Source organism: Palleronia pelagia (genome assembly GCF_900110115.1).
Classification (GTDB): domain Bacteria; phylum Pseudomonadota; class Alphaproteobacteria; order Rhodobacterales; family Rhodobacteraceae; genus Palleronia; species Palleronia pelagia.
In genome coordinates this window covers 501,286-541,911 of record NZ_FOCM01000002.1, presented here as the reverse complement: position 1 = coordinate 541,911, position 40,626 = coordinate 501,286, and the positions used below count along the sequence as shown (strand labels likewise).

55 protein-coding genes (1 of these 55 only partly in view) are annotated in these 40,626 nt (G+C 65.8%); 46 read left to right on the top strand and 9 right to left on the bottom strand.

Annotation, left to right across the window (positions count from 1 at the left end):
• From BMX96_RS06930 to BMX96_RS06910, 5 genes are all read left to right on the top strand, one after another.
• The coding region (locus BMX96_RS06930) for an EF-Tu C-terminal domain-related protein (protein ID WP_456238456.1) at positions 1 to 294 on the top strand (294 nt) is incomplete at its 5' end.
• 155 nt (positions 295 to 449) lie between these two features.
• Positions 450 to 770, top strand: a complete 321-nt coding sequence (rpsJ, locus tag BMX96_RS06925) for a 30S ribosomal protein S10 (protein WP_036175718.1) — start codon at positions 450 to 452, stop codon at positions 768 to 770.
• Position 771: 1 nt separating this feature from the next.
• Positions 772 to 1,653, top strand: a complete 882-nt coding sequence (rplC, locus tag BMX96_RS06920; RefSeq protein WP_073128385.1) for a 50S ribosomal protein L3 — start codon at positions 772 to 774, stop codon at positions 1,651 to 1,653.
• Positions 1,643 to 2,263: a 50S ribosomal protein L4 gene (gene rplD / locus BMX96_RS06915; RefSeq protein ID WP_091844815.1), complete on the top strand. Its 621-nt coding sequence runs from the start codon at positions 1,643 to 1,645 to the stop codon at positions 2,261 to 2,263. The genes rplC and rplD overlap by 11 nt, the downstream gene beginning before the upstream one ends.
• Positions 2,260 to 2,556 carry a 50S ribosomal protein L23 gene (locus BMX96_RS06910; protein ID WP_073128387.1) on the top strand — a complete coding sequence of 99 codons (297 nt, stop codon included), beginning with the start codon at positions 2,260 to 2,262 and terminating at the stop codon, positions 2,554 to 2,556. The genes rplD and BMX96_RS06910 overlap by 4 nt, the downstream gene beginning before the upstream one ends.
• Before the next feature lie 69 nt (positions 2,557 to 2,625).
• On the opposite strand, the gene BMX96_RS06905 is transcribed toward BMX96_RS06910, so the two are convergent.
• The gene (locus BMX96_RS06905) at positions 2,626 to 3,462 is read right to left on the bottom strand and encodes a universal stress protein (protein ID WP_091844814.1); all 837 of its coding nucleotides are present in this window, start codon (positions 3,460 to 3,462) and stop codon (positions 2,626 to 2,628) included.
• Positions 3,463 to 3,688: 226 nt separating this feature from the next.
• On the opposite strand from BMX96_RS06905, the gene BMX96_RS06900 reads away from it, so the two are divergent.
• The 9 genes from BMX96_RS06900 (at position 3,689) to rplP (ending at position 10,852) form a co-directional block, all read left to right on the top strand.
• Positions 3,689 to 4,816: an ABC transporter permease gene (locus BMX96_RS06900; protein ID WP_091844813.1), complete on the top strand. Its 1,128-nt coding sequence runs from the start codon at positions 3,689 to 3,691 to the stop codon at positions 4,814 to 4,816.
• Entirely contained in the window at positions 4,816 to 5,595 is a 780-nt protein-coding gene (locus BMX96_RS06895) for an ABC transporter ATP-binding protein (protein ID WP_073128390.1), read from the top strand. The genes BMX96_RS06900 and BMX96_RS06895 overlap by 1 nt, the downstream gene beginning before the upstream one ends.
• The gene (locus BMX96_RS06890) at positions 5,595 to 7,310 is read left to right on the top strand and encodes an MlaD family protein (protein WP_091844812.1); all 1,716 of its coding nucleotides are present in this window, start codon (positions 5,595 to 5,597) and stop codon (positions 7,308 to 7,310) included. The genes BMX96_RS06895 and BMX96_RS06890 overlap by 1 nt, the downstream gene beginning before the upstream one ends.
• Positions 7,311 to 7,314: 4 nt before the next feature.
• Positions 7,315 to 7,929, top strand: a complete 615-nt coding sequence (locus BMX96_RS06885) for an ABC-type transport auxiliary lipoprotein family protein (RefSeq protein ID WP_091844811.1) — start codon at positions 7,315 to 7,317, stop codon at positions 7,927 to 7,929.
• Between the two features lie 288 nt (positions 7,930 to 8,217).
• Entirely contained in the window at positions 8,218 to 9,060 is an 843-nt protein-coding gene (gene rplB, locus BMX96_RS06880; protein WP_091844810.1) for a 50S ribosomal protein L2, read from the top strand.
• A gap of 3 nt (positions 9,061 to 9,063) precedes the next feature.
• Positions 9,064 to 9,342, top strand: coding sequence for a 30S ribosomal protein S19 (gene rpsS, locus BMX96_RS06875; protein WP_073128394.1), 279 nt, complete (start codon positions 9,064 to 9,066; stop codon positions 9,340 to 9,342).
• Positions 9,339 to 9,719, top strand: a complete 381-nt coding sequence (rplV, locus tag BMX96_RS06870) for a 50S ribosomal protein L22 (RefSeq protein ID WP_073128395.1) — start codon at positions 9,339 to 9,341, stop codon at positions 9,717 to 9,719. Before rpsS ends, rplV begins: the two co-directional genes overlap by 4 nt.
• Positions 9,719 to 10,426 (top strand): 30S ribosomal protein S3, encoded by a 708-nt coding sequence (rpsC, locus tag BMX96_RS06865; protein ID WP_073128396.1) that lies wholly within the window; start codon positions 9,719 to 9,721, stop codon positions 10,424 to 10,426. The genes rplV and rpsC overlap by 1 nt, the downstream gene beginning before the upstream one ends.
• A gap of 12 nt (positions 10,427 to 10,438) precedes the next feature.
• On the top strand, positions 10,439 to 10,852 hold the full coding sequence (gene rplP, locus BMX96_RS06860) for a 50S ribosomal protein L16 (RefSeq protein ID WP_073128397.1): 414 nt from the start codon (positions 10,439 to 10,441) through the stop codon (positions 10,850 to 10,852).
• Positions 10,853 to 10,935: 83 nt separating this feature from the next.
• Here the strand turns inward: rplP and BMX96_RS06855 are convergent, their stop codons facing one another.
• Complete coding sequence (locus tag BMX96_RS06855) at positions 10,936 to 11,325, bottom strand: DUF4149 domain-containing protein (RefSeq protein ID WP_091844809.1); 390 nt, start codon at positions 11,323 to 11,325, stop codon at positions 10,936 to 10,938.
• A gap of 90 nt (positions 11,326 to 11,415) precedes the next feature.
• Between BMX96_RS06855 and BMX96_RS06850 the strand changes: the two genes are divergently transcribed.
• The 12 genes from BMX96_RS06850 (at position 11,416) to rpmD (ending at position 16,552) form a co-directional block, all read left to right on the top strand.
• Positions 11,416 to 12,036 carry a 2OG-Fe(II) oxygenase family protein gene (locus tag BMX96_RS06850; RefSeq protein ID WP_091844808.1) on the top strand — a complete coding sequence of 207 codons (621 nt, stop codon included), beginning with the start codon at positions 11,416 to 11,418 and terminating at the stop codon, positions 12,034 to 12,036.
• Positions 12,037 to 12,224: 188 nt separating this feature from the next.
• On the top strand, positions 12,225 to 12,440 hold the full coding sequence (rpmC, locus tag BMX96_RS06845; protein WP_073128400.1) for a 50S ribosomal protein L29: 216 nt from the start codon (positions 12,225 to 12,227) through the stop codon (positions 12,438 to 12,440).
• Positions 12,441 to 12,443: 3 nt separating this feature from the next.
• Positions 12,444 to 12,674, top strand: a complete 231-nt coding sequence (gene rpsQ, locus BMX96_RS06840) for a 30S ribosomal protein S17 (RefSeq protein ID WP_073128401.1) — start codon at positions 12,444 to 12,446, stop codon at positions 12,672 to 12,674.
• A 74-nt stretch (positions 12,675 to 12,748) separates the two neighbouring features.
• Positions 12,749 to 13,117, top strand: coding sequence for a 50S ribosomal protein L14 (gene rplN, locus BMX96_RS06835; protein WP_005621870.1), 369 nt, complete (start codon positions 12,749 to 12,751; stop codon positions 13,115 to 13,117).
• Complete coding sequence (gene rplX, locus BMX96_RS06830) at positions 13,117 to 13,422, top strand: 50S ribosomal protein L24 (RefSeq protein WP_073128402.1); 306 nt, start codon at positions 13,117 to 13,119, stop codon at positions 13,420 to 13,422. The genes rplN and rplX overlap by 1 nt, the downstream gene beginning before the upstream one ends.
• Entirely contained in the window at positions 13,422 to 13,985 is a 564-nt protein-coding gene (gene rplE, locus BMX96_RS06825; RefSeq protein WP_073128403.1) for a 50S ribosomal protein L5, read from the top strand. Before rplX ends, rplE begins: the two co-directional genes overlap by 1 nt.
• Before the next feature lie 14 nt (positions 13,986 to 13,999).
• A complete protein-coding gene (gene rpsN / locus BMX96_RS06820) occupies positions 14,000 to 14,305 on the top strand; it encodes a 30S ribosomal protein S14 (RefSeq protein ID WP_073128404.1) in 306 nt (101 codons plus the stop codon).
• Between the two features lie 14 nt (positions 14,306 to 14,319).
• The gene (gene rpsH, locus BMX96_RS06815; RefSeq protein WP_073128405.1) at positions 14,320 to 14,712 is read left to right on the top strand and encodes a 30S ribosomal protein S8; all 393 of its coding nucleotides are present in this window, start codon (positions 14,320 to 14,322) and stop codon (positions 14,710 to 14,712) included.
• A gap of 12 nt (positions 14,713 to 14,724) precedes the next feature.
• Positions 14,725 to 15,258, top strand: a complete 534-nt coding sequence (gene rplF, locus BMX96_RS06810; RefSeq protein WP_073128406.1) for a 50S ribosomal protein L6 — start codon at positions 14,725 to 14,727, stop codon at positions 15,256 to 15,258.
• An 11-nt stretch (positions 15,259 to 15,269) separates the two neighbouring features.
• On the top strand, positions 15,270 to 15,629 hold the full coding sequence (rplR, locus tag BMX96_RS06805; RefSeq protein ID WP_073128407.1) for a 50S ribosomal protein L18: 360 nt from the start codon (positions 15,270 to 15,272) through the stop codon (positions 15,627 to 15,629).
• A 152-nt stretch (positions 15,630 to 15,781) separates the two neighbouring features.
• A complete protein-coding gene (gene rpsE, locus BMX96_RS06800) occupies positions 15,782 to 16,360 on the top strand; it encodes a 30S ribosomal protein S5 (protein ID WP_073128408.1) in 579 nt (192 codons plus the stop codon).
• 3 nt (positions 16,361 to 16,363) lie between these two features.
• Positions 16,364 to 16,552 carry a 50S ribosomal protein L30 gene (gene rpmD / locus BMX96_RS06795; RefSeq protein WP_073128409.1) on the top strand — a complete coding sequence of 63 codons (189 nt, stop codon included), beginning with the start codon at positions 16,364 to 16,366 and terminating at the stop codon, positions 16,550 to 16,552.
• A gap of 111 nt (positions 16,553 to 16,663) precedes the next feature.
• Here rpmD and BMX96_RS06790 read toward each other — a convergent pair whose 3' ends face one another.
• Positions 16,664 to 17,671 carry a zinc-dependent alcohol dehydrogenase family protein gene (locus tag BMX96_RS06790; RefSeq protein WP_091844807.1) on the bottom strand — a complete coding sequence of 336 codons (1,008 nt, stop codon included), beginning with the start codon at positions 17,669 to 17,671 and terminating at the stop codon, positions 16,664 to 16,666.
• Positions 17,672 to 17,885: 214 nt separating this feature from the next.
• Positions 17,886 to 18,740 carry a DUF4394 domain-containing protein gene (locus BMX96_RS06785; protein WP_091844806.1) on the bottom strand — a complete coding sequence of 285 codons (855 nt, stop codon included), beginning with the start codon at positions 18,738 to 18,740 and terminating at the stop codon, positions 17,886 to 17,888.
• 251 nt (positions 18,741 to 18,991) lie between these two features.
• Between BMX96_RS06785 and rplO the strand changes: the two genes are divergently transcribed.
• The 20 genes from rplO to BMX96_RS06690 all read left to right on the top strand — a co-directional run bounded on the left by rplO (position 18,992) and on the right by BMX96_RS06690 (position 35,789).
• Positions 18,992 to 19,468: a 50S ribosomal protein L15 gene (rplO, locus tag BMX96_RS06780; RefSeq protein WP_091844805.1), complete on the top strand. Its 477-nt coding sequence runs from the start codon at positions 18,992 to 18,994 to the stop codon at positions 19,466 to 19,468.
• A 110-nt stretch (positions 19,469 to 19,578) separates the two neighbouring features.
• The gene (gene secY, locus BMX96_RS06775) at positions 19,579 to 20,946 is read left to right on the top strand and encodes a preprotein translocase subunit SecY (RefSeq protein ID WP_091844804.1); all 1,368 of its coding nucleotides are present in this window, start codon (positions 19,579 to 19,581) and stop codon (positions 20,944 to 20,946) included.
• Positions 20,943 to 21,584, top strand: coding sequence for an adenylate kinase (locus BMX96_RS06770; protein WP_091844803.1), 642 nt, complete (start codon positions 20,943 to 20,945; stop codon positions 21,582 to 21,584). The genes secY and BMX96_RS06770 overlap by 4 nt, the downstream gene beginning before the upstream one ends.
• Positions 21,585 to 21,851: 267 nt before the next feature.
• Entirely contained in the window at positions 21,852 to 21,986 is a 135-nt protein-coding gene (locus tag BMX96_RS20050; RefSeq protein ID WP_269085820.1) for a hypothetical protein, read from the top strand.
• A 254-nt stretch (positions 21,987 to 22,240) separates the two neighbouring features.
• Positions 22,241 to 22,609 carry a 30S ribosomal protein S13 gene (rpsM, locus tag BMX96_RS06765; RefSeq protein ID WP_073128415.1) on the top strand — a complete coding sequence of 123 codons (369 nt, stop codon included), beginning with the start codon at positions 22,241 to 22,243 and terminating at the stop codon, positions 22,607 to 22,609.
• Positions 22,610 to 22,621: 12 nt separating this feature from the next.
• Positions 22,622 to 23,008, top strand: a complete 387-nt coding sequence (gene rpsK, locus BMX96_RS06760) for a 30S ribosomal protein S11 (RefSeq protein ID WP_073128416.1) — start codon at positions 22,622 to 22,624, stop codon at positions 23,006 to 23,008.
• A gap of 114 nt (positions 23,009 to 23,122) precedes the next feature.
• A complete protein-coding gene (locus BMX96_RS06755) occupies positions 23,123 to 24,139 on the top strand; it encodes a DNA-directed RNA polymerase subunit alpha (protein WP_073128417.1) in 1,017 nt (338 codons plus the stop codon).
• A gap of 144 nt (positions 24,140 to 24,283) precedes the next feature.
• Positions 24,284 to 24,697, top strand: a complete 414-nt coding sequence (rplQ, locus tag BMX96_RS06750; RefSeq protein ID WP_091844802.1) for a 50S ribosomal protein L17 — start codon at positions 24,284 to 24,286, stop codon at positions 24,695 to 24,697.
• Positions 24,698 to 24,835: 138 nt separating this feature from the next.
• Entirely contained in the window at positions 24,836 to 25,447 is a 612-nt protein-coding gene (locus BMX96_RS06745) for an autoinducer binding domain-containing protein (protein ID WP_091844801.1), read from the top strand.
• Positions 25,448 to 25,543: 96 nt separating this feature from the next.
• Complete coding sequence (locus tag BMX96_RS06740; RefSeq protein ID WP_091844800.1) at positions 25,544 to 26,134, top strand: acyl-homoserine-lactone synthase; 591 nt, start codon at positions 25,544 to 25,546, stop codon at positions 26,132 to 26,134.
• Positions 26,135 to 26,225: 91 nt separating this feature from the next.
• Positions 26,226 to 27,554, top strand: coding sequence for a replication-associated recombination protein A (locus BMX96_RS06735; protein ID WP_091844799.1), 1,329 nt, complete (start codon positions 26,226 to 26,228; stop codon positions 27,552 to 27,554).
• 31 nt (positions 27,555 to 27,585) lie between these two features.
• Positions 27,586 to 27,963 carry a fluoride efflux transporter CrcB gene (crcB, locus tag BMX96_RS06730; protein WP_091844798.1) on the top strand — a complete coding sequence of 126 codons (378 nt, stop codon included), beginning with the start codon at positions 27,586 to 27,588 and terminating at the stop codon, positions 27,961 to 27,963.
• Entirely contained in the window at positions 27,960 to 29,006 is a 1,047-nt protein-coding gene (locus BMX96_RS06725; protein WP_091844797.1) for an RluA family pseudouridine synthase, read from the top strand. Before crcB ends, BMX96_RS06725 begins: the two co-directional genes overlap by 4 nt.
• A complete protein-coding gene (locus BMX96_RS06720; RefSeq protein ID WP_091844796.1) occupies positions 29,003 to 29,680 on the top strand; it encodes an HAD-IA family hydrolase in 678 nt (225 codons plus the stop codon). Before BMX96_RS06725 ends, BMX96_RS06720 begins: the two co-directional genes overlap by 4 nt.
• Positions 29,677 to 30,390, top strand: coding sequence for an ATP12 family chaperone protein (locus BMX96_RS06715; protein WP_091844795.1), 714 nt, complete (start codon positions 29,677 to 29,679; stop codon positions 30,388 to 30,390). The genes BMX96_RS06720 and BMX96_RS06715 overlap by 4 nt, the downstream gene beginning before the upstream one ends.
• Positions 30,391 to 30,600: 210 nt before the next feature.
• On the top strand, positions 30,601 to 31,620 hold the full coding sequence (locus BMX96_RS06710; RefSeq protein WP_073128426.1) for an amino acid ABC transporter substrate-binding protein: 1,020 nt from the start codon (positions 30,601 to 30,603) through the stop codon (positions 31,618 to 31,620).
• A gap of 135 nt (positions 31,621 to 31,755) precedes the next feature.
• Positions 31,756 to 32,988, top strand: a complete 1,233-nt coding sequence (locus BMX96_RS06705) for an amino acid ABC transporter permease (protein ID WP_091844794.1) — start codon at positions 31,756 to 31,758, stop codon at positions 32,986 to 32,988.
• 1 nt (position 32,989) lies between these two features.
• Positions 32,990 to 34,288, top strand: a complete 1,299-nt coding sequence (locus tag BMX96_RS06700) for an amino acid ABC transporter permease (protein WP_091844793.1) — start codon at positions 32,990 to 32,992, stop codon at positions 34,286 to 34,288.
• A 14-nt stretch (positions 34,289 to 34,302) separates the two neighbouring features.
• Positions 34,303 to 35,091, top strand: coding sequence for an amino acid ABC transporter ATP-binding protein (locus BMX96_RS06695; protein WP_330220633.1), 789 nt, complete (start codon positions 34,303 to 34,305; stop codon positions 35,089 to 35,091).
• Between the two features lie 59 nt (positions 35,092 to 35,150).
• Positions 35,151 to 35,789 (top strand): HhH-GDP family DNA glycosylase, encoded by a 639-nt coding sequence (locus BMX96_RS06690; protein WP_091844792.1) that lies wholly within the window; start codon positions 35,151 to 35,153, stop codon positions 35,787 to 35,789.
• On the opposite strand, the gene BMX96_RS06685 is transcribed toward BMX96_RS06690, so the two are convergent.
• The 5 genes from BMX96_RS06685 to yidC all read right to left on the bottom strand — a co-directional run.
• Positions 35,786 to 36,289, bottom strand: a complete 504-nt coding sequence (locus BMX96_RS06685; RefSeq protein ID WP_236736985.1) for a SixA phosphatase family protein — start codon at positions 36,287 to 36,289, stop codon at positions 35,786 to 35,788. The genes BMX96_RS06690 and BMX96_RS06685 overlap by 4 nt on opposite strands.
• A complete protein-coding gene (gene argB, locus BMX96_RS06680; protein ID WP_091844791.1) occupies positions 36,286 to 37,158 on the bottom strand; it encodes an acetylglutamate kinase in 873 nt (290 codons plus the stop codon). The genes BMX96_RS06685 and argB overlap by 4 nt, the downstream gene beginning before the upstream one ends.
• Before the next feature lie 86 nt (positions 37,159 to 37,244).
• Positions 37,245 to 37,889, bottom strand: a complete 645-nt coding sequence (gene yihA, locus BMX96_RS06675; protein WP_091844790.1) for a ribosome biogenesis GTP-binding protein YihA/YsxC — start codon at positions 37,887 to 37,889, stop codon at positions 37,245 to 37,247.
• 99 nt (positions 37,890 to 37,988) lie between these two features.
• Entirely contained in the window at positions 37,989 to 39,821 is a 1,833-nt protein-coding gene (locus tag BMX96_RS06670; RefSeq protein WP_091844789.1) for a c-type cytochrome, read from the bottom strand.
• 76 nt (positions 39,822 to 39,897) lie between these two features.
• Positions 39,898 to 40,626, bottom strand: the 3' portion of a protein-coding gene (gene yidC / locus BMX96_RS06665) for a membrane protein insertase YidC (protein ID WP_091844788.1). Its footprint extends 1,095 nt past the window's final position; 729 of the gene's 1,824 nt are visible here — the last part of the coding sequence; its start codon lies beyond the right edge, outside the window; it ends in the stop codon at positions 39,898 to 39,900.

The following is a 40,626-nucleotide window of genomic DNA, read 5'->3' as shown; positions in this document are numbered from 1 at the left end:
TCGGTGAAGCCGCACACGAAGTTCGAGGCCGAGGCCTACATCCTGACCAAGGAAGAGGGCGGCCGCCACACGCCGTTCTTCGCGAACTACCGCCCGCAGTTCTACTTCCGCACGACGGACGTGACCGGCACGGTGCAGCTGAACGAAGGCACCGAGATGGTCATGCCGGGCGACAACGTGCAGTTCGGCGTCGAGCTGATCGCGCCGATCGCCATGGAAGAGAAGCTGCGCTTCGCCATCCGCGAAGGCGGCCGCACCGTCGGCGCCGGCGTGGTGTCGAAGATCATCGAGTAATCGGAACGCATCCCGGCGCACCCCGCCGGGATGGCCGCTCCGTCGCGCCCCGGACCCGGTCCGGGGCGTGTGCTCAGGATACCGGTCCGATGTGGCGCGAGGGATGAGCCTCGCCCCACCTCTCGACTGAAACCCGTCAAGGGAAAGAGAAGAAAATGGCCGCCAGCCAGAACATTCGTATTCGCCTGAAGGCGTTCGATTACCGGGTGCTCGATTCCAGCACCCAGGAAATCGTCTCGACCGCCAAGCGCACCGGCGCGTCCGTCCGCGGGCCGATCCCGATGCCCAACAAGATCGAGAAATTCACCGTCCTTCGTGGCCCCCACGTGGACAAGAAATCCCGCGATCAGTTCGAAATCCGCACCCACAAGCGGATGCTCGACATCGTCGACCCGACCCCGCAGACCGTGGACGCGCTGATGAAGCTCGACCTGGCCGCCGGCGTGGCCGTCGACATCAAGGTTATGGGAGGCTGACATGCTGCGCTCTGGCGTTATCGCAAAGAAGGTGGGCATGACGCGCATCTTCCAGGAGGATGGTCGGCAGGTGCCGGTCACCGTCCTGCAACTCGACAAGCTGCAGGTGGTCGCACAGCGCACCCCCGAGCAGCACGGCTATGCCGCCGTGCAGCTGGGTGCCGGGACCGCCAAGCCCAAGAACACCTCGAAGGCCCTGCGCGGTCACTTCGCGGTGGCCAAGGTGGAACCCAAGCGCAAGATCGCCGAGTTCCGCGTGGCCCCCGAGAACATGATCGACGTGGGCGAGGAAATCATCGCCTCGCACTACTTCGAAGGTCAGTTCGTGGACGTGAGCGGCACCTCGATCGGTAAGGGCTTTGCCGGTGCCATGAAGCGGCACAACTTCGGCGGCCTGCGCGCCTCGCACGGCGTGTCGATCAGCCACCGTTCGCACGGCTCCACCGGCCAGTGCCAGGACCCCGGCAAGGTGTTCAAGGGCAAGAAGATGGCCGGCCACATGGGCGCCGCCCGCGTGACCACGCAGAACCTGCAGGTCATCAAGACCGACAGCGCTCGCGGCCTGATCATGGTCAAGGGTGCGGTTCCGGGCTCGAAAGGCGGCTGGGTCACCATCAAGGACGCGGTCAAGAAGGTCACGCCCGAGGGTGTCATCTATCCCGCCGCGCTGAAGTCCGCCGCGGACGAGGCCGAGCGTCTTGCCCAGCAGGCTGCCGAGGAAGCCGCCGCCGCCGAGGCCGCGGAAGCCGAGCGCCTGGCCAAGGAGCAGGCCGAGCAGGAAGCCGCCGCGCTGGCCGAAGCTGAGGCGCAGATCGAGTCCGAGAGCTCGGATGCCGACAACAGCGACGCCACCGAGAAGAAAGAGGGCGACGATGAAAACTGATGCCATCACACTGGACGGCGGCAAGGCCGGTTCGGTCGACCTGGACGAGGCCATCTTCGGCCTCGAGCCCCGGGTGGACATCCTGCACCGCGTGGTCCGCTGGCAGCGCAACAACGCGCAGCAGGGCACCCACAAGGTCAAGACCCGGTCCGAGACCAGCTACTCGACCAAGAAGATCTATCGCCAGAAGGGCACCGGCGGCGCACGCCACGGTGACCGCAACGCGCCGATCTTCCGCAAGGGCGGTATCTACAAGGGTCCCGTTCCGCGCAGCCACGGTCACGACCTGACCAAGAAGTTCCGCAAGCTGGGCCTGCGCCACGCGCTGAGCTCGAAGGCGCAAGCGGGCAACCTGGTCGTTCTGGACTCGGCCGACCTGGGCGAAGCCAAGACCAAGACCCTGGCCAAGCAGGTCAAGGATCTGGGCTGGAAGCGCGCGCTGGTGATCGACGGGGCCGAGGTGAACCAGAACTTCGCCCGCGCCGCCGCCAACATCGACGGTCTGGACGTGCTGCCCTCGATGGGCGCCAACGTCTACGACATCCTGAAGCGCGATACCCTGGTCATCACCAAGGCCGGTATCGAAGCCCTGGAGGCCCGTTTGAAATGAGCACGAAGCCCGAGCACTACGACGTGATCCGCAAGCCGATCATCACCGAGAAGGCCACCATGGCGTCAGAGAACGGCGCGGTTGTCTTCGAAGTGTCCATGGACGCGGCGAAGCCGGCCATCAAGGAAGCGGTCGAGACCCTGTTCAATGTCAAGGTGAAGGCGGTGAACACCTCCATCACCAAGGGCAAGGTCAAGCGTTTCCGCGGTCAGCCCGGCCGCCGGCGCGACGTCAAGAAGGCCTATGTGACCCTGGAAGAGGGCAACACGATCGACGTGACCACCGGTCTCTGATCGTCGGACCTTCCGCGAGAACCAAAGAACCCCCGCCAGACCGGCGGGGGTTTTTCTTTTTGCGGCAATTCAGCGCGAGAACAGCACGGGCAACTGGCTGACCCGCAGCAGCTCGCGGGTGGCCGCGCCGATGACAAAGTCATAGGCGCGGGAATGGCCGAACGCGCCGATGGCGATCATGTCCGCGCCGGCCTGGAACGCCTCGGCGTTCAGGGCCGCCGCCACGCCCTCGGCCTGCCAGTTCTTCTGGGTCACGGTGGCCTTGATCCCCTGCCGGTCGAACGCGGCGGCGAGGTCGGACGAGGTCGGGTCGCGGTCGTCGGTATCGTGCCCGTCGTTGACCCGCAGTATATGCGCCGCGTCCCCGTCGCCCAGCAGGGCCATGGCGTCGTGGGCGGCGCGCGCCGCCTCGCGCGAGCCGTTCCAGCCCACTAGAGCCGAATGGCCCAGGCTGTCACCGCTCCAGTCCCGCGGAACGACCAGCACCGGTCGGCCGGCGTTCCGGATCACCGTCTCGAGAACGGTGCTCTGGGTGCCGAAATCGTCCTCGGGCGCGGCGGGCATGACGACGAGATCCGCGACGCGGCCGCTTTCGATGATCCGCTCCGACGCGGGTTCGGTCTTGCAATGCAGAAGCCGCCACTCGGCCACGAAATCCTCGGGCGCGGTCGCGGTCTCGAACGTCTCCTTGATCGCCTCGGACACGTCGATCTGCGACTTGCCGTAGCGTTCGTAGACGGTGTCCGGGATGTGCGTGGCGATGCCAGGATAGACCATCAGCGACTCGACCACGTGCAGGCCGATCAGGTGGGCGTTGTAGCGTCGCGCCAGCAGGCAGGCGGCGGCGGTGGCAGCCTTGGCGCTGTCGCGATCGGTCAGGCAGACAAGAATGGTTTTCGGGGTCATGGTTCTGGCTCCTCTCCCGGAAGGACCGGGCGCACCCGGCCAACTGACGGATAGGATAAAGAGGGTCGCGCGGAGCTGCCTTGATCGGGATCAAGGTGTTGCGACGGGGCCGCTTTAGGGTCGGGCGAAAGAGATGCGTCCCCGGCGACGCGGCGATCGTCTTGCCATGCCATCACAGGATGCCGATGACTTGTCCTGAACCCCTCTTGCCGACCGGCCCGCGCACGTGAGCGACACGCCCCCCGTTTCCGATCGCCCTTGCGACGTCATCCTTGACGGAAACCGGCTGCGGCTGGCCGGGCACCTGACCATCGATGCCTTGCAGACATTCGACCGGGCCGCTGCCGCGGAACTGGCCCGTCGCGCCGTTGTCATCGACATCACCGAAACCGACGCGGTCGATACCGCGGGCGCCTGGCTTCTGGTCGCGCTTGCGGCGCAGGGGCAGGGGGGGGGCGCCGATATCCACGGTGCCTCGTCCCACCAGGCGCAGCTAATTGACACCGTGCGGGCCAACATGCCGCCGCCCGAGGCCGGGTCGGAGGCGACAGGCGGGATGACCGACCGGCTGGCCCGGCTGGGCGGCCGCATCCATGGCGGTGCCGGCGCGGCTGTCGAGCTGGTGTCCTTTCTGGGCCAGGTGGTCGCCACCATCGGCGGGATCATCCTGCACCCGCGACGGCTGCGGCTGACCTCGGTGGTGCATCACTGCCAGGAAGTCGGGTGGAACGCGGTGCCCATCGTCACGCTGATGTCGTTCCTGATCGGCGTCGTGCTGGCCTTCCAGGGGGCCGCGCAGCTGAGCCAGTTCGGCGCCGAAGTCTTCGTGGTCGACCTGATCGCCATCTCGATCCTGCGCGAGCTGGGCATCCTGCTGACGGCGATCATCGTGGCGGGCCGGTCCGGCTCGGCCTTCACCGCCGCCATCGGCTCCATGAAGATGCGCGAGGAGATCGACGCCATGCGCACCCTTGGCCTCGATCCCGTCACTATCCTCGTGGTGCCGCGCGTGCTGGCGCTGATCGTGATGCTGCCGGCGCTGGGGCTGATCGCGGACGTGGCGGGCCTGTTGGGCGGGGCGGTCATGGCCTGGGTCGACCTGGGCGTGTCGCCCGCGGCCTTCCAGGCGCGATTGGTCGGCAATACCGACCTGTGGCATTTCGGCGTCGGCATGATCAAGGCACCGTTCTTCGCGCTGATCATCGGCATCATCGGCTGCTACGAAGGGATGAAAGTGGGCGGCAACGCCGAAAGCCTGGGGCGGTTGACCTCGACCTCGGTGGTGCTTTCGATCTTCATGGTGATCGTGATGGACGCGATGTTTTCGATCTTCTTCGCCGTGGTGGGGGTGTGATGGCCGACGCCCCCGTCATCCGCGTGCGCGGGCTGGTGACGCGCTTCGGTCGGCACGTCGTGCATGACGGGCTGGACCTGGACGTGCGCCGGGGCGAGGTGCTGGGCGTCGTCGGCGGCTCGGGCACCGGCAAGTCGGTCCTGCTGCGCGCCATCGTGGGACTTCTGCGCCCGGCCGAGGGGCAGATCGAGGTGCTGGGCCAGAGCGTGCGCGACACCCCGCCGGACGCCTACCGCCGCCTGCGCCGCCGCTGGGGGGTGATGTTCCAGGACGGCGCGCTGTTCTCGTCGCTGACCGTGCGCCAGAATGTCGAGGCGCCCATGCGCGAACAGCTGGATCTGCCGCCGGACGTGATGCGCACGCTGGCGGGGATCAAGGTGCGCATGGTTGGCCTGCCCGAGGACGCGCAGGGCAAGTACCCGTCCGAGCTGTCGGGCGGCATGCGTAAGCGCGCGGGGTTCGCCCGGGCCATTGCGCTGGACCCCGAGATCGTGTTCCTCGACGAACCCACCGCCGGGCTGGACCCGATCGGTGCGGCGGCGTTCGACCGGCTGATCCGGCAGTTGCGCGATGCGCTGGGGCTGACGGTGTTCCTGGTGACCCACGACCTCGACAGCCTGCACGCCGTGTGCGACCGGGTCGCGGTGCTGGCCGACCGGCGCGTGCTGGCCATCGGCAGCATCGCCGACATGCTGGACGTCGATCACCCCTGGGTGCGCGAGTATTTCCACGGGCCGCGCGCCCGCGCCGCCAAGATCATGCCGCCGGAGCCCGCCTGATGGAGACCCGTGCGAATTTCATCCTGATCGGCGCCTTCACGCTGGCGGCCATCCTGGGGACGCTAGGCTTTTTCATCTGGCTGGCCTCGTTCCAGATCGACCGGCAATACCAGACCTACGGCATCCTGTTCGAGGATGTCTCGGGGCTCGACTCCTCGGGCGACGTCCTGTTCAACGGTATCCGCGTGGGCCGGGTCATCGATTTGCAGATCTACGATGAGGATCCGTCTCGGGTCTTCGCCACGGTGGAGGTCGACGCCGAAACGCCGGTGCGCGAGAACACGGTGGCCCGGCTCCAGTCGCAGGGGGTGACGGGGGTCTCCTACATCTCGCTTTCTGGTGGCACGCCGGGGGCCGAGATGCTGGTGCCCGACGGCGACGGCCTGCCGATCATCCCGTCGCAACGGTCCACCGTGCGAAGCCTGGTCGAGGATGCACCGGGGCTGGTCGTGTCGGCGGGCGAGCTTCTGGCGCAGCTGCGCGACCTCGTGGGGCCCGAAAACCGCGCGCTCGTGAACAACATCCTGCGCATCCTCGATGCGGCGTCGGCGCAGATGGACCAGGCGCTGGCCGATTTCTCGGACGTGACGGGGTCGGTCAGCGATGCGACCGTCCAGATCGCGCGCTTCACCGACCGGCTGGACAGCATCGGCACCGCCGTCGAGCAGACCCTGGGCCGTGCCGACACAGCGCTGGCCGCGGCCGAGCGGACCTTCGGCCGCGCGGACACGGCGCTCGACGCCTCGGTGCCCGCGCTCGAACGGGCCGAAGGCGCCTTCGCCGCGGCGGAAACCGTCCTGGCCAAGGACGTGCCCGCGTTGCTGGCCCAGCTGTCGCAGGCCGCCGAGCGGGTGCAGACCGCCATCGCCGATCTGCAGGACCGGTCCGGGCGCACCATCGACGGCTTCGGACAGACGGCGGTCCTGATGAACCTGCGGCTGGTCGAGCTCGAACGTGCGATGCTGGGGGCGAACACGGCCTTCACCGCCGTGACCGAGGCCGCCGACAGCTTCGACATACTCGTGGATGGCGACGGCACCCTGCTGGTGGCCGAGGCGCGCGGCGTGCTCGCCGACGCCAAGCGCGCGCTGACGGTGATCGAGGACGTGGTCCTGACCGACGTGCCCCCGGTCGTCGCCGACATCCGCGAGGCCGTGGCCACGGCGAGCCAGGCCGTCGACCGTGTGGCGCAGGACATCACCGGTGCAACCGCGCGGCTGACGCCGTTGGCCGACGATGCGTCCAACACCCTGCGCGCGGCCACCGACACCTTCGCCCGGGCCGGCGGCACGCTGGACGCGCTGGACCGCACGCTGGCAGGGGCCGATGCGGCGCTGGGATCGGCGGCCGACGCGTTCGACACCGCCAACGGGCTGATGGAGACCGATATCGCCCCGGTGCTGGACGACATCCGTACCGCTTCGGGGCGGATCAGCGCGGCGGTCGAAGATGTGACCCGGGACGTGCCGGCCATCGCCGCCGATCTGCGGGCCCTGATTGCGCGGGCCGACAGCGTCGTTCGCCAGGTGCAGGGCGCGGTCGCCGGCACCGCACCCGGCCTGACCGAGTTCGCGGACCGGGGCCTGCCTGCGCTGACCCGTCTGGGCGACGAGGCGCGGGCGCTGGTCAACACTCTGAACGGGCTGGCCCGGCGGATCGAGCGGGATCCGGGCCGCTTCCTGCTTGACAATCGCGTGCCGGAATACCGCAGATGACGCCATGAAATCCCTGGACCTGACCCGCCGCGCGACCCTTCTGGGGGGCATGGCCGCATTGGGCGGCTGCGGCGCCCTGGGCGCGCTGAACACCGCCGCGACGCCCTTGCCGATCTACGACCTGAGCGCGCGCAGCGGCGCCAGCGCGGGCCGCCGGACGGACCGCACGCTGGTGGTGGCCCGACCCGAAGCGCCCGCCACGCTGGACACCGACCGGATCATGGTCCGCCCCGATGCCGTGTCGGTGGCCTACGTCCCCGCCGCGCGCTGGGGCGACGACCTGCCCGAGGTCGTGCAGTCGCTGCTGGTGCGCAGCCTGTCGGGCACCGGGCGCATCGGCTACGTTGGCCGCGCCGAGGGCGGCCCGGTGCCGGACCGCGCCCTGCTGACTCGCATCGACGCGTTCGAGGTCGTGGACGCGAGCGAGACCCTGACCGCGCGCGTGGCGATGTCGCTGACACTCATCGCCGACCGAAGCCAGCGGGTGATCGCCTCGCGCGAATTCGCAGGCCAGGCGGTGGCCGGGGACGAAACGCCGCGCGCGGTCGTGCAGGCGTTCCAGACCGTGCTGGACGAGGAACTGCCCGCCATGGCCGACTGGGTCGCCGCGCGCGCCTGAAGGCTGGTTCCGCGGCCCACGGCCTATTGGTCCGAAAGCCGACAGCGGGGCCTTGACCGTTCCGGCGACCTTTCCTACAAGCCCGCATCGGCCTGGCCCCGGATTCGTCCGGGGCTTGGCTTTTGGGCGGCATGCCGCCCGTCCCGGACATCGATTCGGGGCCTCGATGGGCCAACGCGCCGCAGGGTTTCCCCGGGCGCGGCGGACCGAACCAACCGGGGACCTGCCCAGCAGGGCCCTTAAACCGCGGAGCCGCAAGGCTTCGCCACACAACGGAAGACAGAAAGCATGGCACTCAAGTCGTACAAGCCGACGACGCCGGGCCAGCGCGGGCTGGTGCTGATCGACCGTTCGGAGCTGTGGAAAGGCCGTCCGGTCAAGTCCCTCACCGAAGGGTTGACCAAGAACGGTGGCCGCAACAACACCGGACGTATCACGATGCGCCGCAAGGGCGGTGGCGCGAAGCGTCTCTATCGCATCGTGGATTTCAAGCGCACCAAGCACGACATGGAAGCCGTCGTCGTTCGGATCGAATATGACCCGAACCGCACCGCCTTCATCGCGCTGATCCAGTACAGCGACGGGGAACAACGTTACATCCTCGCCCCCCAGCGCTTGGGCGTTGGCGACAAGATCGTCGCCGGCGACAAGGTCGACGTGAAGCCCGGCAACGCGATGCCGTTCCAGGGCATGCCCATCGGCACGATCGTCCACAACATCGAGCTGAAGCCCGGCAAGGGCGGCCAGATCGCACGTGCCGCGGGCACCTATGCCCAGTTCGTCGGTCGCGACGGCGGCTACGCCCAGATCCGTCTCAGCTCGGGCGAGCTGAGGCTGGTGCGCCAGGAATGCATGGCCACCGTGGGCGCGGTGTCGAACCCCGACAACAGCAACCAGAACTTCGGCAAAGCGGGCCGCAACCGTCACAAGGGCATCCGGCCCAGCGTGCGCGGTGTCGTCATGAACCCGGTCGACCACCCGCATGGCGGTGGTGAAGGCCGGACGAGCGGAGGCCGCCACCCCGTGACCCCGTGGGGCAAGCCCACCAAGGGCGCGCGCACCCGTAACAAGAACAAGGCTTCGCAACAGCTGATCATCCGCTCGCGCCACGCCAAGAAGAAAGGACGCTGATAGATGTCGCGTTCCGTCTGGAAGGGCCCTTTTGTCGACGCTTACGTCCTCAAGAAGGCCGAAAAATCCCGCGAGAGCGGTCGCAACGAGGTCATCAAGATCTGGTCGCGCCGTTCCACCATCCTGCCCCAGTTCGTGGGCCTCACCTTCGGCGTCTATAATGGCAAGAAGCATATCCCGGTCAGCGTGTCCGAGGAAATGATCGGCCAGAAGTTCGGTGAATACAGCCCGACCCGTACCTATTACGGTCACGCCGCCGACAAGAAGGCGAAGCGCAAATGAGCAAGGTAAAGAACCCCCGCCGCGTGGCCGATAACGAAGCCATGGCGAAGACCCGCATGCTGCGCACCAGCCCGCAGAAGCTGAACCTGGTCGCCGCCATGATCCGTGGCAAGAAGGTCGAAAAGGCCCTGCAGGACCTGACCTTCTCGAAGAAGCGCATCTCGGACGATGTCCGCAAGTGCCTTCAGTCGGCCATCGCCAACGCCGAGAACAACCACAACCTGGACGTCGACGAGCTGATCGTCGCCGAGGCCTATGTGGGCAAGAACCTGACGATGAAGCGTGGCCGCCCGCGGGCACGTGGCCGGTTCGGCCGCATCATCAAGCCGTTCTCGGAGATCACCATCAAGGTCCGCCAGGTCGAGGAGCAAGCCTAATGGGTAACAAGGTCAACCCCGTCGGAATGCGCCTGCAGGTCAACCGGACCTGGGACAGCCGCTGGTACGCCGACACCAAGGATTACGGTGATCTTCTGCTGGAAGACATCAAGATCCGCGAGTTCATCAAGGAAGAGTGCAAGGCCGCCGGCATCAGCCGTGTGATCATCGAACGTCCGCACAAGAAGTGCCGCGTCACGATCCACACCGCCCGCCCCGGCGTCATCATCGGCAAGAAAGGCGCGGACATCGAAACCCTGCGCCGCAAGCTTGCGTCGATGACCGACAGCGAACTGCACCTGAACGTGGTCGAAGTGCGCAAGCCCGAGCTCGACGCCGCGCTGGTGGGTGAATCCATCGCCCAGCAGCTCGAGCGCCGGGTCAGCTTCCGCCGCGCCATGAAGCGCGCGGTGCAGAACGCCATGCGCATGGGTGCGCTCGGCATCCGCGTGAACCTCGCCGGCCGCCTCGGCGGCGCCGAGATCGCCCGGACCGAATGGTATCGCGAAGGCCGCGTGCCGCTTCACACCCTGCGTGCGGATATCGATTTCGCCCGCGTGGAAGCCAAGACCGCCTACGGCGTGATCGGCATCCAGGTGTGGATCTTCAAGGGCGAGATCCTCGAGCACGATCCGGCTGCCCGCGATCGCCGTGCCCAGGAACTTCAGGATGGTCCCACGCCGCGCGGCGCTGGCGGCCGTCGTTAAGGAGGCATCGATATGCTGCAACCGAAGCGCACAAAATTCCGCAAGATGCACAAGGGCCGCATCCGCGGCGAAGCCAAGGGCGGATCGAACCTGAACTTCGGCACCTTCGGCCTGAAGGCGATGGAGCCCGAGCGGGTCACCGCGCGTCAGATCGAAGCTGCCCGTCGTGCCATGACGCGTCACATGAAGCGTCAGGGCCGCGTCTGGATCCGGATCTTCCCCGACACCCCCGTCACCTCGAAGCCTGTCGAAGTGCGTATGGGTAAGGGCAAGGGCTCGGTCGATTTCTGGGCCGCCAAGGTCAAGCCCGGCCGCGTCATGTTCGAGATCGACGGCGTCGGCGAAGACGTCGCGCGCGAGGCCCTGCGCCTGGCCGCCATGAAGCTGCCCTGCAAGTCGCGCACCGTGATGCGCGAAGACTGGTAAGCCCGTCGTCTTCTCAGCGAGAAGGCGACTCCAGACAGAAAAGCCCCCGCCGTTGCGGGGGCTTTTTCATTTGCCGGGCCCTCTCACGCAAGTCGCACAAGCGCCCAGCCCGCCACCGCGATCTGACCCAGTTGCAGCACCACCGACGCGCCGTGCAGCCGCCCGAAGGCCCGCCTGTCGCCCCGGTCGGTCGCCGCGTTGATCTGTCCCATCAGCACCTGCCGCGCGTAGATCGTCGTGACGCAGATCGCCGCCAGCAGCAGCGCGGCCTGGGCGTCCACCAAGGTCGCGGCCATGGCGGCCAGCAGCGACAGGACGATCACCGACAAATAGTAGGAGGGAAACGTCCCGCGCAGCAGCGGCCGGGCGCGGTCCTCGGGCAGCTGAGCGAACAGCACCGGGGCGAATCCGGCGCTGAAGAAGGTCATGCCGCCGAACAGCAGCGCGCTCAGCAGCAGGGCAGGGATGGTCATGGCGTCCTCCGGGTCCGTGTTTCGGAATGACCTAACGCGATGGGCCCGGCCGACCTTGCGCGGATCGCCGCAGCGCCGTAACGCTGGGCCATGTCCAGAACCACGCCCCTTTTCGTCACGCCGCTCTACCGCGCGCGTCTTGCCGACCACGCCCCTGCCGTCGATGCCGACGAGCTTGCCGCGTCCTGCTTCTCGATCGCCGAGGATGACGAGGCGGGCCAGCAATGGTGCGAGGATAACGACTTTCCCGGCTACACCTCCTACGCCTCGCTGACCGATCTGCCGTGGCGGTTCTCGATCTTCGCCGACGTGGTCAAGGCGCTCGACGCCCACGTCGCCGCCTTCGCCGAGGACCTGGGCTTCGACCTGGGCGACAAGAAGCTGCGGCTGGAAGATATCTGGATCAACATCCTGCCCGAGGGCGGCATCCACACCAGCCACCTGCATCCCCATTCGGTGATCTCGGGCACGACATATGTGGCGATGCCCGCGGACACGTCGGCCATCCGCTTCGAGGATCCGAGGCTGCCGATGATGATGGCCGCGCCCGGCCGTCGGAAGGACGCGCCCGAATCCTTGCGCAACTTCGTCTACGTCAAGCCGCAGGTAGGCGACGTGCTGCTATGGGAATCTTGGCTGCGCCACGAGGTCCCCATGAACATGAGCGAGGACGAGCGGGTCAGCGTGAGCTTCAACTACGCTTGGGGCTAAGCCGCGCGGGCGCGGATCGACCTGAACGATGCGGGCAGGGGCCTTCTGAGCCGCCAGCTTTGCCGGACTCGAAGGAAGGGTGTTGCCAACGCCCCGCAACACTCCTATACGGCCCCCTCATCCACCTCCACCGGGAATCAGGGTGACGTGCTCGCACGGCCTTCCGGTGATGTTGCAAGGAGCATACCATGGCGCTTGACGCCCAAGACCTGCGGGGCAAGACCCCCGACGAACTGCGCGACCAGCTGGCCGCCCTGAAGAAAGAAGCCTTCAACCTGCGCTTCCAGGCCGCCACCAACCAGCTTGAGAACACCGCACGCATGCGCACCGTCCGCCGCGACGTGGCCCGCGTGAAGACCATCCTGAACCAGAAAGCCGCCGAAGCGGCCAACGCGGAGGCCTGATCCATGCCCAAACGCATCCTGCAAGGCACCGTGACCTCGAACCAGAACGAGCAGACCGTCACCGTTTCGGTCGAGCGTCGTTTCACGCACCCGGTTCTGAAGAAGACCATCCGTAAGTCCAAGAAGTACCGGGCTCACGATGAGAACAACCAGTTCAACGTCGGCGACTCTGTCCGTATCCAGGAATGTGCGCCGAAGTCGAAGACCAAACGCTGGGAGGTGATCGCTCAGTAACGGGCGTCGCCACCCATAATCGAAACCCTGGGGAGTAACGGGCAGAGCCCACCCCAAAGGTCGGGAGTAACCTCATGATCCAGATGCAGACCAATCTGGATGTCGCTGACAACTCCGGCGCACGCCGGGTTCAGTGCATCAAGGTCCTCGGCGGCTCGAAGCGGAAATACGCGTCCGTGGGCGACATCATCGTGGTGTCGGTCAAGGAAGCCATTCCGCGCGGCCGTGTGAAGAAGGGCGACGTCCGCAAGGCCGTTGTCGTTCGCACCGCCAAGGAAGTCCGCCGCGAAGACGGCACCGCGATCCGCTTCGATCGCAACGCCGCCGTCATCCTCAACAACAACAACGAGCCGGTCGGCACCCGTATCTTCGGGCCGGTGGTTCGTGAGCTGCGCGCGAAGAACTTCATGAAGATCATCTCGCTCGCTCCGGAGGTGCTGTGATGGCTGCCAAACTGAAAAAGGGTGACAAGGTCGTCGTTCTGGCCGGCAAGGACAAGGGCAAGCAGGGCGAGATCACGTCCGTGAACCCCAGCGCCGGCAAGGCCGTGGTCGACGGCATCAACATCGCCATCCGCCACGTGAAGCAGAGCCAGACCAGCCAGGGCGGCCGCACACCGCAGCCGATGCCCATCGACCTGTCGAACCTCGCGCTGCTGGACAAGAACGGCAAGGCGACCCGCGTCGGCTTCAAAATGGAAGACGGCAAGAAGGTCCGCTTTGCCAAGACGACCGGAGACGTGATCTGATGCTCGATAACGCCAACTACACCCCGCGTCTTGAGCAGCTGTACGTGGACGAGATCCGCGGCAAGCTGAAAGAAGACTTCGGCTTCACCAACCCGATGCAGATCCCGCGCCTGGACAAGATCGTCCTGAACATCGGCGCCGGCGCCGAGGCGGTGAAGGACAGCAAGAAGGCCAAGTCGGCCGCCGACGACCTGACCGCCATCGCCGGTCAGAAGGCTGTCGTCACCAAGGCGAAGAAGTCGATCGCTGGCTTCCGCGTCCGTGAAGACATGCCGCTGGGGGCCAAGGTCACCCTGCGTGGAGACCGGATGTACGAATTCCTCGACCGCCTGATCACCATCGCGCTGCCCCGAGTCCGCGACTTTCGCGGCCTGAACGGCAAATCCTTCGATGGCCGCGGCAACTATGCCATGGGCATCAAGGAGCACATCGTGTTCCCCGAGATCAACTTCGACAAGGTCGATGAGGTCTGGGGTCTGGATGTCGTGATCTGCACCACCGCGTCCGACGACGCCCAAGCCAAAGCGCTGTTGAAGCATTTCAACATGCCCTTCAACAGCTGAGAGGATCTGAACTCATGGCGAAGAAAGCAATGATCGAGCGCGAGAAGAAGCGTCAGGCCCTGGTCGAGCGTTATGCCGCCAAGCGTGCCGAGCTGAAGGAAATCGCGCGTGACGAAAGCAAGCCCATGGAAGAGCGGTTCAAGGCCCAGCTGAAGCTGGCCAAGCTGCCGCGCAATTCCTCGGCCACCCGTCTGCACAACCGCTGCCAGCTGACCGGGCGTCCCCACGCCTATTATCGCAAGCTGAAAATGTCGCGTATCGCGCTGCGTGATCTTGGCTCCGACGGCCAGATCCCCGGCATGGTCAAGTCGAGCTGGTAAGGAGGGTTTGAAAAATGAACGATCCTATCGGTGATATGCTGACCCGGATCCGCAACGCCCAGCTGCGCGGCAAGACGACGGTCATCACGCCCGCGTCGAAGATCCGCGGCTGGATCCTGGATGTGCTGGCCGACGAAGGCTACATCCGCGGACACGAGAACATCACGGGTCCCGACGGCCACCCGGCCATCGAGATCAGCCTGAAGTACTACGAAGGTGCCCCCGTGATCAAAGAGCTCAAGCGCGTCTCGACCCCCGGTCGCCGCGTGTATGCCGGCGTCAACGACATCCCGTCGGTGCGCCAGGGCCTGGGCGTCTCCATCGTCTCCACCCCCAAGGGCGTCATGACCGACGCTTCGGCCCGCTCGGCCAACGTGGGTGGGGAAGTGCTCTGCACGGTATTCTAAGGAGGGATTGGTATGTCTCGTATCGGTAAACGACCCGTTGAGCTGCCCTCCGGCGTGGAGGCCACGGTCAGCGGCCAGAAAGTCGAAGTGAAGGGCCCCAAGGGCACCCGCAGCTTCACGGCCACGGATGACGTCACGGTCGCGATGGAAGACGGTGCGATCACCGTCACTCCGCGCGGCAAGTCCAAGCGGGCGCGCCAGCAGTGGGGCATGAGCCGCACCATGGTGCAGAACCTGGTGACCGGCGTGACCACCGGCTTCAAGAAAGAGCTCGAGATCCAGGGCGTGGGTTACCGCGCGCAGATGCAGGGCAACGTCCTGAAGCTGAACCTGGGCCTCAGCCACGACGTGGATTTCGAAGTGCCCCAGGGCGTGACCGTCACGACCCCCAAGCAGACCGAGATCGCGGTCGAGGGCATCGACGAGCAGGTGGTGGGGCAAGTGGCCTCGAACATTCGCGACTGGCGTCGTCCCGAGCCCTACAAGGGCAAGGGCATCCGCTATAAGGGCGAGTTCATCTTCCGCAAGGAAGGCAAGAAGAAGTAAGGAACGCAAAGATGGCAAACAGCAAGAGAGATCTGTTTCTGAAGCGCCGCCTGCGCGTTCGGAACAAGCTTCGCAAGGTCAACGCCGGGCGCCCGCGCCTGAGCGTGCACCGCTCGAACAAGAACATCAGCGTGCAGCTGATCGACGACGTGCAGGGCGTGACGCTGGCTTCGGCCTCGTCACTGGAAAAGGACCTGGGCATCGTCGGCAAGAACAACAAGGACGCGGCGGCCAAGGTCGGCGCGGCGATCGCCGAGCGCGCCAAGAAGGCGGGCGTGGAAGAAGCCTATTTCGACCGCGGCGGTTTCCTGTTCCACGGCAAGGTGAAGGCCCTGGCCGACGCCGCGCGTGAAGCCGGACTGAAGCTGTAATCGGTGCGGGCGGGGTGATCCCGCCCGTCTCCTTCCTGGTGGTGTTTTCCACCCCTTTGCAGGCGGCGGCGCCGCCTCGATGACCGGGGCCTTCGGGCACTGCGGTTGGACCAAGAGACGCCCGGCACACGGGCGAAAAGACAGGAGCCATCATGGCCAGAGACGACAATCGCGGCGGACGCCGCAACCAGCGGGACGAAACGCCCGAATTCGCCGATCGCCTTGTGGCGATCAACCGTGTGTCGAAGACCGTGAAAGGCGGCAAGCGTTTCGGCTTTGCCGCGCTCGTGGTTGTCGGCGACCAGCGTGGCCGCGTTGGCTTCGGCAAGGGCAAGGCCAAGGAGGTCCCCGAGGCCATCCGCAAGGCCACCGAGTCCGCCAAGCGCAACATGATCCGCGTGCCTCTGCGCGACGGCCGCACCCTGCACCACGACGTGCACGGCCGCCACGGGGCTGGCAAGGTCATCATGCGGACCGCCCCGCAGGGTACCGGCATCATCGCCGGCGGCCCGATGCGTGCGGTGTTCGAGATGCTGGGCGTCCAGGACGTCGTCGCCAAGTCGAACGGCAGCCAGAACCCCTACGCCATGATCCGCGCCACGCTGAACGGCCTGATCAACGAATCGTCGCCCCGTTCGGTCGCGCAGCGTCGCGGCAAGAAGGTCGCCGACATCCTGCCCAAGCGTGACGAGGCGCCCGAGGCGTCCGCGCAAGTCTCCGAGGAGGCCTGATCCATGGCCAAGACCATCGTCGTCAAGCAGACCGGCAGCCCCATCCGTCGCCCCGCCATCCAGCGCGCGACCCTGAAGGGCCTGGGCCTGAACAAGATGCACCGCGTGCGCGAGTTGGAGGACACCCCCTCCATCCGCGGCATGATCGCCAAGATCCCGCACCTGGTGGAAATCGTCGAAGAGCGCGGCTGACGCGCCCGGAGATTTCATTCCCGACCAAAACAAAGGCGGCCCCGCGAGGCCGCCTTTATCGTTTGACCAACTCGGGTGGAAAGGGCCGGACCAATCGCCCGGCCCAAACGGTCAGATCGACAGCGTGATCTTGCCGAAATGCGCTCCGTCGGCTTCGTGCCGGAACGCGTCGGCGATGCGGTCCAAGGGAAAGCTTCGGTCGATCACCGGCTTGATCCCGGTGCTTTCCAGCGCGCGCACGAAATCGCGCTGATGGGCGTGGCTGCCGACGATCAGTCCCTGAAGCTTCTGGTGCTTGGCCATCATCTTCGCGGTCGCTACCTCGCCCGACCGGCCGGTCAGAACGCCGATCAGCGCCATGTGGCCGCCGATCCGGCAGGCGTCGATCGAGTTGCTCAGCGTCGCAGGGCCGCCGACCTCGACCACGTGGTCCACACCGCGCCCGCCGGTCATTTCGGCGATGGTTGCGCCCCAGTTCTCGTCCGTCTTGTAGTTCACGACGCCGGCCGCGCCCATGTCGGTCAGCCGCGCGAGCTTCTCGTCCGACGACGACGTGGCGAAGACACGGGCCCCCATGGCACGGGCGATCTGGAGCGCGTAGATCGACACGCCGCCGGTGCCCAGGACCAGCACGTCGTCGCCGGCCTTCAGCCCCCCGTCCACCACCAGGGCGCGCCAGGCGGTCAGCCCCGCGGTTGTGATCGTCGCTGCCTCCTCGTGGCTCCACCCGTCGGGCGCCTTGGTGAAGGCGCTCGCAGGGGCGACCACCGCCTCGCGGGCGTAACCGTCGATGCCATCGCCCGGCGTGCCGGAGAAATCGGCGACCGGCGGCGGGCCGTCCTGCCATTGCGGAAAGAACACTGATACAACGTGATCGCCGGTGGTGTATTCGGTCACGCCATCGCCCACCGCCTCGACCACGCCGGCGCCGTCCGACATGGGAATCCGGCCGTCCTCGGTGGGCATGTTGCCGGAGACGACGCCGAAATCGTGGAAGTTCAGGGAGCTGGCTTTCAGCCGCACCTTGATCTGGCCGGGGCCGGGCGTGCCCGGCGCGTCGATATCCACCAGCTTCAGCTTGTCCAGCCCACCGGGCTTGGCCACTCGAATGGCTTTCATGGGGTTTCCTTTTCGATGCGAGGGCAGGGACATCCCTGCGGTTGCCCCACAGGTAGGCCCGTGCCCGGGCGGTCAAGGATCCCGGGATCCGCCGCTGTCGACAAGCGCGATGCGGTTCGTGGTGGGACAAACGAAAAAGGGCGCCCGGATCCCACCCGATCCGGACGCCCGATGCCTTGCGACGGCGCAGGGACAGGCCCCGCGCCGGGCCGGATTACATCCCGGGGGACACGGCGAAGCCCGAGAAGCCGCCCATGCCCAGGTCGCTCAGCATCGTTGCGGTGCCGTCGTCCAGGTTGATGGCGTAGAGACCGGCGGTCTCGGCGCCTTCCATCTGAAGCACGGCGTAGGCCTGGTTCTCGCCCTCGCTGGGCGACAGGATGTCGAAGCCGCCCATGGCCGACAGGTCGACCGCTTCGCCATCGACCATGATCGGCGCCACGGTCTCGAGCGTGCCGTCGTTGTTGGCGACGCTGATCAGCGCGTCGGTTTCGGCGTCCAGCGCGTATTGGAACGTGCTGCCGGCCGTCTCGCCCGCGATGGCGTTGGTATAGGCGTTGGCGAAGACCATCGGCGTGGTGCCCACGTTGTCGTCGCCCTCGGCATAGGCCAGGTCGGTCACGCGGATCACGCTGTTGGCGCGGTCGTCGCCGTCGCCGAAGCCCTCGGGGAAATAGACCAGGTTGTCGCCGGCCGAGGTGATGGCACGCACCGCGTCGATTGCGTTGTTGAAATCGAACGCCACGACCGATCCGTCGGCCACCTGCGCGCCGTCGTTGAAGGTCGCGCCCACGTCGGTCAGGGTGCCGTCGGCGGTGTTGATCGTGTAGATGGCGTCGTTGGTGTAGCCCAGCAGGTCACCGGTGACGGGGCGGAACGCGATGGCGTCCAGCGCGGTGTCCAGATCGAAGGTCTGCGCCTCGCCCGGGGCGGCGATGTCGGCCATGGTCACGAGGGTCGCGCCGTCATCGGCGAGCGCATAGCCCATGGTGCCGGCGTGGCCTGCGGCGTGGACCTGGGTGGCGAGAAGGGCGGCGGCAGCGGCGCTGCTGAGAATTGCGGTTTTCATGTCGTGTCTCCCGTTGATGGACAGAACAGCCGCCTTCGGGGGCGGCGATACGGGAGGCACGGCAGGTCAGGGCGGGAAGTTTCGGGGCGCGCGCGAAATTTTCATGTGGCGCCCCGTGGCGGGTCCGAAAGGCTTGCAGAAAATCCGGCGATCTTCTATCAGGCGGCCTTCCCGCAAGGGATTACGCAACGCCGTGTCCGCACCGCTCCCGTCGCTGGGGGTGCGCGTCCGGCAAGGAAAGGAAGCGACACATGTTTAAACTGAACGAACTGCGCGACAACGCGGGCGCCGCCAAGAAGCGGATGCGCGTCGGCCGTGGCCCGGGCTCGGGCAAGGGCAAGACCGCCGGCCGCGGCATCAAGGGCCAGAAGTCCCGCTCGGGTGTGGCCATCAACGGCTACGAAGGCGGCCAGATGCCGCTCTACCAGCGTCTGCCCAAGCGCGGTTTCAACAACATCAACGCCAAGCATTACGCCGTCGTGAACCTGGGCCTGATCCAGAAGTTCATCGATGCCGGCAAGCTGGGCGAGGAGATCACCGAGACCGAGCTTCTCGATTCGGGCCTGGTGCGCCGTAAGAAGGACGGCATCCGCGTCCTGTCGAAGGGCGAGATCACGTCGAAGGTCACGATCACCGTCACCGGTGCGTCGAAATCGGCCATCGAGGCCGTTGAAAAGGCCGGCGGCACCCTGACCGTCACCGGCAGCGCGGCCAGCGCGGCCGAGTAATTGGTTGTGAGCGCCCGACGGGGCGCTTACATACCCAATCAGGTTTTCATCACGCCGCGCGAGCCCCGAAAACCGGGTCGCGCGGCGTTTCCGTTTGAAAGAGACCCGACATGGCATCAGCAGCCGAACAAATGGCCGCGAACATGAGCTGGGGGGCCTTCGGAAAGGCCACCGAGCTCAGGTCGCGGATCCTTTTCACCCTGGGCCTGCTTTGCGTCTATCGCCTTGGCACCTACATCCCGGTGCCGGGCATCGACGGCGGCGCACTGCGCGACTTCATGGAGCAGGCGGCAACCGGCATCGGCGGCATCCTGAACATGTTCACCGGCGGCGCGATCAGCCGCATGGGCATCTTCGCCCTGGGGATCATGCCCTATATCAGCGCGTCGATCATCGTGCAGTTGATGACGGCGATGGTTCCGCAGCTGGAACAGCTGAAGAAAGAGGGTGAGCAGGGGCGCAAGAAGATCAACCAGTACACCCGCTACGGCACGGTGTTGCTGGCGACCTTCCAGGCCTACGGTCTTGCCGTGTCGCTGGAGGCGGGCGACCTGGTCACCGACCCCGGCCTGTTCTTCCGCGCGGCCTGCGTCATCACGCTGGTGGGCGGCACGATGTTCCTGATGTGGCTGGGCGAGCAGATCACCCAGCGGGGCATTGGCAACGGCATCTCGCTGATCATCTTCGTCGGCATCATCGCCGAGGTCCCCGCGGCGCTGGCGCAGTTCTTCGCAAGCGGCCGGTCGGGCGCCATCAGCCCCGCCGTCATCATCGGCGTGATCCTGATGGTCGTGGCCGTGATCGCCTTCGTGGTGTTCATGGAGCGCTCGCTGCGCAAGATCCACATCCAGTATCCGCGCCGCCAGGTGGGCATGAAGGTCTATGACGGCGGGTCGTCGCATCTGCCGATCAAGGTGAACCCGGCGGGCGTCATCCCCGCGATCTTCGCCTCGTCGCTGCTGCTTCTGCCGACCACGCTGGCCACGTTCAGCGGCGGCCAGAGCGGACCGGTCATGTCGACGATCCTGGCGTATTTCGGACCCGGACAGCCGCTCTACCTGCTGTTCTTCGGGGGCATGATCGTCTTCTTCACGTATTTCTACACCGCGAACGTGGCGTTCAAATCCGAGGACGTGGCCGAGAACCTGAAGAACCAGAACGGCTTCATCCCGGGCATCCGTCCGGGCAAGCGAACCGAGGAATACCTGGACTACGTGGTCGCGCGGATCCTGGTCCTGGGCTCGGCCTACCTGACCGCCGTGACCCTGCTGCCCGAGATCGTGCGCGCCCAGTTCGCCATCCCGTTCTACTTCGGCGGCACGTCCGTGCTGATCGTCGTGTCGGTGACGATGGACACGATCCAGCAGGTGCAAAGCCACATGCTGGCCCATCAATACGAAGGACTTATCGAAAAATCGCAGTTGCGTGGTAAGAAGCGCGGTGGGAAGAAACCCGCGCGGGGAGGAAATCGTCGATGAACATCATACTTCTTGGACCTCCGGGGGCCGGAAAGGGCACACAAGCCCGCCGCCTGGTGGATGAGCACAACATGATCCAGCTCAGCACCGGGGACATGCTGCGGGACGCCCGCAGCTCGGGCACCGAGATGGGCCAGAAGGTGGCCGCGATCATGGACCGCGGCGAATTGGTGACCGACGATATCGTCATCGGCCTGATCGAGGAGAAGCTCGAGGGCGACAAGGGCGGGGGGCTGATCTTCGACGGCTTCCCCCGCACGCTGGGCCAGGCCGATGCCCTGGGGGACCTGCTGAAGCGTCACGGCGAGGACCTGGGCGCCGTGATCGAGATGCAGGTCAACGACGAGGCCCTGATCAAGCGCATCACAGCCCGGTCCACCTGCGCCTCGTGCGGCGAGGTCTACAACGACATCTCGCGGCCGATCCCCGAGGACGGCAAATGCGCCAACTGCGGCGGGACCGAGTTCAAGCGCCGGGCCGACGATAACGAGGAAAGCCTCAAGCAGCGGCTCATGGAATACTACAAGAAGACCTCGCCGCTGATCGGCTACTACTACGCCAAGGGCGACCTGAAGCGCGTAGACGGCCTTGCCGACATCGAGCAGGTGGGCCAGGCGATCGAGCAAATCATCGACTGAACCGCGCCTCGGCGACGGAATGACGGAAGGGCGGCGACCGGGACACGGTCGCCGCCTTTTTCGATCCGTATCCGGCGGCCACCCGCTTTTTTCCTTCCCCTAGATGCTGCGGTTACCCGCGGGGCGAAGGCACCTTGTAGTCCGCCCGTCGCGCCGGTGGCGCAGATGCGCCCATTTACGCTTTCGTGACCGGTGCATGGTTTGGTGCGGCGCAAGCGCACTGCTAGATTTGGCGTACAACAACAAAAGACGACACGAGGCAGAGCAATGAATGATATCGTGACGATCATCGTCGCCATAAGCGGCGTGGGGTTCGCCTTCGGGCTGTGCGGCCTGGGCATCCTCAGCGTGGTTCAGCGGATGGACCGGCGGGACGCCGGCAGCGGGGCAGAAGGCGGCTGAGCCGACCCCGAAACGCTTGTTTTTCGCGTCGCGCGCGCCCGGCCACGGTCCGGGCGCGCGTGCTCGTGCGCGGGGCTTGACCACCGGGCGATTCGGCACTATTGCGCACCATCCCAAAGGGAATCGTCAAGTTGTGGGGTCGCACCCCGCCTCGACTCATCGGAATTCGACTGCGGCCCGTGGGGATACCCTCGGGCTTCCGTTGTGAAAAAAGGGCCTGGAACCACGGGCCCGCAACGAAAGGAAAGTACGCTTTGGCACGTATTGCAGGGGTCAACCTCCCCACCGCCAAACGGGTCCCCGTGGCCCTGACCTACATCACCGGCATCGGCCCCAGCTCGGCCGCGACGATCTGCGATGCCGTCGGTATCGACAAGACCGCGCGCCTGAACGAGCTGAGCGACACCGACGTCGTGAAGATCCGCGAATACATCGACGAGAACTTCACCGTCGAGGGTGACCTGCGCCGCGAAACGCAGATGAACATCAAGCGCCTGATGGACCTGGGCTGCTACCGTGGCCTGCGTCACCGCCGCAACCTGCCGGTCCGCGGCCAGCGCACCCACACCAACGCCCGCACCCGCAAAGGCCCCGCGAAGGCCATTGCCGGCAAGAAGAAATAAGGAGACTGACCAATGGCACGTGATCGTCGCGTCAAGAAGAAGGTTTCCAAGAACATCGCCGCCGGCGTTGCGCATGTGAACTCTTCGTTCAACAACACCAAGATCCTGATCTCGGACGTGCAGGGGAACGCCATCTCGTGGTCGTCCGCCGGCACGATGGGCTTCAAGGGCTCGCGTAAATCCACCCCCTACGCCGCGCAGATGGCCGCCGAAGACGCCGGCCGCAAGGCGCAGGAGCACGGTGTGCGCACCCTCGAGGTCGAGGTGCAGGGCCCCGGCTCGGGCCGCGAATCCGCGCTACGCGCCCTGGCCGCCGCGGGCTTCAACATCACGTCGATCCGCGACGTGACGCCCATGGCCCATAACGGCTGCCGGCCGCCCAAGCGCCGCCGCGTCTGATCGGACTTCTTTGCTAGAGCGGGGTCGCGCATGCGCGCGGCCTCGCGCCGTCATTTTCAACCTCGGGGGTCGGCCGCATTGCATGAGCGGGCTGGCAAGAATTGAGGAGACACCATGCTTCATAAAAACTGGCAGGAGCTGATCAAGCCCACGCAGCTTGAGGTCAAGCCCGGCAACGACCGCACGCGCCAGGCCACAGTCGTGGCCGAGCCGCTCGAGCGTGGCTTCGGCCTGACGCTGGGCAACGCGCTGCGCCGCGTTCTGATGTCATCGCTGCAGGGCGCCGCCATCACCAGCGTCCAGATCGACAACGTCCTGCACGAGTTCAGCTCGATCGCGGGTGTCCGCGAAGATGTGACCGACGTGGTCCTGAACCTCAAGGGCGTCGCGATCAAGATGGAAGTCGAAGGCCCCAAGCGGGTGTCGATCTCGGCCAAGGGCCCCATGGTCGTGACCGCCGGCGACATCTCGGTTAGCCAGGGCATCACCGTCCTGAACAAGGACCACGTGATCTGCCACCTGGACGACGGTGCCGACCTGTTCATGGAACTGACCGTGAGCACCGGCAAGGGCTATGTCAGCGCCGACAAGAACCGCCCCGAGGATGCGCCGATCGGCCTGATGCCCATCGACGCGATCTACTCGCCGGTGCGCAAGGTCAGCTACGACGTGCAGCCCACCCGCGAGGGCCAGGTGCTGGACTATGACAAGCTGACCATGAAGGTCGAGACCGACGGTTCGGTCGCGCCGGACGATGCCGTGGCCTTCGCCGCCCGCATCTTGCAGGACCAGCTGTCGATCTTCGTCAACTTCGACGAGCCGGAATCGGCCAACCGCCAGGACGACGACGACGGGCTCGAGTTCAACCCGCTTCTGCTGAAGAAGGTGGACGAGCTGGAGCTGTCGGTGCGTTCGGCGAACTGCCTGAAGAACGACAACATCGTCTATATCGGCGACCTGATCCAGAAGACCGAAGCCGAGATGCTGCGCACCCCGAACTTCGGCCGCAAGTCCTTGAACGAAATCAAGGAAGTGCTGTCGGGCATGGGTCTGCACCTGGGCATGGATGTCGAGGAATGGCCCCCCGAGAACATCGAGGACCTGGCCAAGAAGTTCGAAGACAACTTCTGAGCCGAAACGGCGCGCCCCGCCAGACGGTCGGGGCGGCCGACGACCGGTGACGCCGCGGATCCCTCCGCGGCCGACCCCAAGGAGAGCCGGTGAAACGCAACACCGGCCTGACAAAGCAAAACACGTATCGAAGGAAACCAAACCATGCGTCACGCCCGCGGATACCGCCGCCTGAACCGTACCCATGAACACCGCAAGGCCATGTTCGCCAACATGGCGGGATCGCTGATCGAGCACGAGCAGATCAAGACGACCCTGCCCAAGGCGAAAGAGCTGAAGCGCATCATCGACAAGCTGGTCACGCTCGGCAAGCGCGGCGACCTGCACGCCCGCCGCCAGGCCGCCAGTCGCCTGAAGCAGGACAGCCACGTCGCCAAGCTGTTCGACGTGCTGGGCCCCCGCTACGCCGAGCGCCAGGGCGGCTATGTCCGCGTCCTGAAAGCCGGCTTCCGCTACGGCGACATGGCCCCGATGGCGATCATCGAGTTCGTCGATCGCGACCGCGACGCCAAGGGCGCCGCCGACCGCACCCGGCTTGAAGCCGAAGACGCCGAATAAGCCGTTGCGGCACCATAATGGCACAGTGAGCCGCCGCTCCGACCGGGGCGGCGGTTTCAAGTTGACCAAACGTCACCTTGCGGTCCCAATCGCCCTGAAGTTGTTGCCGGAAACAATGGAATAGGCGAATATAATTTCATGTTTGACCGTACCAGTTTCGATGGCGAGCTCAGTCGGCTCGATCCCTACGCAGAGAAGGGCTACTTCGCCGCTCTGCACATCCGTTTCACGTCCCCGCTCATGCTGTTCACGACCTACTCGCCCGAGTGGACGGAGCACTACACGCAGCAGGGCTACGTTCTGCGTGACCCCATGACCGCCTGGTCCTTCGCATCGACCGGCGCGACCCGGTGGTCCAATCCGAAGATCCCGGACCCCTTCCATGTCTTCGACGAGGCTCGGAAGTTCGGATTGAATTACGGCGTCACCGTCTCGGCCGGACCGATTACGTCGCGCACCGTTATCAGTGTCGCGCGTGGCGACCGGGAATTGCGGGACGAGGAGATGATCGCAATCGAGGAGATCGCGAAGAATCTGCACGGCATGGCCGACCCGAATATCCGCCTCACGCGCGCGCAGCACGAGGCGTTGAAATGCGTCGCCGACGGCCATCGCCATTCGGCGGCCGCGGCGATGCTTGGCGTTTCGGAAAGCGCATTGAAACTGCGCCTGACGGGCGTCCGTGAAAAGCTCATGGCCAGGACCACAGCAGAAGCAATCCAGCGCGCAAAAGACTACAATCTCATTTAATTTCAGTAACTGTGTAAGAAAGCTCGCATATTCCTCTCCTTCAGATAACTTTCAGATTGGGGGAATCCTCCGCTAATTGTATCAAGGAGTCTTCTGATGCAGACGACAACGCTTTCTTTCGAAAACATGCACCAGCACGGCGAGCTCTTTGCGAACATGCTCCGGGCCCGTCACGAATGGTTCATTCGGCATAATCACTGGGATCTGCCCCAGGCCATGGGCATGGAATACGATCAGTACGACAACCCCGCCAGCCGTTGGGTTGTTGTCCATGACGAGGACGGTCGTGTGCTGGCTGGCAATCGCCTGACGCCGACAACCGCGAAGTGCGGAATCTACACATACATGATTCGTGACGCACAGCGGGGCCTGCTGGACACCATCCCGGCGGATCTGCTGTATGACGAGGCGCCGGTTGCAGCCGATGTCTGGGAAAGCTCGCGCCTGTTCGTATCACACCACGTGCCCGCCGCCGCGCGTCGTCGTGTCCACGCGCAACTGGTCATGCAGCTCGGGGTCGCCGCCCGGGCGGTTGGCGCCAAGTCCTGCCTGACATTGCTGGCCGCGAACTGGCCGCGTTGGGCCAAACGGGTAAAGGTCGACATGACCGCCATGGGGCCCGTGATGGAGATCGAGGGTGTCATGAACCAGGTCGTGTCCATGAACTTCGAAAGTGCCATGCAGTAATAGCGGCCCGCAGGATCCAATCGCTGCCTTGATCGGATCCTGATACCCGCCTGCTGGTGCGACGCCGCGCGCCACCCTACATAGACAGGCGATGGCAGACCTATTCGATTCCGGGCCGCAGAATGCGGCCTCTCCGACACCGACCGATACCGCGCACCGCCCGCTGGCCGACAGGCTCCGGCCGCGTTCGCTTGCGCAGGTGGTTGGACAGACCGACGTCCTGGGTCCCGATGGCCCACTGGGCGTCATGCTGGCCTCGGGGGCCTTGTCGTCTCTGGTTTTCTGGGGCCCGCCGGGGGTGGGAAAGACGACCATCGCCCGACTGTTGGCGCAAGAAACCGATCTTCATTTCGTTCAGATCAGCGCGATCTTCACCGGAGTGCCGGACCTGCGCAAAGTGTTCGACGCGGCCCGCCACCGCCGGGCCAACGGGCAGGGCACCTTGCTTTTCGTCGACGAGATCCACAGGTTCAACAAGGCCCAGCAGGATGGCTTCCTGCCGCACATGGAGGATGGCACGATCCTTCTGGTCGGTGCCACCACCGAGAATCCCAGCTTCGAGTTGAACGCCGCCCTTCTGAGCCGCGCGCAGGTTCTGGTGCTGTCGCGCCTGGACGCCAAGGATCTTGGCCGCCTGATCGACCGCGCCGAGGACGAGCTGGGCCGCAAACTGCCGCTGACCGCGGCCGCCCGGTCCAGCCTGGTCGAAATGGCCGATGGCGACGGGCGCGCGATGCTGAACCTGGTCGAGCAGGTGGCGTCGTGGCGTGTCGGCGAGCCGTTGGGGCCGGATGCGCTCGTCACCCGGCTGATGCGGCGGGCGGCGCAATACGACAAGTCGGGAGACGCACATTACAATCTGATTTCGGCGCTGCACAAATCGGTGCGCGGCAGCGATCCTGACGCCGCGCTCTATTGGCTGGCTCGCATGCTCGAAGGTGGGGAAGATCCGCGCTACCTCGCGCGGCGGATCACGCGCATGGCGATCGAGGATATCGGGCTGGCCGACCCACAGGCGCAGCGCGTTTGCCTGGATGCCTGGGAAACATTCGAGCGACTGGGCAGTCCCGAGGGCGAATTGGCCTTGGCGCAGTCGGTGATCTACCTGGCGCTCGCTCCGAAATCGAATGCGGGATATGTCGCCTACAAGGCCTCGCGAAAATCGGCCAAACAAACGGGGTCGAATCCGCCGCCCAAGCATATCCTGAACGCGCCGACTTCGCTGATGAAGGACCAGGGCTATGGTGACGGTTATGCCTATGACCACGACGCCGAGGATGGTTTCTCGGGGCAGAACTATTTCCCCGATGGGATGGCGCGACCTGAATTCTACGTACCGCCCGAGCGTGGGTTCGAGCGGGATCTGAAGAAGCGCCTGGACTATTTCGGGCGGCTGCGCGCCAAGCGGTCGGGCGATTGACAAGCCTGCCCGCCCGGGGGAAAGGGGCGACATGCTGACAACTCTTCTACAGGTGATGGCGGGTGGTGCCCTGGGCGCCGGCCTGCGCTGGGGCTGGGGCCTCGGGATCAGCCGGATGGTCGGTCCCGGCTTTCCGCTGCCGATCCTGACTGCGAACGTCTTCGGCTCGTTCCTCATGGGGCTGTTCGTCGTGATGGCCGCCAACCGCGGCCTTGGGCACTTCGGGCCGTTTGTCCAGGTGGGGCTGCTGGGCGGGTTCACGACCTTCTCCAGCTTCTCGCTCGAGGCCGTCACGCTGATGGAGCGGGGCGAGGCCGGCCAGGCCGCGGCATATATCCTGTTGTCGGTGGGCGCATCCATCGGCGGGCTGTTTCTTGGCCTGACGCTGGGACGGGGGATCTTCGCATGAGCGGCGTACAGACAGTGACCGTGGCCGAGGACGAGGGCGACCAGCGGTTGGACCGGTGGTTCCGAAAGCGGTTTCCGCACATCCCGCAGGGCCGCATCGACAAGATGTGTCGCAAGGGCGAGATCCGCGTCGATGGTGGCCGGGTCAAGGGCAACACGCGGGTCGAGGCCGGCCAGGAGGTTCGCGTGCCGCCGCTGCCCGACAGCGAAGCGCCCGCGCCGCGCGACAGCGTGACCCGCATCAGCGACGCGGACGCGAAGATGATCCAGTCTGCCGTTGTTTACCGCGACGACCACGTGATCGCCCTGAACAAGCCGGCAGGCCTGGCCACCCAGGGCGGAAGCAAGACCGCGCGTCACGTGGACCAGCTGAGCGAAGCGTTGCGCTTCGGGCTCGAGGATCGGCCCAAGCTAGTGCACCGGCTGGACAAGGACACATCGGGCGTCCTGCTGCTGGCGCGCACGCGGCAGGCGGCCAAGGGCCTGTCCGAGGCGATGCGCCACAAGAACACGCGCAAGATCTACTGGGCCGCTGTCGCGGGCGTGCCGCAGCCCAAGCACGGGGTCATCAAGTTCGGCCTTATGAAGGCGCCCGGCCACGGTGCGCGGGGTCAGGGCGAAAAGATGATCTGCCTGCATCCCGATGACGTGGCCGGGACCGAGGGCGCCAAGCGGGCCGAGACCCGGTTCACGACCCTGTCGGGGCTGGGCAGCCGCGTGAGCTGGTGCGCGCTGGAGCCGGTGACGGGCCGCACCCACCAGCTGCGCGCGCACATGGCCGAGCTGGGGCACCCCATCGTCGGTGACGGCAAGTACGGCGGGTCGAGCCAGGAGAACATGGGCGACGGCTGGGGCGCGGGACTGGGGACCGAGATCGGGCGCAAGCTCCACCTGCACGCGCGGTCGATGACGCTGCGCCATCCCGTGACGGGGGCCGACCTGCACATCGTCGCGCCGCTGCCGCCGCACATGCGCCACACCTGGGATTTCTTGGGGTGGGAGCGGGACGAGGCGCCGGACGACCCCTTCGAGGACATGGTTTGACCGACCTGCGCTGCGTGATCTTCGATGTCGACGGCACGCTGGTGGACAGCCAGGTCGATATCGTCGCCTCCATGGCGGCGGCATTTGCCGCGGTAGAGCTTCCCGCGCCGCCCCGGGCCGATATCCTGTCGCATGTGGGCCTGTCGCTGGGCCTGATCTTTCCCCGCATGGTGCCCGATCTCGACGCGACCGCGCACAGCGCCATGGAGGCGGCCTATAAGGATCGCTATGCCGCGCTGCGTACCGCCGGCGGCGCCAGCGGCGGTGCGCCGCTTTACCCGGGTGCAGCGGAGGCGCTGTCGCGGCTGTCCGCGCAGCCCGAAACCCTGCTGGCGTTGGCCACCGGCAAGTCGAACCGCGGGCTTGACCATCTGATCGAGGCGCATGGCTGGCACGGGCTTTTCGTGTCGCGCCAGTCCGCCGACGATCATCCGTCGAAGCCCCATCCGTCGATGATCGCGCAGGTCTTGCGTGACACCGGCGTGGATGCGCGCCGGGCCGTGATGGTGGGCGACACGAGCTACGACATGGACATGGCGCGGGCCGCCGGCATCCACGCGGTGGGCGTCGCATGGGGCTATCACCCGGCCCAGAACTTGCGGGCCGACGCGCGGATCGACAGTTTCGATGCGCTGCCCGCCGTGATCGACAATCTGCTGGAGACGACCGCATGAGCGAATGGAGCCCCAAACGCTTCTGGAAACAGACCACCGTCGGCCAAGAGGGGGACGGTTTCACGGTGCTGCTGGACGACAAGCCCATTCGCACGCCGGCGAAGGCGGCCTTGGCGCTGCCGACCAAGGCGATGGCCGAAGCGGTTGCGACCGAATGGGACGCGCAGGGTGAGCGGATCGTGCCGGACAGCATGCCGGTCACACGCAGCGCCAATTCGGCGATCGACAAGGTTACGGTGCAGAAGCCCGAGGTCGTGGCGATGCTGGCCGAATATGGTGCCACCGATCTGCTCAGCTATCGCGCCGACGGCCCCGAGGAACTGGTCGAGCGCCAGGCAGCGGCCTGGGACCCCTATCTCGACTGGGCGGCCGACCGCTTCGATGCGCGGCTGGCCGTCACGGGCGGCGTGATGCCCGTCGCGCAGGACAGCACGGCGCTGGATCGTTTGGCCGCGCCTCTTGGTGAACTCGACGCGTTCGAGTTGACGGCTGCCCATGACCTGATCGCCATGTCGGGGTCCCTGGTGCTGGGCCTCGCGGTCATCGAGGGCCGCGCCGCCGCCGCCCCGATCTGGGATATCAGCCGCGTGGACGAGCTGTGGCAGGCCGAAGTGTGGGGCCGCGACGAGGAAGCGGAAGAGACCGCCGCCCGCAAACGCGGTGATTTCCTGCACGCCGAAAGGTTCCTTCAGCTCGCGCGGAACGCGTGAGCAAAACGCGTTGTTTGCCGTCGAAGTGGTAAAAACCCGTAAACCTGCACAGTTTTTCATCACGGCCCGTGCTGATCGCCTTGACCTGCGGTGATGAATACATCCAAACTTGCGGGCGATTGGAACAATGCGTTCCATGCCACCAACCGGCCACAGGGCTGGATCGCAAAACCGCCCGACACGGGGCGGGCAACTCAGGAAGAGGTAAACATGAAGAAGACCGTATTTCTCGGCGCTCTTGCCGCCACCGGCCTGATGGCCGGCGCCGCTGCTGCACAGACGCTGGAAGACGTGCAGTCGCGCGGCACCCTTAACTGTGGTGTGACCACCGGCCTGGTGGGCTTCGCCGCGCCGAACGCGAACGGTGAATGGGAAGGGTTCGACGTCGCGCTCTGCCGTGCCGTCGCCGCCGCCGTTCTGGGCGACCCCACCGCCGTCGAATTCGTCCCCACCACGGGCAAGACGCGCTTCACCGCGCTGGCCTCGGGCGAGATCGACATGCTGGCCCGCAACACCACCTGGACCTTCAGCCGTGACAACGACCTGAAGTTCGAATTCACCGGCATCAACTACTACGACGGCCAGGGCTTCATGGTCCCCAAGGGCCTGGGCGTGACCTCGGCCAAGGACCTGGACGGCGCGACCGTCTGCGTGCAGACCGGCACCACCACGGAGCTGAACCTCGCGGACTTCTTCCGCAAGAACAACATCAGCTACGAGCCGGTCCCGATCGAGACCAACGCCGAGGCGCAGCAGCAGTATCTTGCCGGTGCCTGTGACGCCTACACCACCGACGCGTCCGGCCTGGCCGCGACCCGCGCCACTTTCGAGGCGCCCGCCGATCACGTGATCCTGCCGGAAATCATCTCGAAAGAGCCGCTGGGCCCGCTGGTCCGCCACGGCGACAACGAGTGGGGCGACATCGTCCGCTGGACGCTGAACGCCCTGATCGCCGCCGAAGAGCTGGGCGTCAGCTCGGCCAACGTGTCCGACATGGCCTCGGCCGCTGGCGACAGCCCCGAGATCAACCGCCTGCTGGGCACCGAGGGTAACCTTGGCGAGATGATCGGCCTCGAGTCCGACTGGGCCGTGCAGGCCATCTCGGCCGGCGGCAACTACGGCGAGCTGTTCGAGAAGAACATCGGCGAAAACACCCCGATCGGCCTGGCGCGCGGCCTGAACGCGCAGTGGACCGAGGGTGGGCTGCTGTACTCGCCGCCCTTCCGCTAAGTTCATAAAATGGGAAGGGCGCGGTCAATCCGCGCCCTTCTCGTATCCGGACCTCACACGACACGACCGCGCGGCACACACCGCGGGCCGAATGGCCCCGGCTACGCTTCGCCGTTACAGGATGGGACCCAGGTGATGGCCAGTATTTCGGATCCGCAGAGCCAGCAGGACAGCTTCCGCCTATCGATGCTGTTGAACGACACCCGCTATCGCGGGCTCACGTTCCAGTTCATCGCGCTGATCCTCATCATCTTCGTCATGGCCTATCTGGGCATGAACCTCGTCAGCAACCTGGCGACCGCCGGCCTGACATTTTCCTACGATTTCCTCGGCGATCCCGCCGGGTACGACATCAACCAAGCGCTGATCTCCTACACGAGCCAGTCCACCCACCTGCGGGCGGCCTTCGTCGGTGTGATCAACACGCTTCTTGTCGCGCTGTTCGGCTGCATCACGGCAACGATCATCGGCGTGACGGCGGGCGTGCTGCGCCTGTCCAAGAACTGGCTGGTGGCCAAGCTGATGGCCGTCTATGTCGAGGCCTTCCGCAACGTGCCGGTGCTGATCTGGATCCTGATCATCGGCACCATCGTCACGATCTCGGGCGCCAACCCGCGCGCCTTCCTGACCCGCGGTGGCAGTGTCGAGCCCGAAAGCGAGATGCTGTTCGGCGCCTTCGCCTTCACCAACCGCGGCTTCTACAGCCCGGCGGTGAACCTTGGCCCGGGCTGGATCATCGTTCTGCTGGCGCTGATCGCTGGGATCGTCGGCGCGTTGCTCTGGCGCCGCCACATGCGCAAGACGCTCTATGCCTCGGGCAAGCTGCTGCCGGGCTGGCCCACCTGGATCATCCTGATCGCCCCCGTGGTGATCGCGCAGCTGGTGTTGGGCTCGCTGTCGCTGTCCATGCCCGATGTCGAAAGCAACAACTTCAACATCCAGGGTGGCACAGTGATCGGGAAGCCGTTCATCGCGCTGTGGCTGGCGCTGTCGGTCTATACCGGCGCCTTCATCGCCGAGAACGTGCGCGCCGGCATCCTGGCCGTCAGCAAGGGCCAGACCGAGGCGGCCGCCGCGCTGGGCCTGCGCCCGCGCCGGGTGATGAACCTGGTGATCCTGCCGCAGGCGCTGCGCGTCATCATCCCGCCGCTGATCTCGCAATACCTGAACCTGACCAAGAACAGCTCGCTCGCCATCGCGGTGGGCTATGCCGACATCACCGCGACGCTGGGGGGCATCACGCTGAACCAGACCGGCAAGGCGCTGGAATGCGTGCTGCTGCTGATGCTGTTCTACCTGATCATCAGCCTGGCGATCTCGGCGATCATGAACGTCTACAACGCCTCGGTCGCGTTGAAGGAGCGGTGATATGAGCGATACCCACGCCGAATCCGTCGCCTACGTGCGCGAAACCTTCGTCGGAGAGCAGCCGCCCCCCGCCCAGGAAACCGGCGCGCTGATCTGGCTGCGCAAGAACCTGTTTTCGAACTGGTTCTACAGCATCCTGACTCTGCTGGCGCTTTACGTGATCTACGTGCTTCTTTCGGGCTTCCTGCCGTGGCTGCTGGGTGGCGTGTGGGACGCGTCAAGCATCCGAGAGTGTCGCGAGATCGCCGGCGAGGGCGCGGCGGGCGGCTGTTTCGCCGTGCTGAGCGAACGCTGGAACCAGCTTCTCTTCGGGTTCTCCTACCCGTCCGAAGCTTACTGGCGCCCGACCCTGGCCCTTGTCCTGCTGGCCGTCGCCGCCGCGCCGGTGCTGTTTCCCAAGGTGCCGCGTGCGCTGCTGATCGTCACGCTGATCTACCCCTTTGCCGCCTATTACCTGATCTGGGGCGGCACGATCCTGATTTCCGTGATGGCGCTTCTGGGCGTGATCGTGGGCTACATCGTCTACTCCAGGCTGGTCGATCGCGGCTTCGCCTTGGGCTTCTTCGCGGGCGTCGCCGCCGCGATCATCGTCTGGCAGATCGGCGGCTTCATCGCCGCGGCCGCGCCGAACGTCCTCGCTCTGACAGAGATCCCGTCCCGTGACATGGGCGGCTTCATGTTGAACCTGATCCTGGGCGTGGTCTGCGTGTCGCTGTCGCTGCCCATCGGGATCGTGCTGGCGCTGGGCCGTCAGTCCAGCCTGCCGATCATCAAGTGGATCTGCGTGGTCTTCATCGAGTTCATCCGCGGCGTGCCGCTGATCACGCTTCTCTTCGTGGCGAACGTGGTGCTGGCCTACTTCCTGCCGCCGGGCACCAATTTCGACCTGATCCTGCGCGTGATCATCATGATCACCATGTTCGCCTCGGCCTATATCGCCGAGGTCATCCGGGGCGGCTTGGCGGCCTTGCCGCGCGGGCAGTACGAGGGCGCCGAGAGCCTGGGCCTGGATTACGCGCAATCCATGCGGCTGATCATCCTGCCGCAAGCGCTGAAAATCTCCATTCCCGGGATCGTCAACGTGGCAGTGGGTCTCTTCAAGGACACCACGCTGGTCTCGATCATCTCGATGTTCGACCTGGTGGGGATGATCCGCGGCCCGATCCTGGCCTCGCAGGACTGGAACGGCGTCTACTGGGAGCTCTACGGCTTCGCCGCCTTCCTGTTCTTCATTGTCTGCTACGGCATCTCGCAATATTCCCAGTGGCTCGAGCGTCAGCTGGCCACCGATCACCGCTAACAGGGGGCGCTTCCATGTCCATGACCGAAGAAATGCAGGTCGACACCTCGAAGATGAAGGTCAGCGACGAGGTCGCGATCCGGATCGAGGGGATGAACAAGTGGTACGGCCAGTTCCACGTGCTGCGTGATATCGACCTGACCGTCTATCGCGGCGAACGGATCGTCATCTGCGGGCCTTCGGGGTCGGGCAAGTCGACGCTGATCCGCTGCATCAACGCGCTGGAAGAACACCAGAAGGGCAAGATCGAGGTCGATGGCACGGTTCTGTCGTCTGACCTGAAGCAGATCGACAAGATCCGGTCCGAGGTCGGGATGTGCTTCCAGCACTTCAACCTGTTCCCGCACCTGACAATTCTCGAGAACTGCACGCTGGCCCCGATCTGGGTGCGCAAGACGCCCAAACGCGACGCCGAGAAGACCGCGATGCACTTTCTCGAGAAGGTGAAGATCCCGGACCAGGCCCACAAGTACCCGGGCCAGCTGTCGGGCGGCCAGCAGCAGCGCGTGGCCATTGCCCGCAGCCTGTGCATGCGCCCGCGCATCATGCTGTTCGACGAACCGACCTCGGCGCTCGACCCCGAGATGATCAAGGAAGTGCTCGACACCATGATCGAGCTGGCGGAAGAGGGCATGACCATGCTCTGCGTCACCCACGAGATGGGCTTTGCACGGCAGGTGGCGAACCGCGTGATCTTCATGGACCAGGGCCAGATCGTCGAGCAGAACGAGCCCGAGGAGTTCTTCAAGAACCCGAAATCCGAGCGGACCAAGCTCTTCCTCAGCCAGATCCTGGGACACTAGGCCGCGGACCCGCACGGGGCGGCCGGGCATTGCCTCTCGAATGACCGAGAGGATCTACCATGTCGCAGCAAGATAGCGTCGACGCCCTGATCCGCGATCAGGGCGTTCTTTTTTCGGAAGGGATGGGCGCGACCATCGCGCGCAATACCCCGCAGGAGCTGTTTCACTGGCTCTGCGGCAGCGTCCTCCTGGCCGCCCGGATCTCGTCCGACCTTGCCGTTCAGGCGGCGCAGGGCCTGCGCAGCGAGGGGCTGCACACGGTCGATGCCCTTGTCGCCGCGGACGAGGCCACGATCATGCGATGCCTGGGCGAGAACGGCTACAAGCGCTACGACGGCGTCGGCACCGACTATCTCAAGGCCACGGCCCGCCTGGTGCAGGACCACTATAACAGCGATCTGCGCAACATGCTGGACGACGATCCCGACGCGGTGCTCGGGCGCCTGAAAGAGGCCAAGGGCCTTGGCGATACCGGCGCCGGCATCTTCGCGCGCGAGGCGCAGCTGGTCTGGGATGTCTTCTATCCCCGGCTGGACGGGCCCACGATCCGCGCCGCCGAGACCCTGAGCCTGACCACCGATCACGGGGCGCTCGTCTCCATGGCGGGCTCGCGCGAACGGTTCGTGCGGTTGGCCGCGGCCCTGACCCGTGCCGACCTTGGCGCGCCCTCTGAAGCCGTCCGGCAGACCGTCGATTAATCGGTCAGGTCGCGCGGCACCACGAAATCGACGACCCGCGCGCAAGCCGGACCCAAGGCGGTCCAGTCGTCGCCCGGGATATCCAGGACCAGCGTCGCGCAGGTGGGAAAGCGATGGAACTCCACACGGTCGGGGGTTTGGGCGACCAGGTATTGTGCCAGTGCCGCCAGTCCGGGGTTGTGGGCGATGACCAGGACATCGCCCGGCGGATGGGCCTCAACGCAGTCGAGGATGGTCTCGGGCGTGGCGTGGTACAGCCGCTCCAGCCGCTGGGGCGCCGCATCGGGAAGGGTCGGGGCGATGCCGTCCCAGGTCTCGGCCACCCGCAGCGCGGTGGACAAAAGCACCGTCGTGGGGCGCACGTTCCGGTCCTGTAGCCAGCCGCCGATGGCCAGGGCCGAGCGGTGGCCGCGCGCGTTCAGCGGCCTGTCGTGATCCGGCAGCCCGGGATCGCCCCAATCCGACTTCGCGTGCCGCATCAGGGTTAGGCGCAGGCTCACCTGGGCGTCCGGATCAGGCTACCCGCGCCCTGGGCCGTGTAGAGCTCCAGGATGCAGGCATGGGGCGCGCGCCCGTCGAGAATGACCACCGCGCGCACCCCGCCGTCGATGGCGTCCAGTGCGGTCTGGGTCTTGGGGATCATGCCGCCCTTGATGACGCCTTCGGCGGTCATCTGGCGGATGGCCTCGGGCGTCATCTCGCTCACCACGTCGCCGCTGGCATCCTTCAGCCCCGCGACGTCGGTCAGCAGCAACAGGCGGTCGGCCTTCAGCGCGGCGGCGATGGCGCCCGCGGCCGTGTCGCCGTTCACGTTGAACGTCTCGCCGTTGCGCCCCGCGCCGATGGGGGCGATGACCGGGATCGTCTTGGTGTCGCGCAGCGATTGCAGGAACTGCGGGTTGCATTCGACGGGCGTGCCGACGAAGCCCAGCTTGGGGTCGGTCTGTTCGCAGATCATCAGGTTCGCGTCCTTGCCGCTGATCCCGATGGCGCGGCCGCCCTCGGCGTTGATGGCCTGCACGATCCGTTTGCCCACGAGACCGGACAGCACCATTTCGACCACCTCGATGGTGGCGGCGTCGGTGACGCGCTTGCCATCGACGAATTCGCTGACAACGCCCTGTTGCTCCAGCGTGGCGTTTATCATCGGGCCGCCACCATGGACGATCACCGGGTTCACACCCACGTGGCTCATCAACACGATGTCGCGGGCAAAGCTGCGCATGGCCTCGTCCGAGCCCATGGCGTGCCCGCCCAGCTTGATGACGACGGTCGCGCCGGCATAGCGCTGGAACAGGGGCAGGGCCTGGCTCAGCGTGCGGGCGGTAGCCACCCAGTCGGTATCGGTTGGCGCGGTGTCGGCGGTCATGCGTGTCCTCTCAGGCAGTGCCCTTTGGTAAGCCGGGCGGGCGGGGCGCTCAAGCCGATTGCGCGGGCTGGCGCGAAAGGACGGGGTCAGTCGATGCCGGCGATGATGGCGCGCAGGTCGGCGATCCCCTCGCCCTTTTCGGACGAGGTCAGCACCAGCTCGGGGAAGGCGGCCGGGTGCTGGGCCAGCGTCGCGCGCGTGCGCTCCAGCGCGCGGTCCAGGTCGCCACGCTTGAGCTTGTCGACCTTGGTGAGAACGGCCTGGAACGGCACCGCGGCCCGGTCGAGCAGACCCATGATCTCGTCGTCCACGGGCTTGGTGCCGTGGCGGGCGTCGATCAGCAGGAAGGCACGGCGCAGGTTGGCGCGTCCCGACAGGTAGTTCTTCATCAGGGCCTGCCAGCGCTCGACCACCGCCACCGGCGCGTTTGCAAAGCCGTAACCGGGCAGGTCGACGATGTAGAAATCCGCGAGCGTGAAGAAGTTGATCTCCTGCGTGCGGCCCGGCGTATTCGATGCCCGGGCCAGCCCCTTGCGGCCGGTCAGCGCGTTGATCAGGCTGGATTTCCCGACGTTCGACCGGCCGGCGAAGCAGATCTCGACCCGGTCGTCGGGGGGCAGGCCGTCCATGGCCACGACACCCTTCACGAAGGTCGTCTCGCCCGCGAAAACGCGCCGCCCGTGTTCGAGCGCGGGGTCGTCCGGGGTCGCTGTGGGAAAGGGAAGCTGCATCGCCGGGTCCTTGCCTTGGCCCCGCGGGGCACCGTCGCAATCACCGGCGGGAGGAAACAGCCCCGCCCGCTTTTGTCAAGCGGGCGGGGCCGGGCCGGGTCACTTGGCGACCGGCTCCTGGCTGGCGAACCAGGCCGCCGCGGCGTTCAGCTGCTCGGTCGTCATCTTCTGCGCGATGTCCCACATCGGGCTGTAGTCGGTGATCTCTTCGTCTTCCGCAGTCTTGAAGTGGTCCAGCCGCGCGGCGAGATAGTTCGCGTTCTGGCCGTGCAGGTTCGGGATTTGCGGCAGGTTCTCGGTGTTTTCGCGCGCGTGGCAGGTCAGGCAGGCCCGCACGTCTTCCGTCGGAAGGCCGCGCCGCACGATCTGTTCGCCAAGCGTGAGGTCGGTCGAGACCGGCTCCTCGGGCTGGCGCACCAGCGGCTCCATCCCGTCGAGATAGATGGCCAGCGCGTCGATCTGCTCGTCATCCAGGCGGATCGCGGTCTGGTGCATCCGCGAATTGTCACGGCGGTTCGACCGGAAATCGTAGAGCTGCCGCTCGATGTAATCGACGTTCTGGATGGTGAGGTTGGGGGTTTCGCCCGACGGCGCCCCGGCCATGTCCTCCTGGTGGCACTCGCTGCAGACCTGCGTAATCTGGGTCTCGGCGGTCTCGACCTGGGCAGGTGTCGCGGGCGGCGTTTCGTCCTGCTGCGGCGCAGGCTCCATCGGCGACAGCCCGGCAAAGTAGGCGGACACGCCGGCGATGTCGGCATCGGTCAGGTTGTGCGCAACGCCGGTCATGGGCGACCAGGTGGACGTGTGACCGCGGCCACCGCTGCGGAACTGCCGCAGCTGGCGCGCCATGTAGACCTGCGATTGACCCGCGAGGCGGGGCACCAGGACGCCGTCCGCGTTGGCCGTGCCATCGCGACCGTGACAGTCAAGGCAGGCCGAGATGCCGTCCTCGGGCCGGCCGACCATGGCCAGCGTCTCGCCCTGTGCGACGACCTCGGCATCGGGCGCTTCGTCCATGACGGTCGCCTTGGTCTCCAGCGTGTCGCCGTAGTAATTGGCCAGCGCGTCGATCTGGCTGTCCGACAGCTGCGAGGCGACGACCTGCATGTAGCCCGAATGACGGTCGCCCGCCGCGTAGGATTGCAGGGCGGCCGACAGGTAATCGGGGCTTTGGATCGTCAGGTTGGGCGCCTCGCCCGTGGTGGGCGCGCCGTCACCTTCGGCACCGTGGCAGGTCGCGCATTGCGCAACCGGAACGCCAGCCAACGCATAGTCGGCGAACCCGCCGGTGGGCGCGGCATACAGGTGCTCTTCCATGGGATAGCGGGTGAGGTAGAAATCCATCGGCTCCGCCTCGACCAGCGGACCGAACTCCATCTCGGGCGCGTCGGATGCCTCGGGCGAAACCATGTCGACGTAAGTGGCCGCGTCCATGTCGCCCAGCTGGCGGATGAAGGCGACGGTGGACCAGATCTCGTCGGGGCGATCGGGCGCGGGCCACGCCGGCATGGCCGACATCATCACGCCCTTTTCCAGGATCACGTAAAGCTCGGCATCGGTGAACTGGTCGATGACCGAGGGAAGGTGCTGCGGCGTGGGCTTCATAGCCAGGACCATGGGATTCTGGCCGATCCCGGGCGCGCCGTGGCAGCGCACGCAGTTCTGCGCGAAATGCTGGGCGCCGAGCGCGATGCGACCCTCGTCTTCCAGGTCCTCGGGAGGCTCGATGCCGTATGCCTCGACCGCGACCCAGCGTTTGAAGGTCCCGTGGACGAGATTATAGAACCATTTCGGGTCCGAGGTGTTCGCTGCCAGGTTGATGGCGCCTGTGAAAATCAGGGTCACGGCAAGGATGGCGCCCAGAATGCCAAGTGCCGCTGCCGTCAGGATAAATTTGACGATGAAATTGCGATTGAGAATGCCTGAAAGCATCGGCTGTCCCTCCTAGAGTTGTGATCCAACTCAAAGAGAGACAGTCCGTTCCGATAACATCGTGCGTCAGGACGCCTCAGTCGTCTTTCTTGTTCCGTGCAAAGCTCGACCGGATATTGCCGAAGACATCCGGCTTGTAGCCTTGGCTGCGCATGATCGCGTATTGCTGCATGAACGTGATCGTGTTGTTCGCGATCCAGTACAGCACAAGCCCGCTGGCGAAGCTGCCCAGCATGAACATGAACACCCACGGCATCCAGGCGAAGATCATCGCCTGCGTCGGGTCGGTGGGGGCAGGGTTCAGCTTCTGCTGCAGCCACATTGAGATGCCCAGCAGGATCGGCAGGATGCCGAGGCTGAAGATGAAGAAGATCGATCCTGCCTCGGGCGTGCCCCAGGGCAGCAGGCCGAAGAGGTTCAGGATCGAGCTGGGGTCCGGCGCGCTGAGGTCGCGGATCCAGCCCACCCAGGGCGCGTGGCGCAGCTCGAGCGTGACGAAGATCACCTTGTAGAGCGAGAAGAAGATCGGGATCTGGAGGAGGATCGGCAGGCAGCCCGAGGCCGGGTTCACCTTTTCCTTCTTGTAGAGCTCCATCATCCCCTGCTGGAGCTTCTGGCGGTCGTCGCCGGCCCGCTCTTTCAGCTTCTCCATCTCGGGCTGGAGTTCCTTCATCTTCGCCATCGAGACGTAGGACTTGTAGGCCAGCGGCAGGAGGATCGCCTTGATCAGCAGCGTCAGCGCGATGATCGCCCAGCCCATGTTACCGATCATCAGGTTCAGCCAGTGCAGCACGGCGAAGATCGG

Bases quoted from the DNA above. Each gene is read 5' to 3' on its own strand.
- rplF (WP_073128406.1), top strand. From the start codon at position 14,725: ATGTCTCGTATCGGTAAACGACCCGTTGAGCTGCCCTCCGGCGTGGAG.
- rplQ (WP_091844802.1), top strand. From the start codon at position 24,284: ATGCGTCACGCCCGCGGATACCGCCGCCTGAACCGTACCCATGAACAC.
- BMX96_RS06790 (WP_091844807.1), bottom strand. From the start codon at position 17,671: ATGAAAGCCATTCGAGTGGCCAAGCCCGGTGGGCTGGACAAGCTGAAG.
- BMX96_RS06905 (WP_091844814.1), bottom strand. From the start codon at position 3,462: ATGACCCCGAAAACCATTCTTGTCTGCCTGACCGATCGCGACAGCGCC.
- BMX96_RS06745 (WP_091844801.1), top strand. From the start codon at position 24,836: ATGTTTGACCGTACCAGTTTCGATGGCGAGCTCAGTCGGCTCGATCCC.
- rpsQ (WP_073128401.1), top strand. From the start codon at position 12,444: ATGCCCAAACGCATCCTGCAAGGCACCGTGACCTCGAACCAGAACGAG.
- rplP (WP_073128397.1), top strand. From the start codon at position 10,439: ATGCTGCAACCGAAGCGCACAAAATTCCGCAAGATGCACAAGGGCCGC.
- rplN (WP_005621870.1), top strand. From the start codon at position 12,749: ATGATCCAGATGCAGACCAATCTGGATGTCGCTGACAACTCCGGCGCA.
- rpsE (WP_073128408.1), top strand. From the start codon at position 15,782: ATGGCCAGAGACGACAATCGCGGCGGACGCCGCAACCAGCGGGACGAA.
- rplO (WP_091844805.1), top strand. From the start codon at position 18,992: ATGTTTAAACTGAACGAACTGCGCGACAACGCGGGCGCCGCCAAGAAG.
- BMX96_RS06715 (WP_091844795.1), top strand. From the start codon at position 29,677: ATGAGCGAATGGAGCCCCAAACGCTTCTGGAAACAGACCACCGTCGGC.
- rpmD (WP_073128409.1), top strand. From the start codon at position 16,364: ATGGCCAAGACCATCGTCGTCAAGCAGACCGGCAGCCCCATCCGTCGC.
- rplD (WP_091844815.1), top strand. From the start codon at position 1,643: ATGAAAACTGATGCCATCACACTGGACGGCGGCAAGGCCGGTTCGGTC.
- crcB (WP_091844798.1), top strand. From the start codon at position 27,586: ATGCTGACAACTCTTCTACAGGTGATGGCGGGTGGTGCCCTGGGCGCC.
- BMX96_RS06705 (WP_091844794.1), top strand. From the start codon at position 31,756: ATGGCCAGTATTTCGGATCCGCAGAGCCAGCAGGACAGCTTCCGCCTA.
- rplB (WP_091844810.1), top strand. From the start codon at position 8,218: ATGGCACTCAAGTCGTACAAGCCGACGACGCCGGGCCAGCGCGGGCTG.
- rpsH (WP_073128405.1), top strand. From the start codon at position 14,320: ATGAACGATCCTATCGGTGATATGCTGACCCGGATCCGCAACGCCCAG.
- rplC (WP_073128385.1), top strand. From the start codon at position 772: ATGCTGCGCTCTGGCGTTATCGCAAAGAAGGTGGGCATGACGCGCATC.
- rpsN (WP_073128404.1), top strand. From the start codon at position 14,000: ATGGCGAAGAAAGCAATGATCGAGCGCGAGAAGAAGCGTCAGGCCCTG.
- BMX96_RS06710 (WP_073128426.1), top strand. From the start codon at position 30,601: ATGAAGAAGACCGTATTTCTCGGCGCTCTTGCCGCCACCGGCCTGATG.
- BMX96_RS06910 (WP_073128387.1), top strand. From the start codon at position 2,260: ATGAGCACGAAGCCCGAGCACTACGACGTGATCCGCAAGCCGATCATC.
- secY (WP_091844804.1), top strand. From the start codon at position 19,579: ATGGCATCAGCAGCCGAACAAATGGCCGCGAACATGAGCTGGGGGGCC.
- rplX (WP_073128402.1), top strand. From the start codon at position 13,117: ATGGCTGCCAAACTGAAAAAGGGTGACAAGGTCGTCGTTCTGGCCGGC.
- BMX96_RS06670 (WP_091844789.1), bottom strand. From the start codon at position 39,821: ATGCTTTCAGGCATTCTCAATCGCAATTTCATCGTCAAATTTATCCTG.
- BMX96_RS06855 (WP_091844809.1), bottom strand. From the start codon at position 11,325: ATGACCATCCCTGCCCTGCTGCTGAGCGCGCTGCTGTTCGGCGGCATG.
- yihA (WP_091844790.1), bottom strand. From the start codon at position 37,889: ATGCAGCTTCCCTTTCCCACAGCGACCCCGGACGACCCCGCGCTCGAA.
- argB (WP_091844791.1), bottom strand. From the start codon at position 37,158: ATGACCGCCGACACCGCGCCAACCGATACCGACTGGGTGGCTACCGCC.
- rpsC (WP_073128396.1), top strand. From the start codon at position 9,719: ATGGGTAACAAGGTCAACCCCGTCGGAATGCGCCTGCAGGTCAACCGG.
- BMX96_RS06770 (WP_091844803.1), top strand. From the start codon at position 20,943: ATGAACATCATACTTCTTGGACCTCCGGGGGCCGGAAAGGGCACACAA.
- rpmC (WP_073128400.1), top strand. From the start codon at position 12,225: ATGGCGCTTGACGCCCAAGACCTGCGGGGCAAGACCCCCGACGAACTG.
- BMX96_RS06755 (WP_073128417.1), top strand. From the start codon at position 23,123: ATGCTTCATAAAAACTGGCAGGAGCTGATCAAGCCCACGCAGCTTGAG.
- BMX96_RS20050 (WP_269085820.1), top strand. From the start codon at position 21,852: ATGAATGATATCGTGACGATCATCGTCGCCATAAGCGGCGTGGGGTTC.
- BMX96_RS06890 (WP_091844812.1), top strand. From the start codon at position 5,595: ATGGAGACCCGTGCGAATTTCATCCTGATCGGCGCCTTCACGCTGGCG.
- BMX96_RS06740 (WP_091844800.1), top strand. From the start codon at position 25,544: ATGCAGACGACAACGCTTTCTTTCGAAAACATGCACCAGCACGGCGAG.
- BMX96_RS06885 (WP_091844811.1), top strand. From the start codon at position 7,315: ATGAAATCCCTGGACCTGACCCGCCGCGCGACCCTTCTGGGGGGCATG.
- BMX96_RS06690 (WP_091844792.1), top strand. From the start codon at position 35,151: ATGTCGCAGCAAGATAGCGTCGACGCCCTGATCCGCGATCAGGGCGTT.
- rpsJ (WP_036175718.1), top strand. From the start codon at position 450: ATGGCCGCCAGCCAGAACATTCGTATTCGCCTGAAGGCGTTCGATTAC.
- BMX96_RS06700 (WP_091844793.1), top strand. From the start codon at position 32,990: ATGAGCGATACCCACGCCGAATCCGTCGCCTACGTGCGCGAAACCTTC.
- rpsS (WP_073128394.1), top strand. From the start codon at position 9,064: ATGTCGCGTTCCGTCTGGAAGGGCCCTTTTGTCGACGCTTACGTCCTC.
- BMX96_RS06725 (WP_091844797.1), top strand. From the start codon at position 27,960: ATGAGCGGCGTACAGACAGTGACCGTGGCCGAGGACGAGGGCGACCAG.
- BMX96_RS06785 (WP_091844806.1), bottom strand. From the start codon at position 18,740: ATGAAAACCGCAATTCTCAGCAGCGCCGCTGCCGCCGCCCTTCTCGCC.
- BMX96_RS06895 (WP_073128390.1), top strand. From the start codon at position 4,816: ATGGCCGACGCCCCCGTCATCCGCGTGCGCGGGCTGGTGACGCGCTTC.
- BMX96_RS06695 (WP_330220633.1), top strand. From the start codon at position 34,303: ATGTCCATGACCGAAGAAATGCAGGTCGACACCTCGAAGATGAAGGTC.
- rplV (WP_073128395.1), top strand. From the start codon at position 9,339: ATGAGCAAGGTAAAGAACCCCCGCCGCGTGGCCGATAACGAAGCCATG.
- rpsK (WP_073128416.1), top strand. From the start codon at position 22,622: ATGGCACGTGATCGTCGCGTCAAGAAGAAGGTTTCCAAGAACATCGCC.
- BMX96_RS06735 (WP_091844799.1), top strand. From the start codon at position 26,226: ATGGCAGACCTATTCGATTCCGGGCCGCAGAATGCGGCCTCTCCGACA.
- BMX96_RS06850 (WP_091844808.1), top strand. From the start codon at position 11,416: ATGTCCAGAACCACGCCCCTTTTCGTCACGCCGCTCTACCGCGCGCGT.
- rplR (WP_073128407.1), top strand. From the start codon at position 15,270: ATGGCAAACAGCAAGAGAGATCTGTTTCTGAAGCGCCGCCTGCGCGTT.
- rplE (WP_073128403.1), top strand. From the start codon at position 13,422: ATGCTCGATAACGCCAACTACACCCCGCGTCTTGAGCAGCTGTACGTG.